Source organism: bacterium SCSIO 12643, assembly GCA_024398135.1.
Classification (GTDB): Bacteria; Bacteroidota; Bacteroidia; order Flavobacteriales_G; family Salibacteraceae; genus CAJXZP01.
In genome coordinates, this window is record CP073750.1 from 1,787,814 (window position 1) to 1,845,484 (window position 57,671).

Consider the following 57,671-nt stretch of genomic DNA (forward strand, 5'->3'; position numbering starts at 1 on the left):
ACGGCAGAAATTATGGATTTAAAACCCACGCAACAATGGTTTAAAGATCAAATTTGTCTAATCGGAGATGCCGCACATGCCACCACTCCCAATCTGGGTCAGGGAGCTTGTCAGGCCATTGAAGACGCTTATATCATTTCCAAATGTCTAGAAAAACATGAACCGGAAATCGCATTTAAAGAGTTTCAAACAACACGAATTTCAAAGGTGCATCAGATTGTAAATACCAGTTGGAGTGTAGGAAAAATTGCCCATTTATCTAATCCTTTTTTAGTGTTTCTAAGAAATCAGGTTATGCGCGCGATGCCAAGCTCCCAAAGTCAGAAACAAACTGAAAGTATTTTTAAGCTTCAACAGATTTAATCCTTATAAAATAATATGAAAACCTATAGCTTTTCACATACCATTCAAGCTCCGGCACAATCAGTTATTGAAATCATTTACGATATCAAAAACTACAATTCCTGGAACAGATGTCTTCAATACCAAAACGGAAAAATGCAAGAAGGCGAAAAACTCATACTGCAAGCTACATTGGATGGAAAGAAATTTATCAAATGGCCATGCAAAGTGGAGCAACTTCATAACGATGGTTTTGTACTTTCCAAATCTATTATTGCCAAACCATATATGCATATGATACATTCTTTTAAAGTCAAACCTCTTAATGAAAAATCCTGCGAAGTAATCCATACATGGAATGGAACAGGCTTCAGTCCACGTTTTTTCTGGGATAAAATAATCCCAGTATTGGATAAATTCAAACCTTATAACGAATCTTTAAAGACATATGCAGAAAACAAAAACAATATTTAATATCAGACATTTAAATTATCAATAAGTCCGAATAGCGTTTATTCGGACTTCATCATAAGATCTGTTGACACTTTGAAAGTCACTTTTGTCGTTACGAAACTATAATCAAAAATTTCAAACGTATGAGTATTAAAAATTGGCTTTCATTTAGTGTATTATTGGGTTTAGTTTTTACCATCAGCTGCAAAAAGGACAATACTTCATCTACCACATCGGGAAGTATAAATTCAGGTAATGATCCTAACTTCAAAATTGTTTCACATTCAGATCAGGGGTTCTCTAATTTTAACCGAAAAGTGGTGGTTTTCGGAATAGATATTTATGCTGTAGCTCAAGTTGAAGATGCAAAACTCTTACATGCCGCAAACGTCATGGCTCAATATCTGGACAACGATGAAAACGGAGTTGTAGACAATCAAGCTGTATTGGATCAGATGATCGCTGACAAAGCCTTTATGGTAATGTGGAAAAACGGAAATGATTTAAACATATCGCCACCCGCAGGTAGAGAAGGACAAGATTTGGGCAATGATGAAACCAATCCTTCATTTGTTTCGAGCGGAAAAACAGGTCGATTTGATGCTTCTTTAGAAGAGGTCCTTCATATCATCACGCATGCAGGATATTCTAAAGTATATCCCAATGTATTTGGAGAATCAGCAGGGTCCTCTATTTCAAATGCAATGGACAAAGCAAGAGGCGGACAATTCACAACGATACCAAATCCATATCCTGCAGGAGCCTGGTATACATATGATGACAATACCTGTGAATACAATTGTCAGGTAACAGAATACCATTATTGGGCATTAACCTCAATTTTAGGTGCACAAGAAAATAGACTTAATGAAATTCAACAAGAATGGAGGTTAAATACAAAATCTTTAGTTCAAAATACCGACTCAGATGTTTATGCGCTTCTCACCGATCCGCAATATAAATTTCCTACGGTACTTCCGGATGGAACATATAAGAGGTAAGCAATAGTGAGTGATTACATTACCTTTAAAGCTACAATTCTATAATAAGAGTTGTAGCTTTTTTCACTTTTTACCCTCGCCCTATTTCAATGAAATAAATTGATCTATTCCCAGTTAAACTTTAAGAAATATAAATTTCTTACTTTTATTTGATGTTCAAAATCTCGTTCAGATTTCAAAATCTATTGCAAGTGAATTTATTCCTTATTTCAATTTTAGCACTTTTTTTCTCTTGCAAAAAGGACAATCCTCAAGCGCCAAACTCTGCTGTTCAGTTGAAATATATGATGCCTGAAGAAAGCAGTCCGCATGAAGGCACCTGGTTGCAATGGCCACATCAATATCAATATGGGGTAAAATATAGAAATGATGTTGAGTCCTCTTGGATTGACATGACCAAAGCACTCATTTCAAGTGAAAAAGTTCATATCATCGCCTATAACATTGAAGAAAAAAACAGGATTATAGATTTACTTCAAAACGAAAATATTTCTCTGGATCAAATAGACTTTAAAATCTATCCAACAGATGATGTATGGATCAGAGATAATGGTCCCATTTATGTCAAAGACCTAAATGGCAATTTGGTTATTCAAGACTGGGGGTTCAATGGTTGGGGCAATAAAGCTGACTATGAAAAATGCGATTTAATTCCTCGTAAAATTGCACAAGATCAGGGTTTAGAATCTATTGATTTAAACGCACAACTTATTAATGAAGGAGGGAGTTTTGAAATTGATGGGGACGGTACCTTAATGGCGTGTAAAAGCTCTATTCTAAACAAAAACCGTAATCCGAATATATCACAGGAACAAGTGGAGCAACTTTTTAAAATGTATTTGGGAATCACACATTTTATTTGGTTAGATGGACAAGCGGGTTTAGATATCACCGATCAGCATATTGATGGATTTGCACGTTTTGTGACCCCCCAAACTATTGTTACCATGGATGATCCGGATTTAGAACATTATGATGTCAAGTCAACTGATATTCAGAGATTATATTCTGCAAAGACGAAAGACGGTAAATCATACCACTACATTAAGATTCCATTGACAAAGAACAATGTGGTTACCACTCATGGAAAAAACTTAGGATACAAGGGCTCTTATATCAACTATTACATCGGAAACACCGTTGTTCTGGTACCCAATTATAACGACCCAAATGATGTAATTGCAAATGGGCTTCTTCAAGATTTATATCCTAATCGACAAGTTATTGGAATTGACGTCAGGAACCTATTTGAGTTTGGCGGAATGATCCATTGCGTCACACAACAACAACCGGAATAATTTTCATTCAACTACATGATTGTATCCAAAAAAGATCCTCTTAATTTCTACCTGGCATTATTTTTTGTTTCTCTTTTTTTGGGGGGTATGGGAGTCTTTCTATTAAACTTATTTTTCTCCACTCCAAAACAAAACGATTTTCATATTTTCTTCCTCATCTTTGGCATTCTAGTCCTTCTGGTAATTATATATACCATATGGGTATACATACGGAATACACCTAAAATAAATATCGCCAAAGACCGGATTCAATTTAATTCGGAAACGTACCTTTCAAAAGACATTGAAAATATCATCTTAAATGATATTGTTCTATTTCCTTATATCATTTCACATCCAGTAAATGGTACTTCAATATATTTTAAAGATGGATCAGTAAAACAAATATTTACTGATATGTACTCCAATTCCTGGGAGATCAAATCTTTTCTGGAGCAAACAATTATTAAGAATCAAACCTACATTCCGATTGATTTATCATCTATTCCCACTTCATCTATTTCTCTGCAAGCAAAATCAGTTTTTAAAGGTTCACCCATTTTTAGCTTAAGAGGCATTTCATTGTGGTCCATACTTCTAATGATGACCTATTTGTTCTGGGTCAGAATAGATACTTTCGAAATTCATACTGTATTTTTTCTTAGCTTTTTTTGTCTCTTTTGGTTATTACTACACGCGTGGATGATGCACTACTTTGTATTAACAAGTGAATACCTCATTATTCAAAACCATATTCTTTTTTGGAGAAACAAAACTTATCCTTTAAAACACATCAATGAAATTATTTATGAATCGAAAGGTAAAAGGCCAAATGGTATGCGTATCATCACCATAGATTATAAAGAAGCTCTTTACCCGGCTGGTACATTAAAAGACAAAACATGGATGAAATTAAAATCACAACTCGAACAACATCAAATTAAAGTTAGAAACGAATGTATTTTCTTCACCGAATAATATAGTTGATTATCGCTTTTATCATTTATTTTGTCGAGGTCATTCAGAGAGTCATTAGCTCAGTTGGTTTAGAGCGCTGCCTTGACAGGGCAGAGGTCACTGGTTCGAATCCAGTATGACTCACAATATTCGAGTCCATCGCATTATTCCATTTTTAGATATTTATATACTATTGTTACCCAACAACTTTATAAGCCGAATCTAATGATCATTAAATATTTAACATTCTCCATTTCCATTACATTTATATCCTGGGTTGTTGGGCTAATTCTGAATCTTATCTTCATGAAAACCCAACATTATCAAAAGTTCTCAAATCTAAATTTCATAGAAAACAAGAGCTTGAACAAAAATATCGGACTTGGAATCATTAAATGGGTTGTGAAAAACACGCCTTTCAAATTTTTCAACCCCAAACTGAAACTAAAATCAAAAGTGGAAATGACAGATTTAAATACCCTAAGAAAAGAAATGACCAGCGCAGAGATAGGTCATCTGATCGCATTTGTTTTTGTAATGATTTTCGCTTTAAAAGAACTCGTTCATTTGAATTTTGTATTCGCATTGATCATAATGATTGTAAACACATTAATGAATTTATACCCATCATTATTACAGCAAGAAAATAAGAGGCGCATTGATAAATTAGCCAAATTGAAATATTCTTAATCCAACAATTAAATGTTATCATATCCTATTTTACATGAAAAAGTTCAAACGTCTGACACTCGTAATATCTTTTGTTCTAATTTCCATTCTGGGAATTAAAATTTATTTCGAGATAGAAAATGCCTTCTTTATGAAAACATTCAATACCAATACTTCTACTCAAATCCATACCTCAGTTACACATAAAACTCTCTCACAAAATGGATATGACATTCACTATTTTGTATCTGGTGAACATCATAAAAACACCATCCTATTCTTACATCCAGCTTTCTCTGACCATCGCGCATTTGATTCTCAAATTGATCATTTTTCTTCTAAATATCGACTCATTACCGTGGACCTTATTGGACATGGTTTATCTAAGACCGGGAAATCAAAAGACAAAATAGATGCTTCCTCCAATCACATCTTTCAAATTCTAGATCAGGAAGGAATTGAAAAAGTTCATGTTGTGGGTACTTCCATGGGCTCTTTAGTCGCTCAACATTTTGCATTTCAACACCCTCAAAAAATACTTTCTCTTACCGCCCTTGGAGGATACAATATTCATCATGAAAACAAAGAGGTAGAAAAAGCGCAGAGATCATCTAATCTTGGCTTGATTCTTCGCGCGTTATTTTCCATGGAGTCTTTTCGAAAAAAGACTTCGGAAATCACCTGTTTTACACCCGAAGGTAAATCCCTATTCTATAAAGCCTCCAGTCTATATGAACGAAAGTCTTTTATGGTAATGCAAGGATTCCAAAACATTATAAAAAACCGTGATTCTATTCAGATTCCTTATCCGACTCTTATTTTAACCGGGGAACATGATATTCCTTTAGCTTTAAAAATGGCGCATCAATGGCACAATGATTTGGAAAATAGTACTTCTATCATTATTGATAATGCAGGGCACTGTGCGCATATGGATCAACCCTCAGCATTTAATTTATTAGTAGATCAATTTATTTCAAAAACAGCATCCGGAAAATAATTAACCATCCCTATTTACATTATTCTGTCCATCACCTTTTTGAAAAAAAAGCTATTCAATGATGAGTGTGATTTCGCACATTAAAACACCCTATGTTTTAAACTTTCAAGTCATTATAGTAGATTCAATTCTAACCGTACGGATATTACGGACTTGATTTTGCGGTAAATACTTACACTTTTTTTGTGGAAAACCCTGAGGGATAAAACGATATCCATAACCTAACTTCGGATGGAATTTCCGGAAGTTTTATTATTCAATTATTAACCAGTTTTATTCTAAACAAAAGACTTAAATAAAAATATCCGACATGAAAAACAAAATCACCTTGTGTCTCATGCTTATCAGCATGGCCTTTGCCTCGTATGGGCAAGTTTTTAACATTACCACCGGAGTGGGAACCATTGGAACTGACGATCCAAATTGGACAGTTCGCAACCCCGGAACAACATCCTTCATTCCAGCAACCATAACTACAGGAGCTATACAATACGGCACGACTGTTTATCCAAACGCATACGCTCAAAACTCATGTGGTCGATGGATTTCGTCAAGCGTAAATGCTGCAAATAACATCATTAGCGCAGCTCCTGGCACTTATACATACAAACTATGTTTTGAAACAGGAAATTGCGTTTCTAATTCTGCAACTTTAGACATTAGTTGGATTGCTGCCGATAACTTATGGGCGGATTTTAGAGTGAATGGCTCTTCAATTCTAATGCCGGGTGGAATAACTCATACAAATCCGGGAAGTTTAAATTCTACCATAACTATTTCTCCAGGAGTTAACTGCATCGAGGTTGATGTATTTAATAATAATGGTAATAATTCCCCAACCGCGTTGCAGCTTTGTGGAAGCATTACTGTTACTGGGCCTAGTTCAGTTGCTCCTCCTTCTAACCTCGATTGTTGTGAAGCTATCAATGGAAATGTAGTATCATGGAGCAGTGTTCCTGGTGCAATAGGCTACGAAGTTGAAGTAATATATGATGATCCTGACTGCTGTATTGAGGGAGATCTTCCAACAGCAAATTTGTTCACTACAACAAGTACAGCTTTGGTTATTCCTTCGACAACAAAATGTTTCTCCTGGAAAGTTAGAGCGGTTTTCCCTGATGAATGTAAATCTGCCTGGAGTGACAAAATGTGTGGATGTACACCTAGTGAGCTTAAATGTGTAGCTCCGGAGAGATTAGATTGTGAAATCCAAAAAAATGGTCGCAAACTATTCTGGAATACTGTTGCTGGTGCTTCTGGTTACGAAGTGATGATTACCTATAACGATCCTGCATGTTGTAAATCCGGATTACCATCTTCTATTGGTATGTCCACATTATCTAATTCAGTCTTTATTAGTGATGCTTCTACTTGTTATTCCTGGAAAGTAAGAACTGTATGTGAAGATGGTACTTACTCTGCCTGGAGCGCAGCAACATGTTCTTGTAACGGTTTTAAAGAAGAAATCGAGGAAGAAACAAATGCTAATTCTTCAAATCCAGATTTAGAAAAACTTCAGGTTACCGTGACGCCAAACCCGGCAAATGAGTATGTTGAGTTCATCGTAAAATCTGAAGATTTAGAACAAGAACAAGGAGATCTTACTCTTATTAACTTCAACACTAGTAAAACTTACACTTATAAAGTTAATTTGAATGGCTCAACAAGAATCCAATTAGATAACTTCCAAAGAGGTTTCTATTTATATTCTATTGTAGCTAGCGAAATAACTAAAACAGGTAAACTAGTTATCGAGAAATAAAGTTTCATTCACTCATATACCGACAAAAGCAATGGCAGTAATGTCATTGCTTTTTTTGTATGCTATATTTGGCTTTTTAAACTCGATTATCGTGAAACTAAATCTGAATAATTATCAGGCCATCATCTTTGATTTAGGAGGTGTTATACTTAATCTGGATTATCATAAAACCGTTGAATCATTTGCAAAACTTGGCGTTAATGATGTCCAAAATTTATTCTCTCAGAAAAAACAAGTAGACGTTTTTAATCAGTTTGAAACAGGGCAAATTTCACCTGAAGAATTTAGAGGCTTTGTAGAATCTTATTCGGGCTTAGATTTAAACTCTGGAGAAATTGATTCGGCCTGGAATGATATGCTTTTAGACTTACCTGTTGCTCGCTTCCAATTATTACAAAACATCGCGACACAAAAAAGGATATTCCTTTTGAGTAATACCAATGCCATTCATATGAATTGGTTTTCAAACTACACAAATCAACTACTGGGTAAGAACGCCTTTTTTGATGCTTTTGAAGTCGCGTATCTTTCTCATGAGGTTAAAATGAGAAAACCCAATGTGGAGATTTTTGAATTTGTTATCTCCGAAAATAATCTAAACCCAGAAAAAACTTTATTCATAGATGACTCCGAACAACATATTATTGGAGCAAAAAAAACCGGATTGCAGACCCATTGGCTACAACCCGGTGAAGATATTCTTCAACTGTTTTAATCTAGTTTTTTTCCTGACATAATTCTACCAAAATTCCATTGGCAGATTTAGGATGTATAAATACTACCAGTTTATTATCTGCGCCTTCTTTTGGGTTTTCATTGATAAAAACAAATCCTTCACTTTTTAAGCGTTCTATTTCAGCATATATATCTTCCACATCAAAAGCGATATGGTGAATTCCTTCACGATTTTTTTCCAAATATTTATGAATCGCGCTCGCCTCACTATTGGCTTGTAATAATTCTATTTTAGACGCTCCGATTTCAAAAAAAGAAGTCGTTACTGCTTCACTCTCTACAGTCTCCTGCTTATAGCTTTGCTTACCTAATAGCTTTGCAAAAACTTCATTTGCAGCATTAATATCTTTAACTGCTATTCCTAAATGTTCAATCTTTCTCATTTCTCAACTTTTGTATTGTAAAATCGAATATATCTTTCAATGTTAAATGTTTTTGGCCATTCCTTGTCTTTTAACCCTTTGATAAATACATCTGCTAACCACGGAATCATGATAACTCCTTTTGATCCCAGACCATTTAACACAAACATATTTTTCATTTCAGGGTGTGCTCCAATAAATGGACGTCTATCTCTCGTAGCTGGTCTTAATCCCGCATGATGCGAGATTATCTGGTAATCCACATTCAGAATTTTGTCTAATTTATCCGTAAGTTCTTTTTTACCTTCTTCGGTAATATTTTCATCCACATGTTTCCAATCATGTGTCGCACCAATTTTAAACTTACCTTCTCCCAGAGGCAAAACAAAAACACCTCTGTTTAACAATCGGTCTATTTCCAGTTCAGGGGCATAAATCTCGATCACTTCACCCTTGAATTGCTGCATGGGCAACCAGTTAAACCACGGATTACGTACTACTCCCACACCTTCGCAAAAAATAATATTTTGTGCGAATATCTCACCATATTGATACCCGCCTTCAACCTGTTTTAAATCATCATGACAAAACTTTTCTTCATGAATTAAACCGTTATTTCTTAACTCTGCTTTCCAGGCATCCAAAAACTGCCCAACTTTCACTAATCCCGACTGTAAAACCTGTCCTGCCCCGAATGGATTTAATATTTTATTACCAAAATTCTCAGTCACAATTTCCTGAGACATAAAAGGTTTATTTGTAGATATTTCAGACTGAATTTGCCAATTGTTTAATTCTTCAAAATCCGTAATTAACTTCAAAAATGAAGTCGGATAAAAGAATTTTTGACCCAATTCTTTTTCCACTTTGACGTAGTATTCGAAAACTTCCGGAATTAAAAAATCTGCAAACTCTGCCATTTTCAGCTTTCTATAAGTCACAGGATTAAATACGCCTGCGGCAATTCTGGAAGCCGAATTTGATACAAAGTTTTCTATCACATTTATTTTAAACCCTTTACTAAATAGTTTTTGGCTTAAAACTGTTCCTGCCAAACCTTGTCCTACGATCAAAAAATCTACAGATGTTTTCATTTTTTCGGTACTCAAACAAGTTTTTAAAAAAGGATATTTCTACCCCTAAAATAGAGTCAAAAGTACAATACCATTTTAGTTTTTATCATGAAAAGAATCATATATCTGATCTAAAAAAATCATATGCTAAACCCTTAGTTTAATGGTATTTTGGAAATATAAAATTTCGCTTGGCAACTTTTCACAAAATAAATTCGTCCCAATGAGGTAAACCGTAAAATAAAATTCTCATGAAGAACCTATCCCGTTACCTCGTCTTTTTATCCTTGGTGATGTTTTCGTTCATCGAAAATGCAAATGCAACCCACGTCTCAGGATTAGATTTTAGCTATCAATGTATTGGTCAGGATTCCTTCCTGGTTACATTGAATATGTTTAGAGATTGTAGTGGTATTCCTGCCCCTCCAACTGTAAACATTAATTTCACCAGTACTTGTGGTGGAAATTTAAATCAAGTTTTCAATAAAATTAATGGGCCCAACGGTACAGAAGTATCTCAATTATGCCCATCTGCAATAAACAATTCCACTTGTAATGGAGACACTTTACCAGGTATGCAGCAACACATCTATCAAGGTATTGTTGTATTATCTCCACCTTGTAACACCTGGACCATGTCTTATCAGGTGTGTGATAGAAATAGTACGGTAAACCTGGTTGGACAACCTTGTTCGTATATCAGTGCTACGCTAAACAGTGGGGTAGATACTTGTAATAACTCTCCATTATTTAACGCACAACCAATTCCTTATGTGTGTATCAATCAGGTAGTAAATTATAACTTCGCTGTAACCGAGCCTGATGGAGATAGTTTAGTTTATAGTTTTGTAAACCCACTTCAAGGAGCTGGTAACCCTGTAACATTCAACAATCCCTATACTTTTAATCAACCAATTACGGGTATCACATTAAACTCTTCTACCGGTCAATTAACTTTCACTCCTACAATTCAAGGTAATTTTGTCATTGCCGTTCAGGTATGTGAATATGAATATGGCACCGGAATTCTAAAAGGTTGTGTAACACGTGATATCCAATTCGTTGTGATTCCTTGTTCAAATCAGCAACCATTGGCCCCACCAAATGGTATCTCTAACTTCCAGGGTACTGGTCTGTTAATTGGTCCAGACTCTGTTGAAGTGTGTGTAGGGAATACTTTTACGTTTGATTTGGTTTTTACCGATCCAGATACAGGAGATACCGTTACTTTATTCTCTAATATCTCTACAGTTCTGCCTGGTGCTACCGTTACTACCACTCCGGGTAATCCCGCAACAATGACCGTTTCCTGGATAGCACAACCTGGAACCCCTCCTTTTAATTCATTTACAGTCACAGGTATTGATGACGCTTGTCAGACACCTGGAATTGTTACAGAATCTTACAATGTAATTGTAACACCTTCAACCTATGCCGGTCCTGATGTCACTATTTGTCAGGGTACACAATGGGCTCAAATGGGTGTTGTCGGTGGTACTTCTTTTACCTGGACGGTTCTTTCCGGTTCTCCGATCGATACTGTCCCAACCTCTTCAGGGTATAATGCGACTTGCCAAAACTGTCAATTCCCGTCTTTCTCTCCAAATGTGACTACTACTTATATCGTGACTTCCAATTTATCAAGTACATGTTCCAACATAGATACTGTTGTGGTAAATGTGGCTCCTAACTTCAACTTAACAATGCCAAATGATACGCTTATCTGTTCTGTTGATGATTATCCACTTCAAATCTCTACGGATCAACCTTCTTTCTCTTACACTTATAAATGGTCGCCTTCCAGTTCTCTGGATTATGATACTGTAATGGTTCCTTTGGCGAACCCTTCTGATCCTACTAACTACACTGTAACCGTAACTTCTGCTGGTGGATGTAAAAAAACAGGTTCTGTATTTATTGATCTTTCACCTCCTTTCCCAGACAACATGCAAGTTACTGGGGATACCGTTCTTTGTGTAGGACAAACTACACAGTTGGGTATTGATTATGGGCCTATTCCAGCCGGAAACTGCGGTCCTACAACACAAGGTTGTTTAGGGGTTGTACAAAATGGAGATATCGGTACGGGTACTACGACCAATACTGGTAATACCTTCCCTTCTATCTATGGAGGCTCTCGTTGGGGGGCTAAACATCAAATCATTTATCAACCTGCTGATCTAATCAGCATGGGACTTGCTGCTGGAGGTATGTTAAACTCTATCGCTTTCTTTGTTAACACTGTGGGTACTCCTACTGTATATGACAACTTCGAAATCAAAATGGGTTGTACTTCTGAAATGGACCTTTCTAATGGTTGGATTTCTCCTGGTAACATGACTGTTGTGGTTCCAGCCAACTTGTACACTGCTGTGGCGGGTTGGAATGTTCACAACTTCAATACTGCTTATAAATGGGATGGTACTTCCAGTCTCGTTTTTGAAATCTGTTTCAACAACGTTGGTAATGCAGCTAATGGGAATAGCATCATGCCTTATACTCCTACGGGATATCAATCTGTGATTTACCAATTTGCAAACAATCAATCTGTTTGCCAGACTTATAGTCCTGTGGGAACATTTGGCGGAGCAACTTTAACCAATCAACGTCCTAATACCAGATTTAACTTCTGTGCTGGGGTTGATCCTGCTGCTTTGACATATTCATGGTCTCCTGCTGCTGGTTTAAGCAGTACTAATATCCCGGATCCTATCGCTGGGCCGCCAAATTCAATAACATACCAGGTGGTGGTTTCAGACACTTTCGGTGGATGTTCAGATACTTTGACTCATTTTATTGATATGGTAACTCAATTTGATGCTGGGTTTACTTTCAATGATCCTTATTGTGTAAGTGCTGATCCTGATTCTGCTACCGTAAACGTTGGTGGGGGATACTTCACTGGTACCGGTGTAGACTCTAGTGGACTCTTCGACCCTGCTCTTGCTGGTGTGGGTGTATTCCCAATCACTTATCATTTAACTACTCCGGCTCTTTGTGCCAATGATTCTACGATCAATGTTCAGGTTATCCCACTTCCGGATGCTTCCATTACTTATAATGAAGTGTGTGTCGGAGGGACTCCTATCACTCTAACTGCCGCTACTGCTGGTGGAGTATGGTCAGGTGCTGCAATTACAGATACTACTAATGGTGTCTTCGATCCTGTTGGACTTTCTGCCGGTACTTATAATGTCGCTTATACTTTATATACTCCATGTCTAAGTTCTGACACTATGGGTATCAAAGTTATCGAACCTTATAACTTCACTTTCAACCAAAATCAGGTGAATGTTTGTCAGGATGATACCATACATGTAACTAATAACTATACACTTTCTAACAATCCTCTGCAAGGTGCTGGGCCGGTGAAAGCCATCTGGAGCGATCCTACTGGTCGTATCGACTCTAATGGTGTTTTCGATGCCGATGGTGCTACTCCGGGTGATTATATCGTTACACTTTCTGTTACCGGTCTTGATGGTACTTGTGGTACTTCGAAAACCATGACCATTAAAGTCCTACAAAAAGATTATCCACAGTTCCCGAACGGGCTTACTTTCTGTGATAATGAAGATAAAGCTACCATCAGCGTTAGTCCTTGGTTATTCGGTAATGGTACTTCTTTCACGCAAACACCGATTAGTCCACTTGGACCTAATGATACGCTTGATATCAATGCTTTTGGTTCTAATGGTAGATTTGATGCAACTAATGCTCCGCTTGGCGCTTGGGTTCTTGAAGTGACTTATACCAACTTAAATGGTTGTACTGGTGTTAGTAGTGATACTATCCGTGTACTGGAAACTCCTAGTGCTCCTTCTCCTAATCCTGCCGCTTATTGTGAAGGGGAAGATGTATATCTTTTTGCTACTGCTTCTAATCCTGATAGTCTTTACTGGTATAATGACATCAACCTTTTAGATACTGTCGGTATTGGTAATCCTACTTTCTGGGGGGTAGCTCCTAATCCAAATAGTGGTGATGTCTTCGTTTGGGTTACTGAAAACAATGATAGATGTATCTCTCCGGCTGTTAAATATCAATTGCCTATCAAAGATGCACCTACTGCTGAGTTTGAAATGAACTTTACTGATACTACCGGTACTTCTCAGTTTAATGTTCCGCACTGGCAATCGCCTATCTATGGACATGCTCCGTTCAGTGTAGACTTTAAAGCTCTCAACATTACTTCTACTGATTCTGTGGTTTGGTATCACCATTGGGAGAAACATCCTAACTCTCCTTCTGGATCTGTAAATACTACAAACTCTGATAATGTCACTTTCAGTTACAACTTAGCGAATCTTGATGAAAATGGTATGGCTATCGATTCTGCTTATATCAACCAATTAATCGTAACCAATGAGTTTGGCTGTAAGGATACTGCTCAAGCTTTAATCTGGAGTGTCGCTACTGAAGCTTTCTTCAACATCTTTACGCCTAATGGTGATGGTCAAAACGATGTATTCTATCTTCCTGTTTTTGGTTTAAAAGAATACAAAGTTGAAATCTACAACCGTTGGGGTAAGAAAGTTTATGAATGGACCGATCCTAACCAGGGATGGGCCGGAGAAGATCAACCAGATGGAGTTTACTATTATGTTTTATCCGGAATCAGAAATGATGACTCTGAATATAAAAAGAATGGAACAGTGACCCTTACCGGATCAGGTAAATAACAAAAAAGAACCGTGAAATAGGCTTCTATTTCACGGTTCTTTTCATTTTTAATTTCAAATTAATAAAACTAATTGACTATAGTCAGGCAACTTTTGTTTTCATACGAACGTCACCAGCCTACATAAAACTATAGTTATGAAGTTATTTTACCGTTATTTCGCCATTTTGTCTTTGGTGTTTTTGGGTTTTATCCAAAATACAAATGCATCCCATATTTCTGGGTTAGATTTTAATTATCAATGCATTGGACAAGACTCTTTTCTTGTTACTTTAAATATATTTAGAGATTGTAGTGGTATTCCTGCCCCTAATAATGTAACTATTAACTTTACCAGTACTTGTGGTGGGAATATTAATCAACTCTTCAATAAAATAAATGGACCTAATGGTACAGAAGTATCTCAACTATGTCCTACAAGTATCAACAACTCTACTTGTAATGGGGGTACTCTACCTGGTATGCAGCAACACATCTATCAAGGTATTGTTGTTTTAGCACCACCTTGTAATACCTGGACCATGTCATGGAGTACCTGTAATAGAAATACCACAGTTAACTTAGTTGGAGCACCATGTTCTTATATCAGTGCTACACTAAATAGTGGAGTAGATACTTGTAACAACTCTCCAATGTTTAATGCACAACCAATTCCTTATGTGTGTATCAATCAGGTAGTAAATTATAACTTCGCTGTAACCGAGCCAGATGGAGATTCTATCGTTTATAGTTTTGTAAACCCTCTTTCTGCCGCTAATACTCCAGTGAACTTCGCTGCTGGTTATACTTTTAACCAACCAATTCCAGGGATTACATTAAATTCTACTACCGGTCAATTAACTTTCACCCCTACTATCTTAGGTAACTTCGTTATTGCCGTTCAGGTATGTGAATATGAATATGGAACAGGTATATTAAAGGCGTGTGTCACTCGTGATATCCAATTCGTTGTGATTAGTTGTTCTAATCAGCAACCATTGGCTCCACCAGGTGGTATCTCTAACTTCCAGGGTACTGGTCTTCAAGTAGGTCCTGACTCTGTTGAAGTTTGTGTAGGTAACTGGTTTTCTTTCGATCTTGTTTTTACTGATCCTGATGCTGCTGATACTGTTTCTCTGTTCTCTAACATTGCTACAGTTCTACCTGGTGCTACCGTTACTACTACTCCGGGTAATCCTGCAACTATCAGTGTATCATGGATCGCTCAAGCTGGTTCCGCTCCATTTAATACTTTCACCGTTACCGGGGTTGATGACGCTTGTCCTACTCCTGGTCTTGTAACAGCTTCTTATAATGTCATCGTGGTCCCTTCTACCTATGCTGGTCCTGACCTCACTATTTGTCAGGGTACACAATGGGCTCAAATGGGTGCTGTTGGCGGTACTGTATTCACATGGTCTGTCCTTTCTGGTTCTCCGATCGATACCGTACCTTCTTCACCAGGTTATAACGCAACTTGTCAGACGTGTCAATTCCCGTCTTTCTCTCCAAATGTCACTACTACTTATATCGTTACTTCAAACCTTTCTGGTACTTGTGTAAATGTAGATACTGTTGTAGTGAATGTGGCTCCTAACTTCAACTTAACAATGCCAAATGATACGCTTATTTGTTCGGTTGATGATTATCCACTTCAAATCTCTACGGATCAACCTTCTTTCTCTTACACTTATAAATGGTCGCCTTCCAGTTCTCTGGATTATGATACTGTAATGGTTCCTTTGGCGAACCCTTCTGATCCTACTAACTACACTGTGACTGTAACTTCTGCGGGTGGATGTAAAAAGACTGGTTCTGTATTTATCGATCTTTCTCCTCCTTTCCCAAACAACATGCAAGTCACTGGGGATACCGTTCTTTGCGTAGGACAAACTACACAGTTGGGTATTGATTATGGGCCTATTCCAGCCGGAAACTGTGGTCCTACAACACAAGGTTGTTTAGGGGTTGTACAAAATGGTGATATTGGTACGGGTACTGCAACTAATACTGGTAATACATTCCCTTCTATCTATGGAGGCTCTCGTTGGGGGGCTAAACACCAAATCATTTACCAACCTGCTGATCTAATCAGCATGGGACTTGCTGCTGGAGGTATGTTAAACTCTATCGCTTTCTTTGTTAACACTGTGGGTACTCCTACTGTATATGACAACTTCGAAATCAAAATGGGTTGTACTTCTGAAATGGACCTTTCTAATGGTTGGATTTCTCCTGGTAACATGACTGTTGTGGTTCCGGCCAACTTGTACACTGTTGTGGCGGGTTGGAATGTTCACAACTTCAATACTGCTTATAAATGGGATGGTACTTCCAGTCTCGTTTTTGAAATCTGTTTCAACAACGTTGGTAATGCAGCTAATGGAAATAGCATCATGCCTTATACTCCTACGGGGTATCAATCTGTGATTTACCAATCTGCAAATAACCAATCTGTTTGCCAGACTTATAGTTCTGTGGGAACATTTGGCGGAGCAACTTTAACCAATCAACGTCCTAATACCAGATTTAACTTCTGTGCTGGGGTTGATCCTGCTGCTTTGACATATTCATGGTCTCCTGCTGCTGGTTTAAGCAGTACTAATATCCCGGATCCTATCGCTGGGCCGCCAAATTCAATAACATACCAGGTGGTGGTTTCAGACACTTTCGGTGGGTGTGCGGATACGCTGACTCACCATATCAATATGGTAACTCAATTTGATGCAGGGTTTACTTTCAATGATCCTTATTGTGTGAGTGCTGATCCTGATTCTGCTACCGTAAACGTTGGTGGTGGATACTTCACAGGTACCGGTGTAGACTCCAGTGGACTCTTCGATCCTGCTCTTGCTGGTGTGGGTGTATTCCCTATCACTTATCATTTAACTACTCCGGCTCTTTGTGCCAATGATTCTACAATCAATGTTCAGGTTATCCCACTTCCGGATGCTTCCATTACTTATAATGAAGTGTGTGTCGGAGGGGCTCCTATCACTCTGACTGCCGCTACTGCTGGTGGGGTATGGTCTGGGGCGGCTATTACAGATACTACTAATGGTGTCTTCGATCCTGTTGGACTTTCTGCCGGTACTTATAATGTCGCTTATACTTTATATACTCCATGTCTAAGTTCTGACACTATGGGTATCAAAGTTATCGAACCTTATAACTTCACATTTAATCAGTTACAAGTTAACGTTTGTCAGGATGATACTGTACACGTAACTAATAACTATACACTTTCTAACAATCCTCTGCAAGGTGCTGGGCCGGTGAAAGCCATCTGGAGTGATCCTACTGGTCGTATCGACTCTAATGGTGTTTTCGATGCCGATGGTGCTACTCCGGGTGATTATATCGTTACACTTTCTGTTACCGGTCTTGATGGTACTTGTGGTACTTCGAAAACCATGACCATTAAAGTCCTACAAAAAGATTATCCACAGTTCCCGAACGGACTTACTTTCTGTGATAATGAAGATAAAGCTACCATCAGCGTTAGTCCTTGGTTATTCGGTAATGGTACTTCTTTCACGCAAACACCGATTAGTCCACTTGGACCTAATGATACGCTTGATATCAACGCTTTTGGTTCTAATGGTAGATTTGATGCAACTAATGCTCCGCTTGGTGCTTGGGTTCTTGAAGTGACTTATACCAACTTAAATGGTTGTACTGGTGTTAGTAGTGATACTATCCGTGTACTGGAAACTCCTAGTGCTCCTTCTCCTAATCCTGCCGCTTATTGTGAAGGCGAAGATGTCTATCTTTTTGCTACTGCTTCTAATCCTGATAGTCTTTACTGGTATAATGACATCAATCTTTTAGATACTGTCGGTATTGGTAATCCTACTTTCTGGGGGGTAGCTCCTAATCCAAATAGTGGTGATGTCTTCGTTTGGGTTACTGAAAACAATGATAGATGTATCTCTCCGGCTGTTAAATATCAATTGCCTATCAAAGATGCACCTACTGCTGAATTTGAAATGAACTTTACGGATACTACCGGTACTTCACAGTTTAATGTTCCACACTGGCAATCGCCTATCTATGGACATGCTCCGTTCAGTGTAGACTTTAAAGCTCTCAACATTACTTCTACTGATTCTGTGGTTTGGTATCACCATTGGGAGAAACATCCTAACTCTCCTTCTGGATCTGTAAATACTACAAACTCTGATAATGTCACTTTCAGTTACAACTTAGCGAATCTTGATGAAAATGGTATGGCTATCGATTCTGCTTATATCAACCAATTAATCGTAACCAATGAGTTTGGCTGTAAGGATACTGCTCAAGCTTTAATCTGGAGTGTCGCTACTGAAGCTTTCTTCAACATCTTTACGCCTAATGGTGATGGTCAAAACGATGTATTCTATCTTCCTGTTTTTGGTTTAAAAGAATACAAAGTTGAAATCTACAACCGTTGGGGTAAGAAAGTTTATGAATGGACCGATCCTAACCAGGGATGGGCCGGAGAAGATCAACCAGATGGAGTTTACTATTATGTTTTATCTGGAATCAGAAATGATGACTCTGAATATAAAAAACAAGGTACTGTGACTCTTACAGGGTCTGGTAGATAAAAAACTACCCTACTTTACATAACTCGAAAATGGAGAAAGGGCTCAATAATTTGAGCCCTTTTTTTGTGGAAAAAAAATAGGTTTTTTTTCTATATTCTTTTGTTTACATTCGCTGCGTACATTATTTTAAATGTATTTAACATTCAGAATATTAATATATCGCCTTCGTATAAAACTATAATTATGAAGTTATTTTACCGTTATTTCGCCATTTTGTCTTTGGTGTTTTTGGGGTTTATCCAAAATACAAACGCCACTCACATTTCTGGTCTAGACTTTAGTTATCAATGTGTTGGACAGGACTCATTTCTGGTTTCACTCAATCTTTTTAGAGATTGTAGTGGGGTCTCTGCACCTAATAATGTAACTGTTAATTTTACCAGTACTTGTGGTGGTTCTGTAACTGCAACATTCAATAAAATAAATGGACCTAATGGTACAGAAGTATCTCAACTATGTCCTACAAGTATCAACAACTCTACTTGTAATGGAGGTACTCTACCTGGTATGCAGCAACACATCTACCAAGGTATTGTTGTTTTAGCACCACCTTGTAATACCTGGACCATGTCATGGAGTACTTGTTGTAGAAATACCACAGTTAACTTAGTTGGACAACCAGGTTCTTACATCCAGGCGACTTTGAATAGTGGTGTGGATACATGTAACAGTTCTCCTGTTTTCAATGCACAACCAATTCCTTATGTGTGTATCAATCAGGTAGTAAATTATAACTTCGCTGTAACCGAGCCAGATGGAGATTCTATCGTTTATAGTTTTGTAAACCCTCTTTCTGCAGCTAATACCCCAGTGAACTTTAATGCTGGTTATACTTTTAACCAACCAATTCCAGGGATTACATTAAATTCTACTACCGGTCAATTAACTTTCACTCCTACTATCTTAGGTAACTTCGTTATTGCCGTTCAAGCTTGTGAATATGAATATGGGACTGGGGTTCTAAAAGGTTGTGTAACACGTGATATCCAATTCGTTGTGATTAGCTGTGCCAACCAACAGCCATTGGCTCCACCAGGTGGTATCTCTAACTTCCAGGGTACTGGTCTTCAAGTAGGTCCTGACTCTGTTGAAGTTTGTGTAGGTAACTGGTTCTCTTTCGATCTTGTGTTTACTGATCCTGATGCTGCTGATACTGTTTCTCTGTTCTCTAACATTGCTACAGTTCTACCTGGTGCTACCGTTACTACTACTCCGGGTAATCCTGCAACTATCAGTGTATCATGGATCGCTCAAGCTGGTTCCGCTCCATTTAACTCTTTCACCGTTACCGGAGTCGATGACGCTTGTCCTACTCCTGGTCTTGTAACAGCTTCTTATAATGTCATCGTGGTCCCTTCTACCTATGCTGGTCCTGACCTCACTATTTGTCAGGGTACACAATGGGCTCAAATGGGTGCTGTTGGCGGTACTGTATTCACATGGTCTGTCCTTTCTGGTTCTCCGATCGATACCGTACCTTCTTCACCAGGTTATAACGCAACTTGTCAGACGTGTCAATTCCCGTCTTTCTCTCCAAATGTCACTACTACTTATATCGTTACTTCAAACCTTTCTGGTACTTGTGTAAATGTAGATACTGTTGTAGTGAATGTGGCTCCTAACTTCAACTTAACAATGCCAAATGATACGCTTATCTGTTCTGTTGATGATTATCCGCTTCAAATCTCTACGGATCAACCTTCTTTCTCTTACACTTATAAATGGTCGCCTTCCAGTTCTCTGGATTATGATACTGTAATGGTTCCTTTGGCGAACCCTTCTGATCCTACTAACTACACTGTGACTGTAACTTCTGCGGGTGGATGTAAAAAGACTGGTTCTGTATTTATCGATCTTTCACCTCCTTTCCCTGTGGATATGCAAGTTACTGGGGATACCGTTCTTTGCGTAGGACAAACTACACAGTTGGGTATTGATTACGGAACAATCCCAGCTAGTAATTGTGGACCTACAACACAAGGTTGTTTAGGTGTTGTACAAAATGGTGATATTGGTACGGGTACTGCAACTAATACAGGTAACACCTTCCCTTCTATCTATGGGGGATCTCGTTGGGGTGCTAAACACCAAATCATTTATCAACCTGCTGATCTAATCAGCATGGGACTTGCTGCTGGAGGTATGTTAAACTCTATCGCTTTCTTTGTTAACACTGTAGGTACTCCTACTGTATATGACAACTTCGAAATCAAAATGGGTTGTACTTCTGAAATGGACCTTTCTAATGGTTGGGTTTCTCCTGGTAACATGACTGTTGTGGTTCCGGCCAACTTGTACACTGCTGTGGCGGGTTGGAATGTTCACAACTTCAATACTGCTTATAAATGGGATGGTACTTCCAGTCTCGTTTTTGAAATCTGTTTCAACAACGTTGGTAATGCAGCTAATGGGAATAGCATCATGCCTTATACTCCTACGGGGTATCAATCTGTGATTTACCAATCTGCAAACAATCAATCTGTTTGTCAAACTTATAGTCAAATTGGTTTTGGTGGAGCAACTTTAACCAATCAACGTCCAAATACCAGATTTAACTTCTGTGCTGGGGTTGATCCTGCTGCTCTAAACTACTCCTGGTCTCCTGCAACTGGTTTAAGTAGTACTAATATTCCGGATCCTATCGCTGGGCCTCCTGCTTCTACTACTTATCAAGTAATTATCTCTGATACTTTCGGTGGGTGTGCGGATACTTTAACACACCATATCAATATGGTAACTCAATTTGATGCAGGGTTTACTTTCAATGATCCTTATTGTGTGAGTGCTGATCCTGATTCTGCTACCGTAAACGTTGGTGGTGGATACTTCACTGGTACCGGTGTAGACTCTAGTGGACTCTTCGATCCTGCTCTTGCTGGTGTGGGTGTATTCCCTATCACTTATCATTTAACTACTCCGGCTCTTTGTGCCAATGATTCTACGATCAATGTTCAGGTTATCCCACTTCCGGATGCTTCCATTACTTATAATGAAGTGTGTGTCGGAGGGGCTCCTATCACTCTGACTGCCGCTACTGCTGGTGGTGTATGGTCTGGGGCGGCTATCACAGATACCGTAAATGGTGTCTTCGATCCTGTTGGACTTTCTGCCGGTACTTATAATGTCGCTTATACTTTATACACTCCATGTCTAAGTTCTGACACTATGGGTATCAAAGTTATCGAACCTTATAACTTCACATTTAATCAGTTACAAGTTAACGTTTGTCAGGATGATACTGTACACGTAACTAATAACTATACACTTTCTAACAATCCTCTGCAAGGTGCTGGGCCGGTGAAAGCCATCTGGAGTGATCCTACTGGTCGTATCGACTCTAATGGTGTTTTCGATGCCGATGGTGCTACTCCGGGTGATTATATCGTTACACTTTCTGTTACCGGTCTTGATGGTACTTGTGGTACTTCGAAAACCATGACCATTAAAGTCCTACAAAAAGATTATCCACAGTTCCCGAACGGGCTTACTTTCTGTGATAATGAAGATAAAGCTACCATCAGCGTTAGTCCTTGGTTATTCGGTAATGGTACTTCTTTCACGCAAACACCGATTAGTCCACTTGGACCTAATGATACGCTTGATATCAATGCTTTTGGTTCTAATGGTAGATTTGATGCAACTAATGCTCCGCTTGGCGCTTGGGTTCTTGAAGTGACTTATACCAACTTAAATGGTTGTACTGGTGTTAGTAGTGATACTATCCGTGTACTGGAAACTCCTAGTGCTCCTTCTCCTAATCCTGCCGCTTATTGTGAAGGGGAAGATGTATATCTTTTTGCTACTGCTTCTAATCCTGATAGTCTTTACTGGTATAATGACATCAACCTTTTAGATACTGTCGGTATTGGTAATCCTACTTTCTGGGGGGTAGCTCCTAATCCAAATAGTGGTGATGTCTTCGTTTGGGTTACTGAAAACAATGATAGATGTATCTCTCCGGCTGTTAAATATCAATTGCCTATCAAAGATGCACCTACTGCTGAGTTTGAAATGAACTTTACTGATACTACCGGTACTTCTCAGTTTAATGTTCCGCACTGGCAATCGCCTATCTATGGACATGCTCCGTTCAGTGTAGACTTTAAAGCTCTCAACATTACTTCTACTGATTCTGTGGTTTGGTATCACCATTGGGAGAAACATCCTAACTCTCCTTCTGGATCTGTAAATACTACAAACTCTGATAATGTCACTTTCAGTTACAACTTAGCGAATCTTGATGAAAATGGTATGGCTATCGATTCTGCTTATATCAACCAATTAATCGTAACCAATGAGTTTGGCTGTAAGGATACTGCTCAAGCTTTAATCTGGAGTGTCGCTACTGAAGCTTTCTTCAACATCTTTACGCCTAATGGTGATGGTCAAAACGATGTATTCTATCTTCCTGTTTTTGGTTTAAAAGAATACAAAGTTGAAATCTACAACCGTTGGGGTAAGAAAGTTTATGAATGGACCGATCCTAACCAGGGATGGGCCGGAGAAGATCAACCAGATGGAGTTTACTATTATGTTTTATCCGGAATCAGAAATGATGACTCTGAATATAAAAAACAAGGTACTGTGACTCTTACAGGGTCTGGTAGATAAAAAATAAACACGAAGCAACCTAATTTAGGTAGCTACGTCATATCATAAAAATCAGGGCAGTACGTTACTGTCCTGATTTTCTGGTTTTAAATAGGTTATAATTTATTCATATATGAAAAATCTCTACAAACTTAGTTTAACACTAATTATCAGCCTGTTATCGTTTGTTTCGAGTGACGTTTTCGCTACTCACTTAACTGGAGCTGACTTTCAATACATCTGTATGGGAAGAGGCCCTGTAAACGATACAATTTTACTTAGATTAAATGTTTTTAGAGATTGTGCAGGTATTAACCCCCCAAATACCATTGATGTTACCATTGCCAATTCCTGTGGTGTTGGAGTAACAAATACAATGACTCAAGTTGCCGTAAATGGTATTGAGGTATCATTCTTATGTGGACCTTTAATTGGTCAAAGTACATGTAATGGAGGTTCACAACCTGGTATGAAAATTTATACTTATGAATTCTTATACATCCTTCCATCTTCTTGTTCCGGAGCTCTTCAAGCATCCGCCACGGGAGGAACTCCAGGTTTTAATTATTCCTGGCCTATGGGACTTACTGGATCAGATATTGATTTATTATGTGCTGGTAATTATCAGGTAACTATTCAAGATAATAATGGCTGTACGATAACTGATACAATGGAATTGGTTGATATGGCCGGTATGAAACTTACTGCAACTGTTTCTGAAATTTCATGTAATGGCGCTTGTGATGGAAGTATTACTGTAACACCGACATTAGGAACCGCCCCATTTGTATATAATTGGCAAGATGGTGCTTCGGGAAATTCCAGAACCAACTTATGTCCTGGACTTTATTCGGTAACCGTTATGGATGATGACGGAAGTCAATATGCCTACTGGGTAAATTTAGAAAACCCTACCCCCATTTTCTCTAACTTCATCGTTGAAGATGAATCATGTGCTTCAGCTTGCGATGGCATTATACGCACAGAAGTTACCGGTGGAACTCCTCCATATACTTATGCCTGGTCCGGAGGTTTAACAGGAAATATCCAGGCAAACGTTTGCCCGGGAATCTATACAGTTACCATAACAGATGCTAACAGTTGTTCTACTACTTCATCAGTAACGGTTAATGCCGCAACAGCACTTAATTCATCATTTACACTAAATAATGCCATTTTATGTAATGGCGCTTGTAATGCTTCTGTTACCGTTTCGGCAACTGGGGGTGTTGCACCATATTCCTTTGAATGGGATAATGGATTTACTGGTACTACCCAAACTAATTTATGTGCAGGAACCTATGTTGTAACCGCTACTGATGCCAATGGTTGTACTTCTGTACAAAATATTGTTATTACACAACCTTCAGCTATTTCTCCTAATCCAGGAATAACAAATTCAACTTGCGCTGGTACTACTGGCTCAATTAGCTTATCACCATCCGGAGGTGTTGCGCCTTATTCTTATAACTGGAATATTACACCAAACCCAGGTAATACTAATACAGTGACCAACCTTCAAGCTGGTTCCTATCAAGTCACCATTACAGATGCCAATGGTTGTGCATCTACACATTCTTTTGGTGTAAGTAATATTGGAGGTCCAACATCGTCAGGGGCATCCATTACTCCACCATCTTGTAATGGAAATAGTAATGGTATTATCGCATTAACTCCAATTGGAGGTACTGCACCTTACACCTATGCATGGAGTACAGGTCAAACTACAAGTTCAATTTCTAACCTTGCAGCAGGTGATTATACTGTTACTGTAACAGATAATGGTGGTTGTATTTTAGTTGATATTATTACTGTAACAGATCCACAAGCTATTTCTGTAGCTTTAACTTCGACAGATCCTTCTTGTAATGGTGTATGTGATGGAACTATTGCCATTACACCTTCTGGAGGTACCGGAGGTTATAACGTACTTTGGAGTAATGGTGGTACCGGACTTTCTCAATCTAACTTATGTTCCGGAACTTATTCACTAACCGTAACAGACGGTAATGGATGTACTTTCGCTCAAAACAACATTGTTCTAACAGATCCTGCTGTTCTTCAGGATTCAATTACATTAAATACAGTAATAAATTGTAATGGTGATTGTAATGGTGAACTTCAGGCGTATCCTTATGGAGGTACAGCTCCGTATTCTTATAGCTGGAGTAATGGTACTTCTCTACAAAAAAATTATGATCTGTGTGCTGGACTTCATATCGTGACTATTACTGATGCAAATGGATGTACGGTTGTAGATTCATTTACCATTACACAACCTTTACCAATTATTCCAAATATCAATCAGGTCTCAGGTGTAACTTGTAGTGGACTATGGTTTGGTGGTTGGGGTTCTTGTTGTAGACCAGCAGGAGCTGTAAATACTAACACTGGTAACTTCTATAGTGATTTTAAAATGAATCAGACTCTTCCTCAGGGAGATTGTAATAGTGGAGTAGAATTTGAAGATAATCCTAATGCGCATCCACTACGTTATGTATGTATGGGTGATACTTTATGTTACAACTTTGGAGTTACTGAATCCAATGGTGACAGTTTAGTCTTTGAATTAATCCCGGCTAAAGCAACAGCAACTACAAATGTGGTATATAATACTGTTGGAACCACAGTTTATTCTGGGACCAATCCAATTGATGGTATTACTTTAAATCCTGCTACAGGTGAAGTTTGCTTTGTTGCGCAACCTGTTGGTAGATATGTAGTCGCTATTCAAGTAAGTGAGTATGATCCTGTCACCGGATTGTTTAAAGGTCAAAACATGAGAGATATTCTCTTTATTGTTCAGGCTTGTCCCCCTAATACTCCTCCTACCGGAACCAATATCGTCAACTTTGATTCAACTGGTGGAGCTCAACAAACAGGACCTGCTTCTATTGAAATGTGTGAAGGAGATAGTTTCTGTTTTGACATCGTATTCCACGATTCTGATCTTGTGGATACCAACATGTTTGTTTTCACTAACCTTCAAGATTGGTTAAATGGTCCTAATCCTTCTGATACTGCGACCATCGTTAATACTGTTCTGGATACTGTAATCATTAATGGTGATTCGTTGATGGAAATCACCAGTACCATCTGTTGGACTGCCCCACCTAATAGTGGAGGTACCTATAACTTCTATGTCGCGGTCAATGATGATCACTGTACGGTCCCCAAGGATTTCTTCCGAGCCATTACAGTCAATGTCACCGGAAGTACGGTCGCATGGCCTGATGCCACCATCTGTGGTAATCAATCCGCACAAATCTTCTCTGCCGGAGGTACCGCTTTCTCCTGGAATGCCATATCTGGTGATCCTATTCAGGTCGGAGTCAACTTCTCTTGTGATTCCTGTGCTTCTCCCGTTGCATCACCTTCACAAACAACTACATATGTCGTCACCAGTAACATCAATAGTGCTTGTCAAAACTCTGATACCGTCACCATCACTGTTGCGCCTGACTATCAGGTGATCGCTACTCCCGATACCATCCTTTGTAACATTGATACCATTCAACTCAATGCTACTGCAACCATTCCGGGGACTTTCACCTATCAGTGGAACAACTCCGCTTCCCTTTCCAATGATGCTATCGCAAATCCTGTGGCTGTCCCTCCGGGTTCTACTGTATACTCTGTCACCATGACTTCTAGTGATGGGTGTCAGAAAAACTCTACTGCTAACATTATTATCACTCCTCCTTTCCCTGTCCTCAATCCGGTAGCTATCGATACTGCTTTGTGTGGAAACGGAGATAGTACCCAACTTAATGTCGAATTCCTGCATGGTAACACCACTTCTTGTGGGCCTAGTTATTCTCAATGTCTGAGCACAACTACTTCTACCGATATCGGGACTGGTACCACTTCTAATGGTACCACTACATATCCTGCTCCGTTCGGTAACTTTAGAGAAACTGCTAAACATCAATTCCTATATCGTGCTTCTGAGCTTACTGCTATGGGGCTCACTGCCGGAATGATCACCGAAATCGGGTTTGATGTCGCTTCTATCAATGGTACCACAAACTATAATGACTTCACCGTCAAAATGGAGTGTACTTCTTTGACTTCTCTTCCTGCTACTTTCCAGGCCGTGAATACTACTGTATTCCCTGCTGCAAATATCACCATCTCTTTAGGCTGGAACATGCTAGTCTTCTCTACGCCTTACATCTGGGATGGAACCTCCAGTTTATTAGTTGAAGTCTGTTTCGATAACTCTTCTTCGGTTACTACTTCTAATTCTGCAACCAGATTCTCCGCTACTCCATTTACCAGTTCTTTGTATTATGCCAACAACTTTAATAATGCTTGTTCTGCCCCTGGAGCTCCTAGTCCTTTGTTCCAAAGACCTAACACCAGATTCTCTTTCTGTGATGGAGCCGATACTGCTGCTTATACTTATTCCTGGGCACCTAATGTGAACATCTCTGATACTTCTATCATCAATCCTTTTGTCTGGCCGGATGCCACTCAAAACTATCAGGTCATTGTCAATGATACTTTCGGGGTCTGTTCGGATACTGCTGATATCACCATCTATGTCGGTGAACTTGAAATTGGTAATGATACTTTGATCTGTGAAGGTGATTCTGTACAGTTCAATCCTAATGTTGTTGCCATTTGTCCAAATGGTACTGATACCTATTCCTGGTCTCCTACCACTGGACTTAGCAATCCTAATATTGCCAATCCTGTCGCTACTGTAACGCAAACTACAAACTATGTCCTCACTTACACCAACTCTTGTGGCTGTACACTTATGGATACCGTTACCGTCTTTGTCAACAATATGCTCAATCCAAATAGAGTATTAACGCATCCTACTTGTGGTTTGGCTGATGGTGAGATTCTTATTAATAGTGTCGGGGGATCTGCTCCTTTCACTTTTAGTATCGACTCCGGAGCTACTTTTGTAACTACAAATAACTTCACTGCTTTAGCAATGGGGGGATATCATATTCAGGTTCAGGATAGCAATGGCTGTTTATCTCCTATGGTAACTGATACATTGATCAATCCTGGAACTCCTATCGTGGATAGTATCTCTACTGTCGATCCTAGTTGTTTTGGATTTACTGATGGAGAAATCACTATTCATGCTACCGGAGGTACAAATCCGCTACGTTATAGCATCTCAGGCGGGGCGCCATTTTTGATTAACAATCATTTTACCAATCTTGCGGCTGGTGCTTACACCATCGTTGTCAGAGATGATAGTTTATGTGAAACATTCCCCCAAACTGTTAATCTAGTGAGTAACAATCAACTCTTCTTAGATTCTATTCAGGCTTCTAACTTACTTTGTTTCCAGGATTCTTCCGGGTCTATCGAAGTATTTGGACATGGAGGTACTTCGCCTTTAACTTATTCTATCGATAATGGAATATCTTATGATCCTTCTGCTTTATTCAATGGTTTAAGTGCCGGATCTTATAACATCATCATCAAGGATGCTATTGGATGTACTACCACAATGCAAAATCAGGTCTTAACTGAACCTACCTTGTTAAGTGCTACCGTATATCCTACCAATGATACTTGTTTCAATGCTTGTGGTGGAGCGGCTAATGCGGTGGTCAATGGTGGTACGCAACCTTACACCTATTCATGGAAAAAAGGCGTCAACATCATTGGTGCCAATAGCAGTAATGTAAGTGGATTATGTCAGGGGATCGATTATGAGTTTACCGTTGTTGATTCTAACAATTGTGTGCAAGCGATTCCTTTTGTCATCACTCATCCTGATCTACTTGTCGCTTCTTTCTCTTCAACTAACATCTCTTGTTATGGCGCAAATGATGGGACACTTTCTTTAAGTGCTACAGGGGGTACTGCGCCTTATCAGTATAGTATTGATGGTGGAAATACTTTTAGTAATTCTCCTAACTTCTCTGCTTTGGCTCCAGGTACTTATAACATCGTTGTTGCTGATTCAGGGTTTAGATGTGATGCAACTGTAACTGCGATCTTAACTGAACCTTCGCAGATTACTATCTCTTCTAATATCACTCAAAAACAATTATGTCTTACCGGATGTACTCAGTTGATTGCTTCTGCTGTGGGTGGGGTCGGACCTCCTTACAACTACATCTGGAATCAGGGTTTAGATTCTAATGGAACGCAAACTGCTTGTCCTACACAGACTACCATTTACTCTGTTTATGCTGCGGATACCAATGGTTGTACTTCTGATCCTATTGGTATTACTTTAACACTCTATGATTCTTTAACTGTCGATGCAGGTCCAAATCAGGATTTATGCCCTGAAGAATCTGCGCAGCTTTCTGCCATCGCTTCAGGAGGAAATGGAAATGGTTTGAGTTATCAATGGACCCCTGCTGCTGGATTAGATAATCCCTTTATCTCCAATCCTACTGCAAAGCCTTTTAATTCTACGCTCTATACCGTTAAAGTAACGGACAACTGTGAAACGCCTGCAGCTTATGATTCTGTGTGGGTCAATGTACACCCACTTCCAACTATGGGATTCTATGCCAAGGATACCACTGAAGGCTGTGAACCTTTTGATATTACTTTAGTCAATACTTCTGCTCCGGTGCAATTTGCAGAGTGGTCTATTCCCGGTACTGAGATTACAGCTCATGGATTCCAGGTTGATATTACTGATTTAACTGAAGGTGTATATGATGTTCACTTAAGAGTTATCACGCCATTTGGTTGTGAAAATGAAATCACACAAACTGATTTTATCACAGTGCATCCTCTTCCAATTGCTAAGTTCAACATGAATCCGGATCAAACCACCATTTACAATACTGTGGTACAATTTAAAGATCAGTCTATCGGGGATATCCAAAGTTGGGCATGGGACTTTAGTAGTTTAGACTCTGCTACAGAGCAAAATCCTACTTATAAATTCCCAGCTGATACAGGAAACTATCCTGTAACACTTGAAGTGACTACAACCAAATCTTGTAAAAACGATGTGACACAACTTCTTAGAATTGGAGCTGAGTATAACATCTTTGTTCCTAATTCATTCACACCAAACGGTGATGGACAGAACGATGTATTTGCTCCGAGAGCAGTAGGAATGGACATGTCTAAATACTCTCTGATTATTTATGATCGTTGGGGAGGAATTGTATTTGAATCCACTGATCTCAATCAACCTTGGGATGGACGTGTTCAAGGTTCAACCAAAATGGCTCAGAACGGTGTTTATGTCTGGCGCATCGTAGCCCATGAAGCTACAGATGAAGCTGAGGGTCATATCTACAACGGAACAGTTAATCTTATCAGATAAAACAAAAAATCCCGGAATGAAATCATTCCGGGATTTTTTTATTATTAATAAAACCAAATAAAATCTATAGCACAGGTATTCTTAAAGCTTCTAACAGCATAAAGGTTGCTGTTAGCACAATAGATATCTTTAAAACAAATCTGACCCCAGAGAAGTCCTCTTTTTGAGTCCTCAATTTAATTGAAGATAATGTTTTCATAGTAAAAGGTAGTTTAGTGTATACCAAAGCTACCGACTTTCATCTATGATTCCATTCAATCAAAATTTAATCTCTTTAACTAAATCGTCATTATAGAACCCAACTGATGATAAAAACACCATTATGCGCTTTCATGGATTGAATCCACTGTTTTCCTCCCCTCTCTTCAATCGTATTTTTTGACATATGAATTTTATACTCATCGAAGTTTAAATCTGATAATTCTTTATTCTCAATTTTAACCAACCTCTCCTTAAATTTATTGGTTAATCCCATAAACTTAATTTCACAAATCGCACCGTCTTCAACTATTGAAATCTTCACTTTGCCTGAAGTCTCTACATCAGAAATAAGTTCAAAATAAGGCGACAAGACCCTTTTTAATAATTCAACATCCGTTTTTACGGTTGGCATATCAGCAACTTGCTCAAATTCTACCTGATCGTTATTATTTGAACTCGAAATCAAAATTTCACTAATTAATTGAGTCAAGTATACTTCCTTCTGATTCTTATTCGTGTGCCCATGCTTGGACTGATTAAAATAATCTCCCACCAGCGCATTTAACTGCGCTATAGTATTCGTCATGGTACTCCATCCTATTTGTTGCGCAATATTGGTTTGATTTTCTAAAATCTCTTTTTGCCTGTTTAACACTTTTAGATAATCACCTAAGTCTGTTGCAGCATTAAAATAAACCAGATTCTTATCTTGCTTGACCTGATTTGCAGTGTGAATAGCCACTTTTAAACTCTCCTGTAATTTCATTACTTGCGCTACCTTGGTTTTTAAGAGCAAAGCACTTTCTTTCTCCTTATTGATCGCAGTGTTCATTGCACTCTCCGATTTCCGAACTCTAGTCTTCCATTTACCAACTAAAAGTTGAATTTGATGTAAACTACGTCTCAGTGGCTTAATAATCAAAAAATACGCGGAAATCAGCAAAAACAAGTAAACAAAATTTGATATCCCTAACCATTTGTACATCGATAGACTATTGTTCGAATTCATCTCCATCGACCAATTTCTTAATGCTCTTAACCCAGCTATATAAGCTTTGGTTTTTGACTCTAATTGAGATTGAATAACTTCTCTGTTTTCAAGAACCCCTTTGTCGTTATTTAAAATAAGCTCGGTTATTCCCAAATAACTATTGTGAACCCTATGAATCTCCTGAATTTTACTATCGATATCCGACTTATCTATTCCAGATAAATATTCGGATTCAACCAATGCCCCATTCAATACTTTCACTTCTTGAATTCCATCCTTTAAAATTTCAACAGAATGATTCGCAGTCGAACTATCAGCTATAACCAGCAAACAATTATCTGATAATTGCTCTACCTTAGATTCTTGACTTTCTATGGCATTAATAAAACCTAAATGTGTTCCTATATTTTCATAGTTTTTGCGAATAAAAAACAATGAAATCAACAATATCACACTACAAGCCAATAGAATAATCCATGAGATTTTAATAATCTTTGAATTACGTTCTAATTGGATATCCTTATCAGTCATTAGAAATCTTTTAACGGTTTACAGATGTACATAAAACTAATATAATGTTCTTTACATAATCTCATATATTTGGTCCCAGTTTTAATTAAGAAGAGACTGTGTATGGATTTCAATATTTTCACTTCTACCATCAAAAATAGAATCACAAACCTCAACCCTGAAGCACATCAGCTCATGTCTCCTTTTAAAATTAAAAATAGAAATGAACTGCTTCATTCTAACCCAAATCCAAGAATTGGTGGAGTGATGATCATGATTTTCAATAAAAACGAGCAAGCACATTTCGCATTAATCAAAAGACCCGTGTATGAAGGTGTACATTCCGGACAAATTGCATTTCCGGGTGGGTCTCAAGACCCGGAAGATGAAAATATAGAAGCCACAGCGATGCGTGAACTGGAAGAAGAAGTTGGCATTAGTTCTGATCACTTAGAAATTATAGGCCAATTATCTCAAATATATATTCCACCCTCTAAGTTTTTGGTCACACCGGTAGTAGGAATTTTATCAGAAAAACCTCGCTTCAAAAAAGATGATTTTGAGGTAGATGAAATCATAGAAGTTCCTGTCTCTGTATTATTTGATGACCAGATTATCAAACACGGAAATATTCAAACTCCAAGTAATTACAAAATTCAATCTCCTTATTTCGACATCTTTGGACATCAGGTCTGGGGTGCAACTGCTATTATTTTAAGTGAATTTAAATCCATAATGAAATGAGAAGCCTAATATTCATCCTTTCTATTCTATCCATATCTGCTTTTGGGCAAACATTTCAAAACATCAAAATTGATGAAGATAAAAGTCTTCACGGTCCGGAAGAACCTACAATTGCCATTTCTCATGCGGATAGCAATATTATGATGGCTGGAGCAAATATCAACAGATTATATCGAAGCGAAGATGCAGGCTTAACCTGGGAGCCAATTAAAATCAAATCTAAATATGGTATTTGGGGAGATCCGTGTGTGATTCCATTAACCTATGGTGAATTTCTATATTTTCATTTATCCCTTCCTAAAGGAAAGGCATATGTTCATGATAGTTTTTTGGATCGTATTGTATGTCAGCCCTCCAAAAAGAATGGGAAAAAATTCAAAAGAGGGTATTCCATTGGACACAACCCTCCTAAAGATCAAGATAAAGAATGGTCTGTATTGGATTCGGAAAGAAATCGAGTATATACTTCATGGACCCAATTTGACCAATATGGTAGTCAGGATACCACGCATCAAAGCAATATTCTTGCTTCGTATTCTGATGATCTGGGAAAAACATGGTCAACTCCGATGGTACTTAGTTCCTTTTCGGGAAACTGTATTGATGATGATCAAACCACCGAAGGAGCGGTTCCTGCAATTGGGATAAATGGCGAAATGCATGTAGCCTGGGCTTATAATAACGGTATTTATTTCAACACTTATAACCCGGGCCAGTCGGTGACTCAAGAAAAACTCATTGCAAAACAAGTGAAAGGATGGAATCAAAACATTGAAGGTTTAGGTAGAACCAACGGAATGCCTGTAACCGTATCTGATATGAGTCGCAAGTCATTTCATGGAAACCTCTATGTATGCTGGTCAGACCAAAGAAATGGAGAGTTGAATACAGATGTTTTTTTAGTGAAATCAACGGATCAGGGGCAAACCTGGAGTGAACCTTTAAAAGTAAACAATGATCAAACCAATACACATCAATTCTTACCCTGGATGACTATAGATCAGACTACGGGTTACATCTATATCATTTTTTACGATAGAAGAAATTATATAGATAATCAAACAGATGTCTATCTGGCTGTTTCTAAAGATGGAGGGAACTCCTTTACTAATATTAAAGTTAGTGAATCTCCTTTTACCCCAGTTTCACAGGTGTTTTTCGGTGATTACATTAACATTTCTGCACATAGCGGAGTAGTTCGTCCCATTTGGACCAGATATGAAAATGGATTATTGAGTATTTGGACTGCTTTGATTCACGGTCTGTAATTTTTTCAAAATTTCTACATTTTAAATTTTGAATTAAACTTACTTTCGTCAGCTAAATCAATAATTCTAAAATGTCAAGAATATTAACTGGTGTACAAGCCACAGGCACTCCCCATTTGGGTAATGTTTTGGGAGCGATAAATCCAGCTATTCAATTAGCACGGGATCCCAAAAATGAATCGTTACTTTTTATTGCGGATATGCATTCTTTAACCGCAATTAAAGATCCTGAAACCATCAGGAATAACACATACAGTGTTGCTGCGGCCTGGCTTGCCATGGGTTTAGATACAGATTCTACGATATTTTACAGACAAAGTGATATTCCTCAAGTAACTGAGTTGACATGGTATTTAAACTGTGTGGCTCCGTTTCCAATGTTGGCTAATGCCCATTCATTTAAAGATAAATCCGATCGATTGAGTGATGTGAATGCCGGGCTATTTGATTATCCTGTTTTAATGGCTTGTGATATCTTACTATATGATTCAGATATCGTTCCAGTAGGTAAAGACCAAAAGCAGCATTTAGAAATGACACGTGATCTGGCTAATTCCTTTAATCATATTTATGGTGAATCTTTTGTCATACCTAAAGCGCAAATTCAGGAGAATGTGATGTTGGTTCCCGGAACTGATGGACAAAAGATGAGTAAAAGTTATGGAAACTTCATCAACATCTTTGCTCCTAAAAAGGAATTAAAAAAACAGGTAATGGGAATTCTTACCGATAATACTCCTTTAGAGGAGCCTAAAGATCCAGACAGCAGTATTCCATTCCAATTATATAGTCTAATTGCACCACCAGAGAAAATCGAGGAAATGCGTGCCAATTATCTGGCTGGGAATTATGGTTATGGACATGCGAAAAAGGAAATCCTTAATATGATTTTAGAAGTATTTGGAGGAGCACGAGAAAAATATGATCACTTGATGGCGAATCGAGAAATACTAGATGAAGAACTACTTAAAGGAGCGGAAAAAGCTCAAAAAATTGCTGATGATGTATTAAATAGAGTCAGGGAAAAAGTAGGATTCAGAAAAAAATAATCATAAAAAAGCCGGTAAGAATTCTTACCGGCTTTTTTATTTACTTTCCTGTAAAATTAGGTTTTTCTTTATTTAAGAATGCTTGTGTACCTTCTTTAAAATCTTCGGTACCAAATGACTCTCCAAACTTATTGATCTCAACTTCAAAACCATTCACACCATCTCTATGCGCTGCATTAACCGCTTCAATAGCTAAGCCTATAGCTTTTGGAGAATTCTTTGAAATTCTACCCGCAATTTTTTCAGCCATTCCCATCAACTCACTTTGGAAAGTAACATGATTTACCAATCCCCAGTCTTTCGCTTCCTCAGCTTTCATCATTCCTGCAGTCATAATTAACTCAAAGGCTTTTCCTTTACCCACTAATTGCGTTAATCTCTGCGTTCCTCCATATCCTGGAATAACACCTAATGAAACTTCAGGAAGGCCCATCATTGCATTGTCTGAAGCAATTCGAATATGACACGCCATAGCCAACTCCAATCCTCCTCCCAAGCAATAACCATTAATGGCCGCAATTACCGGTGTTTTAAGATTCTCCACTACATTAAAAAGTGTATCATGACCCACACGGCTCAACTCTTCTCCTTCACTTACTGAAAACTCTGCAAATTCTTTAATATCTGCACCAGCAACAAAAGCTTTTTCTCCAATACCAGTCACAATAATCACACGTGTATTATCATCAGATTCGGATGCTTTAAACGCATGACTCAACTCAGAAATTGTTGCTGAATTCAAAGCATTCAATTGCTTAGGTCTGTTTATGGTAATTCTGGTGGTTCCATTTGCACCTTCTACCAATATATTTTCGTATGTCATTTTATTGATTTTTCTAAGCCTCAAAAATAACCAAGTATCAGTCAGTTTTGAATGATAATCTTATCTAAAATTAATCGTAAACGTGGTTCCGATATCCATCTTTGTTTCGAATGCGATATCCGCTCCAAATTCATTAAAAATATTCTTAACCAAAGCTAAACCAAGCCCTGTTCCTCCAGACTTTGTCGTAAAATACGGTTCAAATATTTTTTCTCGCTCCTCTTCAGCTATTCCTTTTCCATTATCTGTAACATCAATATGGATTTTTTCATTCTGACGGTACAACACAACTTGAATCTTACCCATTCTTCCCCCAGGGATCGATTGAATACCATTTTTAATTAAATTACTAATGGCACGAATTAATTGTTTTCGATCCGCATCCACTTCTATGTGATCATTAATCCTATTCTCAAATATTACCTCAACATTAGGTGTACTGCTATATAACTCAACCGCTGAGCTTAAAGTATCCGAAAGGTTTAATGGCTCCAGGACGGTTCTGGGCATTTTAGCAAAATTGGAAAACTCACTTGCAATCCTAGATAGCGTATCGATCTGCTCTAACATTACTCTGGTGAACTTATCTATTCGCTCTTGAATATCATTAGGATTATCCGTTATACTACGTTGTAAATGTTGAATGTTTAATCGCATAGGGGTCAGTGGGTTCTTAATCTCATGAGCTACTTGTCTAGCCATTTCTTTCCATGCCGATTCACGCTCACTTTTCGCTAGTAAGTCCGCACTTTCCTGAAGCTCGTCTACCATTCTGTTGTAATCCTTAACCAACTCACCGATCTCATCATCACTATCCCACTCGATGTGCGGATTCTCACCTGCCAACTGTGTTTGCTTTATTCCTTCAGAAACCGCCTGTAAAGATTTAATGATATAATTAGATAGAAAATAAGCGATCACACTTGCGCCAACAAACAAGAGTAAAAAAACCTGAACCAGCGTATGCAAGAACGCACTCAATTCTTCTTTTGATCTCTTCCCATCCTTATGATAGGGAATGTGAACCACCGCAATAGGTAAATTCTTACTGTTTTCAATCAAAAAGAAAGTCGATAAATAGTTTTGATCCTCCCACTCTTCATCCACAATAACCGGTTCATCCGTATGCGCAACCGAATCAATAATTGCTGATGAAATATTCTCTTGGGCTAAAAAGTCTTTTGTATCATCTAAGATCGTACTATAAACCAAACCTCCATATTCATTGTAAAGATTTAAATCCAAACCATGAATATTCGTCAACTCATCCAACTTCTTATTCAGCTTTAAATCAACTTCATCTATGCTTTCTTCAATCACAAAGTATTTCAAGGCCAACATGATAGATTGCTCTTTTCTTTGAAGTCTGGCCAAATGATACACATCATTTTGATTTTTGAAAAAGTAAATCGTAGATACTCCGGTAATTATTAACGAAATAACTATCAAAGCGATCATCGATAAATAGATTCGTGATCCCAACGAACTTTTTCTAAACCCAAATGTCATCTCAAACGAAAATATTCTTTTACATCGGTCACCACAATTTTAGGACCGTAATTCTATCACATTTTAGAATTTGTTCATGTTTAATGCATATCGTGTCATATGCATTCCATCAACGAAATTTTATACTTTCGCGGCTCAATGTGTAGCACATGAAAAATAAGATTGGAAATTATCAGGAAGAAATCAATAATCTAAAAGCGAAAAGCTTAGATGAAATTGAAGCATTTAGAATTAAATATTTAGGTTCAAAAGGAATTCTAAAATCTCTTTTTGCTGATTTTAAAAATGTGGCACCTGATGAAAAACGTGAATTAGGTCAATTAATCAATGGGCTTAGAGCTTCAGCGATGAGTAAAATCGATGAGCTAAAGGCAGGATTAGATTCCTCTGGAATTGGTGAAAAATTCAATCATATTGATTTTACACGTCCAGGGTTTCCATATGAAACTGGTTCTCGTCATCCGGTTTCTCTCGTGATGAATGAAATTATTCAAATCTTCAATAAAATGGCTTTCTCTGTTGCTGAAGGCCCTGAAGTTGAAGATGACTGGCATAACTTTACTTCTTTGAACTTCCCTGAAGAACACCCTGCAAGAGATATGCAGGATACTTTCTTTGTGGACTTACCGGGTAATTTTGCACTTAGAACGCATACTAGTTCGGTTCAAGCCAGAGTAATGGAAAATCAAAAACCTCCGATTCGAGTTATTGCTCCAGGTAGAGTATACAGAAACGAAGCTATTTCTGCCCGTGCACATTGTATATTCCATCAAATTGAAGGTTTGGTCATTGATGAAAACATCAGTTTTGCGGATCTTAAACTTACGTTATTATACTTTGCTAAAGAGTTCTTTGGAGAAGAAGCAAAAATCCGTTTAAGACCTTCATATTTCCCATTTACGGAGCCAAGTGCTGAAGTAGATGTATACTGGGGATTAAAAACTGAAGCAGATTATAGAATTACAAAAGGAACAGGTTGGCTAGAAATTCTTGGTTGTGGAATGGTTGATCCTAATGTTCTGAAAAATTTTGATATCGATACGGAAAAATACTCAGGTTTTGCATTTGGAATGGGAATCGAAAGAATTGCTATGTTGAAATATCAAGTAGACGATCTCAGATTGTTTTATGAAAACGATGCGAGATTTTTAAAACAGTTTAAAGAAACTTACTAAACAAAAAAGCACTTCAAATGAAGTGCTTTTTTGTTTATTTCAATATTCAATTAAACCTTTTAACCTCGAAAGTGTCTAAGAACTGTTTAGCACAGTTTTTTACTCAAATCAAAGCGTATGAAAAAGGTTCTTATTGTTACTTCTGCTATTATTGGTTCCGTTTTTTTTATCTCCGGAACAATAGATCTAAACAACTTGTTTAATTATGATAGTCAACCCTATCCACAGTATATCACTAAAGACAACACCGTAAACAATCCTATCTCTAATAGTGGGGCCACTTTGGGGCGTGTCCTTTTCTATGATAAAATTTTATCTAGAAATAATACTATAGCCTGCGCCAGCTGCCATCAACAACAATTTGCATTTGGAGATACAGCAACGGCCAGTGTAGGAGTTAATGGAACCACCGGAAGGCATTCTATGCGACTGGTCAACGGTAGGTTTAGTAACGAAGCCCACTTCTTTTGGGATGAAAGAGCTTTAACTTTAGAAGAACAAACCACTTTACCAATTCAAGACCATATAGAAATGGGGTTCAGCGGTACCAATGGGGATCCTGATCTCGATTCACTATTTCGAAAAATTGCATCTCAAACTTATTACAATAAATTGTTTGCATTCACTTATGGCGATACAGTTGTAAATGAAACCAGAATCCAAAATGCGTTAGCACAATTCATTAGAAGTATCCAATCTTTTGATTCAAAATTCGATGCCGGATTAGATGCGGCAAATAATATCAACGATCCTTTTAGCAATTTTTCAAATATGGAAAATGCAGGCAAAAATCTATTCTTAGCCCCTCCTGTATTTGATAATACGGGATCGCGAACTGGTGGTGGAGCAGGTTGTAATGGTTGTCATCAAGCTCCTGAATTTGATATTATTCCGAACACCAGAAACAATGGTGTAATCGGATCTTTTGGTGGAGGTACTGATTTGACCAATACTAAATCTCCTTCGTTAAGAGATATATTTAATACAACCGGTAATTTAAACGGACCTTTAATGCATAATGCAAACTTTTCTACTCTTGAAGCAGTTATCGCACATTATGATAGTATTCCGAATCAACCAGGGAATAATAATCTGGACCCAAAGCTTAGACCAGGAGGAAATCTACAAAGGTTGAACTTAACTACTCAGGAGATGAATCAAATTATTGCTTTTATCAAAACGCTTTCAGGTCAAGAAATATATACTGAGGAAAAATGGTCTAATCCATTTGATGTGAATGGTAACATAGATATCATTGATCTGACCACTTCCATTGCAGAATACCCAACAAACATTCAATTTAACGTTTTTCCGGTTCCATGTAATGATCAGATTACCATCTCTGGCGAGATTAACGGATCACAAATAAGGTTAATTGATTTAAATGGAGGCATAATTCAACAAACACGTAGTTATTCAAATCAGATACAGTTAAATACTTCAAGTCTTTCCGGTGGAATGTTTCTTATACAAATCACTTCCGAAGATGGAGTAATTGAAACAAAAAGGATTCTCAAATTATAAATAAAAAAAGAGATTCTAATTGTTTAGAATCTCTTTAATATTTTCATTTTTAATGTGCTTCTAACCAATTCTCTCCTGTATTGGCATCGACATCCATACGGACTCCAATATCTAATGCTTCTCGCATTAAATCTTTCACTTTTTGAATCAGGTCCTCGGTTTCGTCTGGCGTGGCATCAAATATCAATTCATCATGAATTTGCAAAATCATTTTAGATTTCAAATTCGCATCCTTCATGAATTCCTGAATCTTTATCATCGCTAACTTAATCATATCAGCAGCTGAACCTTGAATAGGCGAATTAATCGCATTTCGCTCCGCAAAGCCTCTTACTACGGCATTCCCGGAATTAATATCTTTCAAATACCTTCTTCTTCCCAAAACCGTTTCCACATACCCATTCTCACGCGCATTTTGAATAGATGCGTCCATGTATTCTTTTATTCCCGGGAACTGCTCAAAATAGCTATCGATAATTTGCTTCGCTTCTTTTCTGGAAATACCCAAGCGTTGAGACAATCCGAAAGCTGAAATTCCATAGATAATACCAAAGTTCACCATCTTCGCATGAGACCTTTGCTCTCTGGTAACCTCTTCGATAGAAATATCATATACTTTAGCCGCTGTGGAAGCATGAATATCCTGTCCACTTTGAAACGCTTCCATCATGTTTTTATCTTTCGATAAGGCCGCTATAATTCTTAATTCTATTTGCGAGTAATCCGCTGCAATCAATGTTCTCCCCTCACTTGGAATAAATGCTTTACGGATTTCCTTACCTCGTTCAGATCGAATTGGAATATTTTGAAGGTTTGGTTTATCCGAACTCAACCTTCCTGTTGCTGCCACAACCTGATTATAACTCGTATGCAAATGCAAAGTCTTTGGATTAACGAGCTCCGGAAGTGGATCTACATATGTATTCTTCAGCTTTACCACTTCCCTATATTCTAGCAATAAATCTACAACGGGGTGCTTTGATCTCAGTTTTTGTAAAACCTCCTCATTTGTTGCATACTGACCTGTCTTGGTCTTCTTAGGTTTTGAAGAAACTTTTAAGTGATCAAATAAAACTTCACCGACCTGTTTTGGTGAGGAAATCAAAAACTTCATGCCCGCTTCTTCATATATCTTAGCTTCGATTTCCGCAATTTCTTTTTCCAGACGCTTCGAATAATCATGTAACAGTTCTGTATCCAGATTCACGCCTTCTTCCTCCATATCACCCAAAACCAAAATCAAAGGCATCTCTACATCTCTAAAGATTTCATATTCTTTACCTTTTTTCAATTTAGGTTCAAATAGTTCCTTAAGTTGTAAAGTAATGTCCGTATCCTCGCAAGCATATTCACAAGCCAAATCTACAGGGACTTCCCGCATAGATTTCTGACTTTTACCTTTCTTTCCAATCAACTCAGTGATCGACATTGGAACATAATTCAACTCATTCTCAGCCAATACATCCATACTTCTTCGATTGTTGTCAGGATGTAATAGATAATGGGCTACCATGGTATCAAACAAAGGCCCAACCACGCGAACACCATATTTCTTCAATACATTAATATCATATTTCAGATTATGGCCAATCTTCTCAAATTTATCACTTTCCAAAATCGTTTTAAACCTGTTAAGAATCTCTTTCGATTCCGCAAACGATTCTCCAAAAGGCACATAATACCCTTCACCCGTTTTTAAACTGAATGCGACTCCTACTAATTCAGCTTCCCATACATTTAATGAAGTTGTTTCAGTATCAAAACAAAAAGTTGATGTCTTACCTAGTTTATTTATTAAATCATCAATCTTTTCTTCAGTGTCACACAGCACATAATTATGTGACGTATTTTCTAAATTTTTGAACTGTGTTTCTTCTTCAATAACATCTTTTGAATCTTCTGTTTGTGCAGCAAATAAGTCCATTTGCTCACCTTCATTTTCTTTTTGAACTTGAATAGATTCCCCTAAAACTCTTTCAGCCAATCTCCTAAACTCAAGTTCAGTAAAAACTTTCTTTAAAGCTTCTTTATTAGGTTCATTCATTTTTGCGTCTTCCACCTGAAACTCATGCGGAACGTCTGTAACGATAGTCGCCAGGTGCTTTGATAAAAATGCCTGATCTTTAAAATTCTTAAAGTTCTCCAGTTGTTTCCCTTTTAGTTGATCCAGATTCTCATAAATACCCTCCATGGAGTCATATAAGCCAATCAACTTCTTGGATGTCTTTTCTCCAACTCCAGGAACACCAGGAATATTATCCACTGCATCGCCCCACAAACCCAAGATATCAATCACTTGTTCCACCCGCTTTACCTCAAACTTTTCACAAACTTCAGGAACACCCCAGATTTCCGCAGGTTTTCCAGATCGACCAGGTTTATACATGAAAATTTGATCGGAAACCAATTGTCCAAAATCCTTATCCGGAGTCATCATGTAAGTTAAAAAACCCATTTGTTCTGCCTCCTTGGCTAAAGTCCCAATCACATCGTCTGCCTCATATCCATTTTGAATCACCACAGGAATATTCATAGCTTGAAGAATCTCAAAAATATAAGGCACAGAAAGCTTAATATCTTCAGGTGTTTCATTTCTATTGGCTTTATATTCACTATAAATTTCCGCCCTTTTTAATTTCGTTGGAGGATCAAATACAACTGCCAAATGTGATGGTTTTTCATTCTTAATGATTTCCAACATAGAATTAACAAAACCAAAAATCGCGGATGTATTCAGTCCTTTTGAATTGATTCTTGGGTTTTTACTAAATGCAAAATACGCTCTAAATATTAATGCATATGCATCTAATAAAAACAGTTTTTTTTCGGTATCCTGAGTTCTCATATTTTAAAATTGGAACCCAAAAATAAACTAATCGTTCGGCTATATTCCTTTAATTTTAATTTGATGTTGAATCCTACAAGTTATCAACATATTAAACTCAATTTTGCAGACTTTTTAAATAAAAGTTCAAATATTTTAAAAATAACATTCATTTTACATAACTATCACAAAACACCATTAAAACATTAACCAACAGTTAATTAAGTTATTTTTTTCATCCCTAAAAATTATTATTTAATCACATAATTGACCATATATCTAAAGCTAGTGATTTTTTATTGAAAAAAGTGTTAATAAATACTACCTTTGCAAAGCACAAATAATTTCGAAATAATGAAGAAACTACTTACTACTGTTTTTGCATTTATTACGATTGTATCTTTTGCTCAAAATGGACCAGGTGGTGTGGGAACCACAGACGGAACTTCAAGTTTGGTTTTATGGTTAAGAGCTGATGATATCAATCAAATTTCCGGGACCAATGTTTCACTTTGGTCAGACGCATCAGGTTATGGAAATGATGCGACCGTATCTTCTCCTAATCAACCCATGTATATGGATGGAGTTATCAATGGTCGACCTACAATAAATTTTGCATCTTTCAATCAGCAATATTTAAGAGTTCCTCATAATCCCGTATTTAATTCAGATTTCGTATCTGTTTTTGTAATTGGTAGAATGAATGCTACCTCTCAGAGCAAAGGAACATTTTTAATCAAAACCACAAATAATAACATGAATGATGGTTTTGGTTTAATCCGTATGAATTCTAAAGAAAAAATCAGATTCTTTTCTGGAAATTATGCAGTAAATCGTGATTCTGAGCATATTCACTATGGAATTTTCGATTTGATGACTGGTAACTTTAGATCAAGTACAAGTAACAATAAGATTGTTGCCATGGTTAACAATGCCGGTAGTTCAACAACAGTTACAGGTACAGGAACTCCCACAAGTAATGATCTTTATATTGGTGCACGTCCGGGAAACTCTGGATTAAAGTCATATCTAGATGGTGATATTTCTGAGGTTGTGGTAATGGCTAATGACCTTCCATCTGTAGATAGAATTTTAATAGCTAACTATCTGGCTGCTAAATACGGTTTTGCCATCTCAAACGATAAATACAGTTACCACTACTCTCATCCAAATGGCGTAATGGGTATTGGTAAATACAAAGATATAACGCATAAAAAGTCTATTTCGGGAGCACTGGAACTTATTGAAAGACCAGCTTCTGAATTGGTTAACGGTAGCTTCATTATGGTAGGTAAAGATGCTAATGGTTTAGATGTCGTTCCTAATACAGGTTCTCTGGAATTTTCAAAAAGATTTGCAGCTACCTGGAGATCTCACGTTAACGGACCTGTTTCTAAAGTGAATTTAAAATTTCACGTTGGAGGTATGGGATTACCAACTGGTGCAGGAGATTATGCCTTGTTAATGGATTTAGATGGTGATGGTGATTTTTCTAATGCGACCGTAATTCCCGCGAATGGTTTTAATAACACTAAACAAACTGTAAACTTTAAAAACGTGCATATGCACACAGGTGCTGTATTTACACTAGCAATGTATAAAATCATTACCTGGGATGGTTTAACTTATGAAAATGGATCTGGACCTGGTGGAGCACCAAACCAATTAGATGGCTCAAAAGATTTATTAGTTTATGGTCCAGGTGCAATTATTTCAAATGATGCGAATGTAAATTCTGTTAAAGTAAATGCATCCATGGATTTAACCATTGATTCTACGGCATGTTTCAAAATTGCTGGGGCTATTCATAACGATGGAGAAATTAAAATCATTGAATCAGGATCATTGATTCAAGAACACGAAGGTGCTGATCAGAATACAGGTTCTGGTAATTACATTCTCAAAAGAACAGGATTAAATTCTAATCATGGTTATAATAACTGGAGTTCTCCGGTGAAATCGCAAGAACTATTTACCGCATTCCCAGATGTTAACCCATGTGATTTACTGACTTTCAGTGGATTCATTCAAAATTGGATTTATGACTTCCCTGCTGGTTACAGTACAACCTGTGCGGGTAACCCAGTGACATTTACAACGAGCAATACATTACCTGATGGTGACAAAATTATGAATCCTGGTAGAGGTTATTTTATTACAGGAAACACTACAAATCCACAAAAAACATTTAGTGGTCAAATAAACAATGGTGATATTTCTATTTTGATCTATTCAACTGAAATTGGTGACAATATCAATTGGGAAGATGATGATTGGAACTTAGTAGGAAACCCATATCCTTCTGCAATTGATCCAGTTGCTTTCTGGATGGAAAATGCGGTAAATAATCAAAGAATTACAGATGCTATTTATTTCTGGGATGATAAAGCAACTCCAGGTGCAGCGTATGATCAATACAATGACTATTCTTCCTGGAATCTAACAGGTGGAATTGCATCTGATAACTCAACTAAAATTATTGATGATCTTCATCACATTGCGTCAGCACAAGGTTTTATGGTATGGGCTGACTCTATTGGTACTGATACAGGAAGTGTTATTGTCGATACACTGAAATTTAACAACAGCATGAGATCTTGTAAAAACTCAAGATTCTTTAAAACTGGTCAGGATAAAAAAGAGTTAAACTGGTTATTGATTGAAACACCATCTGGTCAGAAAAGTAAAACTTTAGTAGGTACTGTACCTGGAGCAACCGATCAAGTTGATAATGGGTATGATGCCAGAAGAGTTTGGTCAAATCCAAATATCGAATTCAGTACCATGGTGAAGAGTGATACTCAAAGCTATGTGATTCAAGGAATAGAGCCATTAAGTATAATGCAATCTAAAAAATACGTACCTCTTAAAATAGCTAGTGATGAAGGTGGGGTTCACACTATTTCCAGAGCTGCGTTTAAGACTGCGGGAGCACCTATTAAGATTTATTTGCACGATAAATTATTAAATCAAATTCATGATTTTGATAATGGAAACTACCAAATAAATCTTAATGCTGGTACTAGATATTTGAATCGTTTTGAATTGATTTTTGAATATGACGGATTAAACAATCAGTCAGGAAGTGGAAAAGATAATGTGACTTCTGTAGAAGACTTAAACAAATTCTTTGAAGTTATTCCTTCTGAAAATGGGTTTATCATTACCTCTAACGATGGCATTTCTGGAACTATTCAAGTTTATGATATCGCAGGTCATTTGGTATACTCTGAAGTTTTAACTACAGAAGTAACCTCTAAAACGATCAATTTATCCAACGCTTCTGGTATTTATATCGTAAAGGTTACTACAATAGATAATGAGTCACAAACTCAAAAGACATTAGTCAACTAAATAATTGAATTTAAATGAGAGAGGTGGCTGCGCCACCTTTTTTTTTGTGATAAACTTTGATTTAATAGTTCTTAATATATTCACTAAATTTGTAGCGCTATAGCAACACCACATGAATAAAGTATTCCTAATATTAATCTTTACAATTTTATCCATATCTAATGGATATTCACAATTTATTTTGTGGGATGCATCGCCAGGATACCATGTGATTTTTGCAGGCTCTGGTCCTAGTGGAGCTCCTGATAATACTGATGGTACAAAAGATTTCTTACTTACAGGTGCAGGGTGTAACATTATAGCTGATGGAACCGTAAATAACATGACCTTGTATACCGGAAGTTCATTAACTATTACCGGGTCCAGTACATTAACCATTAATGGAAATGCGATTATCAATTCAGGTGCTACTATCAATGTAAATTCCGGTTCAACTTTGATCATCGCATCCAATATCAATAATATTGGATCCATTTCTGTTAGTGCCGGAGGGAATTTAATTCAAACACATACTGGTGGAGCTAGCGTATCAGGAACAGGGTTTTCGGTTAGAGTTCAAGGAAATGGTTCAAGTACTCAATATAATCTCTGGTCTTCTCCTGTTTCTTCTGCTAATCTAACATCCACATTTAGTTCCTCTAATCCTTGTGATATGTTCGTCTTAGAAGCAGGAACCCAGTTATGGGGTTGGGATTTGGTTGGATCTCATACATGTGACGGAACGAGCTATGATTTTACAGGTCAAAATATTAGTGGCGCTGATGGTGTTATGGATGTGGCTAGAGGGTATACGGTATCTGGAGGTGGTACAGCAACCTTTTCAGGAACTGTTAATGATGGTGATATATCAATAGGAGTTTCTGCCACTGGTGCAACAAATCCTGATTGGGCAGGTTCAAATTGGAATTTATTAGGAAACCCATACCCTAGTTCTATCAGCGCAAGTACATTTTTAACTACAAATAGTGGTGTTCTTTCAGGGACAGTTTATTTCTGGGATGATGATAATTCCGGAGGTGGAGGATATAATGGATCTGATGATTATGCTACATGGAATTTAGCTGGTGGATCAGGTAGTCCTTCCTCCGGAGGCGGTTCCGGGGTTACTCCTAACGGGTCAATTGCTTCTGGACAAGGTTTCTTCGTACAAGCTACCTCATCTGGAACAGTGAGTTTTACGAATGCCATGCGCGGTGGGAGTAATAATCAGTTCTTTAAGATGGATAATCAAGAAGTTATTCAAAGATATTGGATTCGATCTACATCTCCTGAAAATGAAAGAAATCAAATTCTTGTAGCGTTTACGGATCAAGCAACAGATACTGTTGATTGGGGGTATGATTCTAAAAAATTCGTGGTCAGCGATAGATTTATTTTCGGGTCTTTAGTTGGAGAAGACCCGGACCCATTTGTTATTCAATCATTGCCAAAATCATCTTTAGATATTGAAAAAGAAATCCCGTTAACGCTATTTTCTAAAACAGGTGGAGTATCATCAATAGAATTATTAGACACCGAGAATATAGATTCTAACGTGGTGGTATTCATCAAAGATTATCAAACTGGTAAACTTCAAAATCTAAGTACAGGGTTATTTGCAGTATACTTAAACCCAGGTCAGCTATATGACTCACGTTTTTCTATCGTATTTGTTAATGAAGCACCTCCGGTGGGTGTTGAACAAATTAAAAATAAGGAGTTACAGGTTTATCATAACGATGGAATATTATTCTTAAATAGTTTTAATCAGGTTACCTTTAATCAAGTAAGTGTAATTAGCTCAAATGGTACTGTGGTTCTAAATGAGTCTATTCAAGATGCGCAACACTCAGAAATTAATTTATCTGGTTTAACCTCTGGTTTTTACATTGTAAAAACCAGCACTTCTGAAGGAGTTAAAACTTCTAAATTCGTTATAAAATAAAAAAGGGATAAACTCTCATTTACCCCTTTCTCATATTTTTTAATTTTCTTATTCCGTAAATTCCCAACTGGCTGAATCTTTAGAATCTTTGATTGTTATATTGACTTTACCTAACAAATCACGTATTCTATCGGCCGATTCGAAATCTCTACTTTGTCTCGCTCTTTGTCTGGAATCCATGATGATTCTCATGAGTTCATCTACTAATTCATTATTTGAGCTTTCAACACCTGAGGCCTTTTGTTCTTGCTTTAGGCCTAATACATCAAATACATATCCTCTAAATATTTGAGTCAAAGTATTCAGATCACTTTCTGAAATCTCAGCCTGATCATTGCTCAACGCTGAAATAAACTTTACCCCATCAAATAAATTGGCGATCAAAATCGGAGTATTAAAATCATCATCCATTGCATTCTTCAACTTAGATACCCAAGCATCCAAATCAAGCCCATTTGTTTGCTCTGATGGCTTAATAGTATCCAATAAAGACTCAGCCTTCATCAATCTATTAAAACCCTTCTCAGCAGCCTCTAATGCATCGCTAGAAAAATCTAAGGAACTTCTATAATGTGCCTGCAACATAAAAAAGCGAACCACCATAGGAGAAAAGCCTTTACTTAACTTATCATTATCACCGGTAAACAGCTCAAACGGTAATAATGTATTTCCGGTAGACTTACTCATACGCTGACCATTCAACGTTAGCATATTCGTATGTAACCAATACTTTACCGGATCTTTACCATTTACAGCTTTAGTCTGTGCAATCTCACATTCGTGATGTGGAAATTTTAAATCCATCCCACCACCGTGAATGTCAAATTGATCACCTAAATATTTTGAGCTCATCACTGAACACTCTAAATGCCATCCTGGAAACCCATTGCTCCATGGAGATTTCCACCTCATAATATGCATAGGCGAAGCTTTTTTCCATAAAGCAAAATCAGAAGGATTTCTTTTTTCTTCCTGACCATCTAATGCACGCGTATTGCTAATTAACTCATCAATTTTTCGACCTGACAATTCTCCATAAGAATTATTAAACTTTTTGTTGTAAGCCTCAACATCAAAATAAACAGAACCATTGCTTTCGTAAGCTAAACCATCATTTAAGATTTGTTCCGTCATAGAGATTTGCTCCACAATATGGCCTGTCGCAGTTGGTTCTATACTTGGAGGAAGATTATTAAACAAATTCAAAACCTCATGGAAATTCAAAGTATATTTCTGAACGATCTCCATTGGTTCCAATTGCGTCAGGCGCGCTCTTTTAGATATTTTATCTTCTCCTTCGTCTGCATCATTTTCCAAATGACCTGCATCCGTAATATTTCGAACATATCTTACTTTATATCCTAAAAAAGTAAGATACCTAAAGATCATATCGAATGAAATAAAAGTGCGACAATTCCCTAAATGTACTTCACTATAAACGGTTGGCCCACATACGTACATTCCTACATGAGGAGCACTTATGGGTTCAAATATTTCTTTTTTTCCACTTAACGAATTGTAAACTTTTAGTTTCGTTTCCATCCTTATTAGTTCATTTTAAACAAGCCACAAAAATAGCTGTTCAAATTTTTAATCTTCTATTTTTTAACTTCAATTTAGGTTTAAACTTTCACATCTGTTTCTACCACATTTAAACCTTTTGCGCTGATCATTTCCTTTGGAATACTGTCTTGAATGGCGTATTGTAAACGGTCAATAATTCTTCTCTTTAGAAACTGACGGGTCACTACTAAACTCACTTCTCTTACAGGAGTATCTCCAGAAATTGGCTTCACCATGTCCATATTTTTTGAAGAAATTGTAGGTAGACTTAATTCCGGAATTAGAGTCATTCCGTTTTTAACTTCTACAATTCTCTTTAGAGATTCAATGGAGTGGCTTTCGAATCTAAAATTCTCTCTAAACAATTGCTTTTTAGATTGATTACATATATTCATCACTTGATCTCTGAAACAATTTCCTTCTTTCAATAGCCAAATATCATTCACATCCAATTCCGAAATATTGATACTCGGTTTATGATAATCCACATTTGACCGTGAAACATACCCATAGAACTTCTCATAATATAAAGGCACATTTAAAATTCCAGTAGTCTCAATAGGTGTAGCAATAATTCCTACATCCAATTGACCATTTTTCAGTTTATGAATAATTTCTTCCGTGATCTCCTCCTTTACAGAAATATTAACCTCTTCATTATTCTCACTGAAGTTATTGATGAAAAGTGGAACCAAATACGGAGAAATGGTTGGAATAATACCTATAGACAAATCACCCTTCTCCACCTTTTGGTACTCTCCTACCAAATCATGCAATTTCCTTGATTGATTCACCACTTCCTTAGCCTGTTCTATGATTTGCTCACCAATCGTAGTTGGTATTATAGGCTTTTTTGTACGATCAAAAATCATTACTCCCAGCTCCTCTTCCAGGTTCTTAACCTGTGTTGTCAAAGCTGGTTGCGTTACATATCTTTTTTTTGCCGCTTCTACGAAAGAACCATATTCGGCTATCGCTAAAACGTATTCTATCTGTGTTAAAGTCATATTAGTTTGATTAACTCAATAGCAAAATTAATAAGTTTGATTTATAAAATGATAGTAATTTGAAGGGAATAAATCATCTTCCTTATTCTTTTATCCGCAGATCATAACACAATAATTAGAATCATTATTTTTGAGGCACTTGTCAACTAATTAGAAATTCAAAGTCTAAAAAATAAATACATGAATAAACAATTCAAATTCTCCTTAATAGCAGGTCTAATGTTATTATCGGGCAGTTCTGTTTATGCGCAAAAACAGAGAATGACACCTGAGCTTTTATGGAAGCTGGGTAGAGTAAGCGGAGAAACACTGAGTGAAGACGGATCAAAACTTTATTTTGGAATCACCAAATACGATACCGATGAAAATAAAGGAAATCGTGATCTATACATGATGCCAACAGAAGGTGGTAAAGTCCAACAGATCACTGATATGGAAGGAAGTGAATATGGATTACAAATCAGACCAGATGGAAAAAAAATTGGCTTTATTCATAAAGGTCAATGGTGGGAAGCTGATTTAGATGGAAACAATGCCAAACAAATCACAGAAATTGAAGGTGGTATATCTCACTTAAAATATTCCCCCGATGGAAAAAAAGTAGCTTATACTGCTGAGGTTAAAGTTGATCCATCTCTTGTAGATTTATACCCTAATCTTCCAAAAGCAGATGCCAGAATCATTGACGATCTTATGTATCGCCATTGGGACCATTGGGAAGATGGATTAAAATCTCATGTTTTTGTTGCAGACTATTCTAATGGTTCCATCACCAATGCTGTTGATATCATGAAAGGTGAGCCTTACGACTGTCCGCAACAACCTTTTGGTGGAAGCGAAGATTTTACATGGAATCCAGACGGTTCAACCATTGCGTATGTGTGTAAAAAAGAAGTTGGGGTTAAAGCCGCTGAAAGTACCAATACAGATATCTATCTCTATAATCTTTCATCAAAAGAAACAACCAATTTCACCAAAGGTAGATTAGGATATGATACGCACCCAACTTTTAGTGCTGATGGTACCAGCTTAGCATGGTTAAGTATGGAAACACCAGGTTATGAATCTGATAAACAAGTACTTTACAACTTTACATTGGATGGTAGCAAAAAAGTACGCTATGGTGGTCAATGGGATCATACAATTAGCAATTACACCTGGAGTAATGACGGAACGAAATTCTACATTAATGCTGGTATTGATGCCACATATCAATTATTTGTAACTGACGTTTGGCCAGATACAGATGCAGATAATTTGATGACTCAAATCACATCTGGAATTCATAACATTGGTGGAATTATTGGAGAATATAAGGATAAACTTATCGCTCCTAAAACAGACATGAACCATGCTGCGGAAATCTATTCATTTGGAATCAATAACGGTAAAGGCAAAAAAATCACCTCTGTAAATGATGAGGTATACAATAATGTGGACATGAGTAGAGTGGAAAAAAGATGGATGGAAACTACTGATGGTAAGCAAATGCTAACCTGGATTATTTACCCACCAAACTTTGATAAAAACAAACAATATCCTTCTCTACTTTATTGCCAGGGAGGTCCTCAGTCTGCAGTATCTCAATTCTATTCGTTTAGATGGAATTTCCAATTAATGGCTGCAAATGATTATATCATTATTGCCCCAAATAGACGAGGCTTACCAACATTCGGAACAGAATGGAATAGAGCTATTTCTCAAGATTGGGGAGGACAACCTATGAAAGATTATATGCGTGCTGTTGAAGCTATGAGAGATGAGCCTTTTATCGATCCAGATAGAATTGGAGCAGTTGGTGCAAGTTATGGAGGTTATTCTGTATATATGTTAGCAGGTATTCATGAAAACATGTTCTGTAGTTTCATCTCACACTGTGGATTATTTAATCTTGAAAGTTGGTATGGTGTAACAGAAGAATTGTTTTTCGCTAATTTCGACATTGGCGGACCTTACTGGAATAGAGCTTCAAAACCAAAATCTTACGATTTATTTTCTCCTCATAAATTCGTGAGCAACTGGAATACACCAATTATGGTGATCCATGGAGGAAATGATTTTAGAGTTCCGATCAATCAGGGAATGGAAGCATTTCAGGCTGCGAAAATTAAAGGTTTAAAAACGAGATTTTTGTATTACCCAAATGAAGGACACTGGGTATTACAACCACAAAATGGTTTACTGTGGCACAGTGAGTTTTTTAAATGGTTAGATCAAACTGTTAAAAACAGACAATAGAAAATTTGAATTCAGAAAAGTCGAATAGATTTATTCGGCTTTTTTTATGTGTTTTTATACCGAACATTAAGTATCACACCCAATAAAACTAGCATAATCCCAAGGATTGTACTCCATACCGGGATAATGTCAAAAAGTGTAAAATCAAAGAAAAGCGCGAATACAATTCCTGCATATTTCAAACTAGCTACTTTATTTGCTTCTTCTGTTTGCCAGGCCCTGGTCATAAATACTTGAGCAATTTGTGTAAATACACCCATAGCTAACAATATAAACCACTCTATTCCGACTGGTGTTTTCCAGTAATTCAAAGAAAATACAGACATCACCGGTATTGCGATTAATGGAAAATACATCACCACAATTACCGGGTGGTCGGTTCCTTTCACTTTACGTATCATATTATACGCTAAACCCGAAAACACTGCGGATAATACACCAATTAAAACATACTTGAATTCAATATCTGTATTCAGTCCTTTCATAACGATAATTCCTAAAAAGGAAACTGCGAAAAAGAACCACTGCTTATGTTTCATAGGTTCTTTTAAAATCCAGATCGCAAATAAGGATGTAAAAATGGGGGATAGATATTGAATTGTTATCGCTGTAGCAATCGGAAGATTTTGGAGTGTATAAAAAAACATGGACAATGCAGTTACTCCAAAAACACCTCTTAAAATTAAAAGTTTTCTATTATTTCCAAATGGTGAAATACCTACTCTCCAAACCACAAACAAACTTAAAACCAGTGAAATAATACTTCTAAAAAGAATCAATTCTGTTACAGGAAATCCTTCCAGTAATTTGACACATACTTGCATTAACGAAAACGAAAATGAAGAAATCAACATGTATTTTACAGCCTTGTTCAACTCTGAAAATTAAAAGTGCGCAAAGTTCAAAGAAATTTTGAAACAGGGTAGCCAGCCTTGTTTATATTTGTTTATTGGGTAATTAAAAATAACAACATTGGAAAGCATAAAAGTTGGCGTTTTAGGAAGTGGTAGTTGGGCTTCTGCTATTGTTAAAATGTTATGTGAAAACTTGGATTCCATTAATTGGTGGGTTCGAAACGAGAAATCAGCTGAACATATCATGGAGTATGGACACAACCCCAAGTACCTGACTTCAGTTAACTTTAAAACTGAAAAACTCAATATATACACAGATATTGATGAGGTTATTTCTAATTCCGATATTATAGTTTTAGCTATTCCTTCCGCATTTGTTGTTAACGCTTTTGAAAAATACTCTATCAACTTAGATGGAAAAAAACTAGTTACTGCAGTAAAGGGTATAATCCCAGAACAAAACAGAATTCCTGTACGTTTTTTCCATAAAGAGTATGGTGTAGATTATTCTGATATGTGTATGATTTCTGGGCCTTGTCATGCAGAAGAAGTTGCTCTGGAAAGATTAAGTTACCTAACTATTGCTGGCCAGGACGAAACATTTAATCAACAGATCGCAGATATTTTAGCTTGCAGATATATCAAAACGACCATATCTGATGATTTATTTGGAACTGAACTATCTGCTATTTTAAAAAATATTTACTCTATTGCCAGTGGCATTTATGCAGGTATTGGATATGGAGACAACTTCCAGGCTGTTTTAATTTCTAATGCGATTCAAGAAGTTGAAAGACTTATTGATGCGATCAATCCAATTCACCGTGATGTTTTAACATCAGCATATTTAGGCGATCTACTAGTTACGGCATATTCTCAATTTTCGAGAAATCGAAATTTCGGTTTTATGATCGGAAAGGGATATTCTGTAAAAACCGCACAAATCGAAATGGATATGGTGGCCGAAGGATACTACGCAGCAAAAAGTTTAATGGAAATCAACAAAAAATTTCAAGTAGAGATTCCGATTGTTGAAGCTGTATATAACGTACTATATCATAAAATTTCTCCAATTATTGAGATGAAGATTTTAGCAGAAAAATTCAGCTAACCTTTTAATTTTTTCGGATGAACAAAAATGGAAAAGACTGCTACGCTTAAAGATTATCTAAAACTTCATTCGGTAATTCTTGTTTGGGGTTTTACAGGTATTCTTGGAAAAGTAATAACAGTATCAGCAGTTTCCATTGTTTGGTATAGAACCCTAATTGCCTTTTTAAGTCTCTTTATTTTTCTATATCTTAAAAGAAGTGAAATAAAAGTTCCTACTGGAGTTCTCACCAAATATCTACTTACAGGCATTATTGTGGCACTTCACTGGTTCTTCTTTTTTGAGGCTTTAAAGGTTTCCACAGTTTCCGTTACTCTGGCCACATTGGCGTCCGCCACTTTATTCACATCTATCTTAGAGCCTATTTTTTTCAAAAAGAAAATCGTGGGATACGAAATTCTTTTCGGACTGATGGTTATTACCGGATTATTACTCATTTTCAGCTTCGAAACAAAATACCAATTGGGAATTATTTATAGTTTGTTATCCGCCTTTTGTGCCTCTTTGTTTACAACTCTAAACGGGATATTTGTTGGAAATGGAGGTAAACCAGCTCAAATTACCATGTACGAAATGTTGGGGGCTGTGCTTACAATCACGATATATCTTTTGGTATTTGAACATTTCGAGATCAGCAATCTCAGTTTAATAGATCCACTTAGCGGTATTTTCCATCTTAACTTAATCTACCTGCTTATTCTAGGTATTATTTGTACCTCAATTGCTTTTGTGATTAGTGTGGATGTAATGAAAAAATTGACCCCATTTACGGTTTCTATTAGTATCAACATGGAACCTATATATGCCATCATTTTGGCTTTACTTTTCTTTGGAGAAGATGAAAAAATGACCTGGGGTTTTTATTTGGGTACACTGCTCATCATAACCACTATTTTTGGTAACGGTTTTCTTAAAAAAAGAAACACTTTAAAAAAGTAATAAATGGAAGATCTACTTGAAAAAGACTGGCAGGATACAAAAGCCAAATTTGAAAAAATATTTGGTGAGGGATTAGAAATGGATGGCATTTTATTTCTTATTGGTGTTCAGGAATTAGGGAAAGGATTCAGAACTTTTCAAAAAGATGAAAAGATGAACTTAATGCATATTGCAGTATGTAAATTACTAGAACAATATGGTTATTATGAATTTTCACATAGAGATGACGATGGTTGGCCTCATTTCAACCAAAATGACCATCTACCTCAATTATCAAAAAAAGATCAGGAGAAGCTCTTAAAAGAAGCTATAATTACTTACAGTCGTACAGAGTTATAGTCTGTTTACTGGTTTGTTCAGGTTTAATACTAATAAACGTTGTTCCGCAAATAGTATCTTTGGTAATAGTCATTGTCGTATCCGGTAGTACACCAGTAATAACAGTATCGTAAATATTACCCGCAGCAGTCACTTGCAACACTTTAGGAAGTTCAAACTCACGTGTATAGACGCCATTTTTATCTGCAGCTCCTTCAATTTCGATTTCACAAGGAAGGTTAACCGAAGACGTACAAGTCAATAAAACATCAGCAAAAGGTACTGGATCTCCATCCTTAGTAACCACAACTATCTCTGCTACTGTTGGCTCAACCGTCTTTTTACATGATACGATAAAAGCAAAGCCGATAACTACTAAAACAGTTACTAAATTAAATACACTTTTCATTTATACTTTTTTTAAAATGCTTGTTGGTCTAAGAATACAAACACAGATATTTCGCCAATATTAGCTATTTAACGCGTTATTCGCAAGTTAAATATACGCAAGCCCAGTTAAATAGTTGCTTTTAATGAAGCTATAAAATTAAAACCAGGACCGACAATTCCAGATGAATACGCACGATATCGCTGATTTGTTATATTCTCAACACCAAAGGTTAACATTGATTTTTTGGTAATATATATAGCTGATTTTAAATTTAGAGTGTACCAATTCGGTGCATATAAACCTCCATTTTCATCTAAAACATAAATATGCGGCTTTAACAATTCAGATGGTGCCATTTTTTTATTTGATATAGCACCATTATAGTTGATATACGCATCAAACCTTAACTTTTTAAACTCATAAATTATATGTGCATTTGCAAAGACAGGAGTTACATGTCTTAAATTATTTCCTTCATTGTCTTTACCATAAGTATATGTAACACCACCCTTGCATTTCCAATTTCTATTTATTTCAGCAGATACATTCAAACTTACCCCTGAAATCTTAGCGCTTCCGGTATTTACAATTGCCTGTACCTGACTTAACTC

General features: G+C 37.1%; 35 protein-coding genes and 1 tRNA gene (2 of these 36 cut by a window edge). 25 read left to right on the plus strand and 11 right to left on the minus strand.

The window, feature by feature from the left end; genetic code table 11:
- The 10 genes from KFE94_07690 to KFE94_07735 form a co-directional block, all read left to right on the plus strand.
- A protein-coding gene (locus tag KFE94_07690; protein UTW67989.1) for an FAD-dependent monooxygenase crosses the window boundary here: on the plus strand, positions 1-363 show its end. It extends 774 nt beyond the left edge of the window; 363 of the gene's 1,137 nt are visible here — the last part of the coding sequence; its start codon lies beyond the left edge, outside the window; its stop codon occupies positions 361-363.
- Between the two features lie 15 nt (positions 364-378).
- Positions 379-816, plus strand: a complete 438-nt coding sequence (locus tag KFE94_07695) for a hypothetical protein (GenBank protein ID UTW67990.1) — start codon at positions 379-381, stop codon at positions 814-816.
- Positions 817-938: 122 nt separating this feature from the next.
- A complete protein-coding gene (locus KFE94_07700; GenBank protein ID UTW67991.1) occupies positions 939-1,796 on the plus strand; it encodes a hypothetical protein in 858 nt (285 codons plus the stop codon).
- A 287-nt stretch (positions 1,797-2,083) separates the two neighbouring features.
- On the plus strand, positions 2,084-3,094 hold the full coding sequence (locus KFE94_07705) for an agmatine deiminase family protein (GenBank protein UTW68231.1): 1,011 nt from the start codon (positions 2,084-2,086) through the stop codon (positions 3,092-3,094).
- Between the two features lie 15 nt (positions 3,095-3,109).
- Positions 3,110-4,051, plus strand: coding sequence for a hypothetical protein (locus tag KFE94_07710; protein ID UTW67992.1), 942 nt, complete (start codon positions 3,110-3,112; stop codon positions 4,049-4,051).
- 48 nt (positions 4,052-4,099) lie between these two features.
- Positions 4,100-4,174 (plus strand) — tRNA-Val (locus tag KFE94_07715).
- An 81-nt stretch (positions 4,175-4,255) separates the two neighbouring features.
- Positions 4,256-4,720, plus strand: a complete 465-nt coding sequence (locus KFE94_07720) for a hypothetical protein (GenBank protein ID UTW67993.1) — start codon at positions 4,256-4,258, stop codon at positions 4,718-4,720.
- A gap of 130 nt (positions 4,721-4,850) precedes the next feature.
- On the plus strand, positions 4,851-5,699 hold the full coding sequence (locus KFE94_07725; protein UTW67994.1) for an alpha/beta hydrolase: 849 nt from the start codon (positions 4,851-4,853) through the stop codon (positions 5,697-5,699).
- Positions 5,700-6,009: 310 nt separating this feature from the next.
- A complete protein-coding gene (locus KFE94_07730) occupies positions 6,010-7,461 on the plus strand; it encodes a T9SS type A sorting domain-containing protein (GenBank protein UTW67995.1) in 1,452 nt (483 codons plus the stop codon).
- Positions 7,462-7,546: 85 nt separating this feature from the next.
- Positions 7,547-8,176, plus strand: a complete 630-nt coding sequence (locus tag KFE94_07735) for an HAD family phosphatase (protein ID UTW68232.1) — start codon at positions 7,547-7,549, stop codon at positions 8,174-8,176.
- A gap of 1 nt (position 8,177) precedes the next feature.
- Here the strand turns inward: KFE94_07735 and mce are convergent, their stop codons facing one another.
- On the minus strand, positions 8,178-8,579 hold the full coding sequence (gene mce / locus KFE94_07740) for a methylmalonyl-CoA epimerase (protein ID UTW67996.1): 402 nt from the start codon (positions 8,577-8,579) through the stop codon (positions 8,178-8,180).
- Positions 8,576-9,652: an FAD-binding oxidoreductase gene (locus KFE94_07745; protein ID UTW67997.1), complete on the minus strand. Its 1,077-nt coding sequence runs from the start codon at positions 9,650-9,652 to the stop codon at positions 8,576-8,578. Before KFE94_07745 ends, mce begins: the two co-directional genes overlap by 4 nt.
- Before the next feature lie 230 nt (positions 9,653-9,882).
- Between KFE94_07745 and KFE94_07750 the strand changes: the two genes are divergently transcribed.
- From KFE94_07750 to KFE94_07765, 4 genes are all read left to right on the plus strand, one after another.
- Positions 9,883-14,313 carry a gliding motility-associated C-terminal domain-containing protein gene (locus tag KFE94_07750; protein UTW67998.1) on the plus strand — a complete coding sequence of 1,477 codons (4,431 nt, stop codon included), beginning with the start codon at positions 9,883-9,885 and terminating at the stop codon, positions 14,311-14,313.
- Positions 14,314-14,449: 136 nt separating this feature from the next.
- On the plus strand, positions 14,450-18,880 hold the full coding sequence (locus tag KFE94_07755; protein ID UTW67999.1) for a gliding motility-associated C-terminal domain-containing protein: 4,431 nt from the start codon (positions 14,450-14,452) through the stop codon (positions 18,878-18,880).
- Positions 18,881-19,063: 183 nt separating this feature from the next.
- Positions 19,064-23,491 carry a gliding motility-associated C-terminal domain-containing protein gene (locus tag KFE94_07760; protein UTW68000.1) on the plus strand — a complete coding sequence of 1,476 codons (4,428 nt, stop codon included), beginning with the start codon at positions 19,064-19,066 and terminating at the stop codon, positions 23,489-23,491.
- A 112-nt stretch (positions 23,492-23,603) separates the two neighbouring features.
- Positions 23,604-30,743 (plus strand): gliding motility-associated C-terminal domain-containing protein, encoded by a 7,140-nt coding sequence (locus KFE94_07765; protein ID UTW68001.1) that lies wholly within the window; start codon positions 23,604-23,606, stop codon positions 30,741-30,743.
- A 289-nt stretch (positions 30,744-31,032) separates the two neighbouring features.
- Here KFE94_07765 and KFE94_07770 read toward each other — a convergent pair whose 3' ends face one another.
- Positions 31,033-32,466, minus strand: coding sequence for a hypothetical protein (locus KFE94_07770; GenBank protein UTW68002.1), 1,434 nt, complete (start codon positions 32,464-32,466; stop codon positions 31,033-31,035).
- A 102-nt stretch (positions 32,467-32,568) separates the two neighbouring features.
- Here KFE94_07770 and KFE94_07775 point away from each other — a divergent pair, with 102 nt between their 5' ends.
- The 3 genes from KFE94_07775 (at position 32,569) to trpS (ending at position 35,506) form a co-directional block, all read left to right on the plus strand.
- Positions 32,569-33,189 carry a CoA pyrophosphatase gene (locus tag KFE94_07775; protein UTW68003.1) on the plus strand — a complete coding sequence of 207 codons (621 nt, stop codon included), beginning with the start codon at positions 32,569-32,571 and terminating at the stop codon, positions 33,187-33,189.
- Positions 33,186-34,457 carry an exo-alpha-sialidase gene (locus KFE94_07780; protein ID UTW68004.1) on the plus strand — a complete coding sequence of 424 codons (1,272 nt, stop codon included), beginning with the start codon at positions 33,186-33,188 and terminating at the stop codon, positions 34,455-34,457. Before KFE94_07775 ends, KFE94_07780 begins: the two co-directional genes overlap by 4 nt.
- A 71-nt stretch (positions 34,458-34,528) precedes the next feature.
- Positions 34,529-35,506: a tryptophan--tRNA ligase gene (gene trpS / locus KFE94_07785; protein UTW68005.1), complete on the plus strand. Its 978-nt coding sequence runs from the start codon at positions 34,529-34,531 to the stop codon at positions 35,504-35,506.
- A gap of 40 nt (positions 35,507-35,546) precedes the next feature.
- Here trpS and KFE94_07790 read toward each other — a convergent pair whose 3' ends face one another.
- The gene (locus KFE94_07790) at positions 35,547-36,329 is read right to left on the minus strand and encodes an enoyl-CoA hydratase/isomerase family protein (GenBank protein UTW68006.1); all 783 of its coding nucleotides are present in this window, start codon (positions 36,327-36,329) and stop codon (positions 35,547-35,549) included.
- A gap of 60 nt (positions 36,330-36,389) precedes the next feature.
- The gene (locus KFE94_07795; protein ID UTW68007.1) at positions 36,390-37,787 is read right to left on the minus strand and encodes a two-component sensor histidine kinase; all 1,398 of its coding nucleotides are present in this window, start codon (positions 37,785-37,787) and stop codon (positions 36,390-36,392) included.
- A 200-nt stretch (positions 37,788-37,987) separates the two neighbouring features.
- On the opposite strand from KFE94_07795, the gene pheS reads away from it, so the two are divergent.
- Both pheS and KFE94_07805 read left to right on the plus strand, forming a co-directional pair.
- A complete protein-coding gene (gene pheS / locus KFE94_07800; GenBank protein UTW68008.1) occupies positions 37,988-39,013 on the plus strand; it encodes a phenylalanine--tRNA ligase subunit alpha in 1,026 nt (341 codons plus the stop codon).
- 117 nt (positions 39,014-39,130) lie between these two features.
- Positions 39,131-40,537 carry a T9SS type A sorting domain-containing protein gene (locus KFE94_07805; protein UTW68009.1) on the plus strand — a complete coding sequence of 469 codons (1,407 nt, stop codon included), beginning with the start codon at positions 39,131-39,133 and terminating at the stop codon, positions 40,535-40,537.
- A gap of 49 nt (positions 40,538-40,586) precedes the next feature.
- Here the strand turns inward: KFE94_07805 and polA are convergent, their stop codons facing one another.
- Positions 40,587-43,382: a DNA polymerase I gene (gene polA, locus KFE94_07810; GenBank protein UTW68010.1), complete on the minus strand. Its 2,796-nt coding sequence runs from the start codon at positions 43,380-43,382 to the stop codon at positions 40,587-40,589.
- 333 nt (positions 43,383-43,715) lie between these two features.
- Here polA and KFE94_07815 point away from each other — a divergent pair, with 333 nt between their 5' ends.
- Both KFE94_07815 and KFE94_07820 read left to right on the plus strand, forming a co-directional pair.
- A complete protein-coding gene (locus tag KFE94_07815) occupies positions 43,716-46,715 on the plus strand; it encodes a T9SS type A sorting domain-containing protein (protein ID UTW68011.1) in 3,000 nt (999 codons plus the stop codon).
- Positions 46,716-46,827: 112 nt separating this feature from the next.
- A complete protein-coding gene (locus tag KFE94_07820) occupies positions 46,828-48,639 on the plus strand; it encodes a T9SS type A sorting domain-containing protein (protein UTW68012.1) in 1,812 nt (603 codons plus the stop codon).
- A 48-nt stretch (positions 48,640-48,687) separates the two neighbouring features.
- Here KFE94_07820 and cysS read toward each other — a convergent pair whose 3' ends face one another.
- Entirely contained in the window at positions 48,688-50,181 is a 1,494-nt protein-coding gene (cysS, locus tag KFE94_07825) for a cysteine--tRNA ligase (GenBank protein ID UTW68013.1), read from the minus strand.
- An 80-nt stretch (positions 50,182-50,261) separates the two neighbouring features.
- Entirely contained in the window at positions 50,262-51,209 is a 948-nt protein-coding gene (locus tag KFE94_07830; protein ID UTW68014.1) for a LysR family transcriptional regulator, read from the minus strand.
- A 180-nt stretch (positions 51,210-51,389) separates the two neighbouring features.
- On the opposite strand from KFE94_07830, the gene KFE94_07835 reads away from it, so the two are divergent.
- Complete coding sequence (locus tag KFE94_07835) at positions 51,390-53,447, plus strand: S9 family peptidase (protein UTW68015.1); 2,058 nt, start codon at positions 51,390-51,392, stop codon at positions 53,445-53,447.
- Between the two features lie 44 nt (positions 53,448-53,491).
- On the opposite strand, the gene KFE94_07840 is transcribed toward KFE94_07835, so the two are convergent.
- Positions 53,492-54,301 carry a DMT family transporter gene (locus KFE94_07840; GenBank protein UTW68233.1) on the minus strand — a complete coding sequence of 270 codons (810 nt, stop codon included), beginning with the start codon at positions 54,299-54,301 and terminating at the stop codon, positions 53,492-53,494.
- Positions 54,302-54,410: 109 nt separating this feature from the next.
- Here KFE94_07840 and KFE94_07845 point away from each other — a divergent pair, with 109 nt between their 5' ends.
- The 3 genes from KFE94_07845 to KFE94_07855 are packed head-to-tail and all read left to right on the plus strand — an operon-like array spanning position 54,411 to position 56,690.
- Complete coding sequence (locus KFE94_07845) at positions 54,411-55,412, plus strand: NAD(P)H-dependent glycerol-3-phosphate dehydrogenase (GenBank protein ID UTW68234.1); 1,002 nt, start codon at positions 54,411-54,413, stop codon at positions 55,410-55,412.
- A 27-nt stretch (positions 55,413-55,439) separates the two neighbouring features.
- Positions 55,440-56,351 (plus strand): DMT family transporter, encoded by a 912-nt coding sequence (locus KFE94_07850; protein ID UTW68016.1) that lies wholly within the window; start codon positions 55,440-55,442, stop codon positions 56,349-56,351.
- 3 nt (positions 56,352-56,354) lie between these two features.
- Positions 56,355-56,690 carry a hypothetical protein gene (locus KFE94_07855; GenBank protein ID UTW68017.1) on the plus strand — a complete coding sequence of 112 codons (336 nt, stop codon included), beginning with the start codon at positions 56,355-56,357 and terminating at the stop codon, positions 56,688-56,690.
- Here the strand turns inward: KFE94_07855 and KFE94_07860 are convergent.
- Positions 56,665-57,078, minus strand: coding sequence for a hypothetical protein (locus tag KFE94_07860; GenBank protein ID UTW68018.1), 414 nt, complete (start codon positions 57,076-57,078; stop codon positions 56,665-56,667). The two genes, KFE94_07855 and KFE94_07860, sit on opposite strands and share 26 nt — an antisense overlap.
- Positions 57,079-57,185: 107 nt before the next feature.
- Positions 57,186-57,671, minus strand: partial view of a TonB-dependent receptor gene (locus tag KFE94_07865; GenBank protein UTW68019.1) — the end only. Its footprint extends 1,875 nt past the window's final position; the window shows 486 of its 2,361 coding nt (coding positions 1,876-2,361); the start codon falls outside the window, past its right edge — the gene reads right to left on this strand; its stop codon occupies positions 57,186-57,188.

Excerpts from the sequence above, each read along its gene's own strand:
- KFE94_07695 (UTW67990.1), top strand. The coding sequence starts at position 379 with ATGAAAACCTATAGCTTTTCACATACCATTCAAGCTCCGGCACAATCA.
- KFE94_07700 (UTW67991.1), top strand. The coding sequence starts at position 939 with ATGAGTATTAAAAATTGGCTTTCATTTAGTGTATTATTGGGTTTAGTT.
- KFE94_07705 (UTW68231.1), top strand. The coding sequence starts at position 2,084 with ATGCCTGAAGAAAGCAGTCCGCATGAAGGCACCTGGTTGCAATGGCCA.
- KFE94_07710 (UTW67992.1), top strand. The coding sequence starts at position 3,110 with ATGATTGTATCCAAAAAAGATCCTCTTAATTTCTACCTGGCATTATTT.
- KFE94_07720 (UTW67993.1), top strand. The coding sequence starts at position 4,256 with ATGATCATTAAATATTTAACATTCTCCATTTCCATTACATTTATATCC.
- KFE94_07725 (UTW67994.1), top strand. The coding sequence starts at position 4,851 with ATGAAAACATTCAATACCAATACTTCTACTCAAATCCATACCTCAGTT.
- KFE94_07730 (UTW67995.1), top strand. The coding sequence starts at position 6,010 with ATGAAAAACAAAATCACCTTGTGTCTCATGCTTATCAGCATGGCCTTT.
- mce (UTW67996.1), bottom strand. The coding sequence starts at position 8,579 with ATGAGAAAGATTGAACATTTAGGAATAGCAGTTAAAGATATTAATGCT.
- KFE94_07745 (UTW67997.1), bottom strand. The coding sequence starts at position 9,652 with ATGAAAACATCTGTAGATTTTTTGATCGTAGGACAAGGTTTGGCAGGA.
- KFE94_07750 (UTW67998.1), top strand. The coding sequence starts at position 9,883 with ATGAAGAACCTATCCCGTTACCTCGTCTTTTTATCCTTGGTGATGTTT.
- KFE94_07755 (UTW67999.1), top strand. The coding sequence starts at position 14,450 with ATGAAGTTATTTTACCGTTATTTCGCCATTTTGTCTTTGGTGTTTTTG.
- KFE94_07760 (UTW68000.1), top strand. The coding sequence starts at position 19,064 with ATGAAGTTATTTTACCGTTATTTCGCCATTTTGTCTTTGGTGTTTTTG.
- KFE94_07765 (UTW68001.1), top strand. The coding sequence starts at position 23,604 with ATGAAAAATCTCTACAAACTTAGTTTAACACTAATTATCAGCCTGTTA.
- KFE94_07770 (UTW68002.1), bottom strand. The coding sequence starts at position 32,466 with ATGACTGATAAGGATATCCAATTAGAACGTAATTCAAAGATTATTAAA.
- KFE94_07775 (UTW68003.1), top strand. The coding sequence starts at position 32,569 with ATGGATTTCAATATTTTCACTTCTACCATCAAAAATAGAATCACAAAC.
- KFE94_07780 (UTW68004.1), top strand. The coding sequence starts at position 33,186 with ATGAGAAGCCTAATATTCATCCTTTCTATTCTATCCATATCTGCTTTT.
- trpS (UTW68005.1), top strand. The coding sequence starts at position 34,529 with ATGTCAAGAATATTAACTGGTGTACAAGCCACAGGCACTCCCCATTTG.
- KFE94_07790 (UTW68006.1), bottom strand. The coding sequence starts at position 36,329 with ATGACATACGAAAATATATTGGTAGAAGGTGCAAATGGAACCACCAGA.
- KFE94_07795 (UTW68007.1), bottom strand. The coding sequence starts at position 37,787 with ATGATCGCTTTGATAGTTATTTCGTTAATAATTACCGGAGTATCTACG.
- pheS (UTW68008.1), top strand. The coding sequence starts at position 37,988 with ATGAAAAATAAGATTGGAAATTATCAGGAAGAAATCAATAATCTAAAA.
- KFE94_07805 (UTW68009.1), top strand. The coding sequence starts at position 39,131 with ATGAAAAAGGTTCTTATTGTTACTTCTGCTATTATTGGTTCCGTTTTT.
- polA (UTW68010.1), bottom strand. The coding sequence starts at position 43,382 with ATGAGAACTCAGGATACCGAAAAAAAACTGTTTTTATTAGATGCATAT.
- KFE94_07815 (UTW68011.1), top strand. The coding sequence starts at position 43,716 with ATGAAGAAACTACTTACTACTGTTTTTGCATTTATTACGATTGTATCT.
- KFE94_07820 (UTW68012.1), top strand. The coding sequence starts at position 46,828 with ATGAATAAAGTATTCCTAATATTAATCTTTACAATTTTATCCATATCT.
- cysS (UTW68013.1), bottom strand. The coding sequence starts at position 50,181 with ATGGAAACGAAACTAAAAGTTTACAATTCGTTAAGTGGAAAAAAAGAA.
- KFE94_07830 (UTW68014.1), bottom strand. The coding sequence starts at position 51,209 with ATGACTTTAACACAGATAGAATACGTTTTAGCGATAGCCGAATATGGT.
- KFE94_07835 (UTW68015.1), top strand. The coding sequence starts at position 51,390 with ATGAATAAACAATTCAAATTCTCCTTAATAGCAGGTCTAATGTTATTA.
- KFE94_07840 (UTW68233.1), bottom strand. The coding sequence starts at position 54,301 with ATGTTGATTTCTTCATTTTCGTTTTCGTTAATGCAAGTATGTGTCAAA.
- KFE94_07850 (UTW68016.1), top strand. The coding sequence starts at position 55,440 with ATGGAAAAGACTGCTACGCTTAAAGATTATCTAAAACTTCATTCGGTA.
- KFE94_07855 (UTW68017.1), top strand. The coding sequence starts at position 56,355 with ATGGAAGATCTACTTGAAAAAGACTGGCAGGATACAAAAGCCAAATTT.
- KFE94_07860 (UTW68018.1), bottom strand. The coding sequence starts at position 57,078 with ATGAAAAGTGTATTTAATTTAGTAACTGTTTTAGTAGTTATCGGCTTT.